At 57.0% G+C, this 57,671-nt stretch carries 54 protein-coding genes and 1 pseudogene; 30 read left to right on the top strand and 25 right to left on the bottom strand.

All coding sequences use genetic code 11. The annotated features are described in order from the left end of the window. Window positions 1–292 precede the first annotated feature (292 nt). Window positions 293–1,180: a helix-turn-helix domain-containing protein gene (locus tag FHX03_RS32865; RefSeq protein ID WP_183857344.1), complete on the bottom strand. Its 888-nt coding sequence runs from the start codon at window positions 1,178–1,180 to the stop codon at window positions 293–295. A 112-nt stretch (window positions 1,181–1,292) separates the two neighbouring features. Here FHX03_RS32865 and pobA point away from each other — a divergent pair, with 112 nt between their 5' ends. After that, entirely contained in the window at window positions 1,293–2,465 is a 1,173-nt protein-coding gene (pobA, locus tag FHX03_RS32870; protein ID WP_183857346.1) for a 4-hydroxybenzoate 3-monooxygenase, read from the top strand. Window positions 2,466–2,472: 7 nt separating this feature from the next. Here pobA and FHX03_RS34825 read toward each other — a convergent pair. Beyond that, a pseudogene (locus tag FHX03_RS34825) lies at window positions 2,473–2,692 on the bottom strand (LysR family transcriptional regulator); the annotation flags it as partial. 281 nt (window positions 2,693–2,973) lie between these two features. Here FHX03_RS34825 and FHX03_RS32875 point away from each other — a divergent pair. The 11 genes from FHX03_RS32875 (at window position 2,974) to FHX03_RS32925 (ending at window position 15,272) form a co-directional block, all read left to right on the top strand. Next, the gene (locus FHX03_RS32875) at window positions 2,974–4,275 is read left to right on the top strand and encodes an ABC transporter substrate-binding protein (RefSeq protein ID WP_183857348.1); all 1,302 of its coding nucleotides are present in this window, start codon (window positions 2,974–2,976) and stop codon (window positions 4,273–4,275) included. Between the two features lie 64 nt (window positions 4,276–4,339). After that, a complete protein-coding gene (locus tag FHX03_RS32880) occupies window positions 4,340–5,284 on the top strand; it encodes a carbohydrate ABC transporter permease (protein ID WP_183857349.1) in 945 nt (314 codons plus the stop codon). A gap of 9 nt (window positions 5,285–5,293) precedes the next feature. Continuing rightward, on the top strand, window positions 5,294–6,136 hold the full coding sequence (locus tag FHX03_RS32885; RefSeq protein WP_183857351.1) for a carbohydrate ABC transporter permease: 843 nt from the start codon (window positions 5,294–5,296) through the stop codon (window positions 6,134–6,136). 11 nt (window positions 6,137–6,147) lie between these two features. Beyond that, a complete protein-coding gene (locus tag FHX03_RS32890) occupies window positions 6,148–7,212 on the top strand; it encodes an ABC transporter ATP-binding protein (protein WP_312865358.1) in 1,065 nt (354 codons plus the stop codon). 96 nt (window positions 7,213–7,308) lie between these two features. After that, window positions 7,309–8,814 (top strand): aldehyde dehydrogenase family protein, encoded by a 1,506-nt coding sequence (locus FHX03_RS32895; protein ID WP_183857353.1) that lies wholly within the window; start codon window positions 7,309–7,311, stop codon window positions 8,812–8,814. 19 nt (window positions 8,815–8,833) lie between these two features. Next, window positions 8,834–9,643, top strand: coding sequence for an aspartate dehydrogenase (locus FHX03_RS32900; protein ID WP_210298806.1), 810 nt, complete (start codon window positions 8,834–8,836; stop codon window positions 9,641–9,643). 60 nt (window positions 9,644–9,703) lie between these two features. Further along, window positions 9,704–10,453 carry an electron transfer flavoprotein subunit beta/FixA family protein gene (locus tag FHX03_RS32905; RefSeq protein WP_183857355.1) on the top strand — a complete coding sequence of 250 codons (750 nt, stop codon included), beginning with the start codon at window positions 9,704–9,706 and terminating at the stop codon, window positions 10,451–10,453. Window positions 10,454–10,478: 25 nt separating this feature from the next. Further along, on the top strand, window positions 10,479–11,420 hold the full coding sequence (locus FHX03_RS32910) for an electron transfer flavoprotein subunit alpha/FixB family protein (protein WP_183857357.1): 942 nt from the start codon (window positions 10,479–10,481) through the stop codon (window positions 11,418–11,420). 48 nt (window positions 11,421–11,468) lie between these two features. Next, on the top strand, window positions 11,469–13,094 hold the full coding sequence (locus FHX03_RS32915) for a GMC family oxidoreductase (protein WP_183857359.1): 1,626 nt from the start codon (window positions 11,469–11,471) through the stop codon (window positions 13,092–13,094). Next, the gene (locus tag FHX03_RS32920) at window positions 13,091–13,585 is read left to right on the top strand and encodes a hypothetical protein (protein WP_183857361.1); all 495 of its coding nucleotides are present in this window, start codon (window positions 13,091–13,093) and stop codon (window positions 13,583–13,585) included. Before FHX03_RS32915 ends, FHX03_RS32920 begins: the two co-directional genes overlap by 4 nt. 46 nt (window positions 13,586–13,631) lie before the next feature. After that, complete coding sequence (locus FHX03_RS32925; RefSeq protein ID WP_183857363.1) at window positions 13,632–15,272, top strand: electron transfer flavoprotein-ubiquinone oxidoreductase; 1,641 nt, start codon at window positions 13,632–13,634, stop codon at window positions 15,270–15,272. Window positions 15,273–15,411: 139 nt separating this feature from the next. On the opposite strand, the gene FHX03_RS32930 is transcribed toward FHX03_RS32925, so the two are convergent. Beyond that, window positions 15,412–16,383, bottom strand: coding sequence for a helix-turn-helix domain-containing protein (locus FHX03_RS32930; protein ID WP_183857365.1), 972 nt, complete (start codon window positions 16,381–16,383; stop codon window positions 15,412–15,414). Window positions 16,384–16,458: 75 nt separating this feature from the next. Here FHX03_RS32930 and FHX03_RS32935 point away from each other — a divergent pair, with 75 nt between their 5' ends. The 5 genes from FHX03_RS32935 (at window position 16,459) to FHX03_RS32955 (ending at window position 22,099) form a co-directional block, all read left to right on the top strand. Then, entirely contained in the window at window positions 16,459–17,535 is a 1,077-nt protein-coding gene (locus FHX03_RS32935; protein WP_183857367.1) for a cupin domain-containing protein, read from the top strand. Window positions 17,536–17,576: 41 nt separating this feature from the next. Next, window positions 17,577–18,764, top strand: coding sequence for a CaiB/BaiF CoA transferase family protein (locus FHX03_RS32940; RefSeq protein WP_183857369.1), 1,188 nt, complete (start codon window positions 17,577–17,579; stop codon window positions 18,762–18,764). An 87-nt stretch (window positions 18,765–18,851) separates the two neighbouring features. Beyond that, window positions 18,852–19,577: an alpha/beta fold hydrolase gene (locus tag FHX03_RS32945; protein WP_183857370.1), complete on the top strand. Its 726-nt coding sequence runs from the start codon at window positions 18,852–18,854 to the stop codon at window positions 19,575–19,577. 29 nt (window positions 19,578–19,606) lie between these two features. Next, window positions 19,607–21,259, top strand: coding sequence for an FAD-dependent oxidoreductase (locus FHX03_RS32950; protein WP_183857372.1), 1,653 nt, complete (start codon window positions 19,607–19,609; stop codon window positions 21,257–21,259). 51 nt (window positions 21,260–21,310) lie between these two features. Beyond that, window positions 21,311–22,099, top strand: a complete 789-nt coding sequence (locus FHX03_RS32955; RefSeq protein WP_183857374.1) for an enoyl-CoA hydratase-related protein — start codon at window positions 21,311–21,313, stop codon at window positions 22,097–22,099. Window positions 22,100–23,067: 968 nt separating this feature from the next. On the opposite strand, the gene FHX03_RS32960 is transcribed toward FHX03_RS32955, so the two are convergent. Continuing rightward, window positions 23,068–23,943, bottom strand: a complete 876-nt coding sequence (locus tag FHX03_RS32960) for a dihydrodipicolinate synthase family protein (protein WP_183857376.1) — start codon at window positions 23,941–23,943, stop codon at window positions 23,068–23,070. A gap of 524 nt (window positions 23,944–24,467) precedes the next feature. On the opposite strand from FHX03_RS32960, the gene FHX03_RS32965 reads away from it, so the two are divergent. The 5 genes from FHX03_RS32965 (at window position 24,468) to FHX03_RS32985 (ending at window position 31,663) form a co-directional block, all read left to right on the top strand. After that, window positions 24,468–26,081, top strand: a complete 1,614-nt coding sequence (locus FHX03_RS32965; RefSeq protein WP_183857378.1) for a GMC family oxidoreductase — start codon at window positions 24,468–24,470, stop codon at window positions 26,079–26,081. A 136-nt stretch (window positions 26,082–26,217) separates the two neighbouring features. Then, window positions 26,218–27,543, top strand: coding sequence for an NAD(P)/FAD-dependent oxidoreductase (locus tag FHX03_RS32970; RefSeq protein ID WP_281413191.1), 1,326 nt, complete (start codon window positions 26,218–26,220; stop codon window positions 27,541–27,543). 530 nt (window positions 27,544–28,073) lie between these two features. Continuing rightward, on the top strand, window positions 28,074–29,681 hold the full coding sequence (locus FHX03_RS32975; RefSeq protein WP_183857380.1) for an RcgA family putative transporter: 1,608 nt from the start codon (window positions 28,074–28,076) through the stop codon (window positions 29,679–29,681). Beyond that, window positions 29,671–30,723: an alpha/beta fold hydrolase gene (locus tag FHX03_RS32980; protein ID WP_183857442.1), complete on the top strand. Its 1,053-nt coding sequence runs from the start codon at window positions 29,671–29,673 to the stop codon at window positions 30,721–30,723. Before FHX03_RS32975 ends, FHX03_RS32980 begins: the two co-directional genes overlap by 11 nt. A gap of 343 nt (window positions 30,724–31,066) precedes the next feature. Further along, complete coding sequence (locus FHX03_RS32985) at window positions 31,067–31,663, top strand: hypothetical protein (protein WP_210298808.1); 597 nt, start codon at window positions 31,067–31,069, stop codon at window positions 31,661–31,663. Between the two features lie 38 nt (window positions 31,664–31,701). Here FHX03_RS32985 and FHX03_RS32990 read toward each other — a convergent pair whose 3' ends face one another. The 5 genes from FHX03_RS32990 to FHX03_RS33010 form a co-directional block, all read right to left on the bottom strand. Further along, a complete protein-coding gene (locus tag FHX03_RS32990) occupies window positions 31,702–33,720 on the bottom strand; it encodes a relaxase/mobilization nuclease domain-containing protein (protein ID WP_183857382.1) in 2,019 nt (672 codons plus the stop codon). After that, window positions 33,686–34,078, bottom strand: a complete 393-nt coding sequence (locus FHX03_RS32995) for a hypothetical protein (RefSeq protein WP_183857384.1) — start codon at window positions 34,076–34,078, stop codon at window positions 33,686–33,688. The genes FHX03_RS32990 and FHX03_RS32995 overlap by 35 nt, the downstream gene beginning before the upstream one ends. Window positions 34,079–34,082: 4 nt before the next feature. Next, on the bottom strand, window positions 34,083–34,391 hold the full coding sequence (locus FHX03_RS33000) for a hypothetical protein (RefSeq protein ID WP_246699340.1): 309 nt from the start codon (window positions 34,389–34,391) through the stop codon (window positions 34,083–34,085). 101 nt (window positions 34,392–34,492) lie between these two features. Then, entirely contained in the window at window positions 34,493–35,242 is a 750-nt protein-coding gene (locus FHX03_RS33005; protein WP_183857388.1) for a ParA family protein, read from the bottom strand. A gap of 7 nt (window positions 35,243–35,249) precedes the next feature. Further along, window positions 35,250–35,648, bottom strand: a complete 399-nt coding sequence (locus FHX03_RS33010) for a hypothetical protein (protein WP_183857390.1) — start codon at window positions 35,646–35,648, stop codon at window positions 35,250–35,252. Window positions 35,649–35,761: 113 nt separating this feature from the next. Here FHX03_RS33010 and FHX03_RS33015 point away from each other — a divergent pair, with 113 nt between their 5' ends. Genes FHX03_RS33015 through FHX03_RS33040 form a run of 6 tightly spaced genes read left to right on the top strand, consistent with a single transcriptional unit; the run spans window position 35,762 to window position 38,985 of the window. After that, on the top strand, window positions 35,762–36,457 hold the full coding sequence (locus FHX03_RS33015) for a thermonuclease family protein (RefSeq protein WP_246699341.1): 696 nt from the start codon (window positions 35,762–35,764) through the stop codon (window positions 36,455–36,457). A gap of 17 nt (window positions 36,458–36,474) precedes the next feature. Further along, window positions 36,475–37,107, top strand: coding sequence for a thermonuclease family protein (locus FHX03_RS33020; RefSeq protein WP_183857391.1), 633 nt, complete (start codon window positions 36,475–36,477; stop codon window positions 37,105–37,107). Beyond that, the gene (locus FHX03_RS33025) at window positions 37,104–37,727 is read left to right on the top strand and encodes a thermonuclease family protein (protein ID WP_183857393.1); all 624 of its coding nucleotides are present in this window, start codon (window positions 37,104–37,106) and stop codon (window positions 37,725–37,727) included. Before FHX03_RS33020 ends, FHX03_RS33025 begins: the two co-directional genes overlap by 4 nt. Further along, window positions 37,728–38,039 carry a hypothetical protein gene (locus FHX03_RS33030; RefSeq protein ID WP_183857395.1) on the top strand — a complete coding sequence of 104 codons (312 nt, stop codon included), beginning with the start codon at window positions 37,728–37,730 and terminating at the stop codon, window positions 38,037–38,039. It abuts the gene before it with no gap. Between the two features lie 2 nt (window positions 38,040–38,041). Then, complete coding sequence (locus FHX03_RS33035; protein ID WP_246699342.1) at window positions 38,042–38,419, top strand: hypothetical protein; 378 nt, start codon at window positions 38,042–38,044, stop codon at window positions 38,417–38,419. A 20-nt stretch (window positions 38,420–38,439) separates the two neighbouring features. Beyond that, window positions 38,440–38,985, top strand: coding sequence for a hypothetical protein (locus FHX03_RS33040; RefSeq protein ID WP_183857397.1), 546 nt, complete (start codon window positions 38,440–38,442; stop codon window positions 38,983–38,985). Between the two features lie 28 nt (window positions 38,986–39,013). Here FHX03_RS33040 and FHX03_RS33045 read toward each other — a convergent pair whose 3' ends face one another. Further along, window positions 39,014–39,343 carry a helix-turn-helix domain-containing protein gene (locus FHX03_RS33045; RefSeq protein ID WP_183857399.1) on the bottom strand — a complete coding sequence of 110 codons (330 nt, stop codon included), beginning with the start codon at window positions 39,341–39,343 and terminating at the stop codon, window positions 39,014–39,016. A gap of 364 nt (window positions 39,344–39,707) precedes the next feature. Here FHX03_RS33045 and FHX03_RS33050 point away from each other — a divergent pair, with 364 nt between their 5' ends. Together FHX03_RS33050 and FHX03_RS33055 are read left to right on the top strand one after the other, a co-directional pair. Continuing rightward, a complete protein-coding gene (locus tag FHX03_RS33050; protein WP_183857401.1) occupies window positions 39,708–40,001 on the top strand; it encodes a hypothetical protein in 294 nt (97 codons plus the stop codon). Between the two features lie 9 nt (window positions 40,002–40,010). Continuing rightward, window positions 40,011–41,357 carry a hypothetical protein gene (locus FHX03_RS33055; RefSeq protein WP_183857403.1) on the top strand — a complete coding sequence of 449 codons (1,347 nt, stop codon included), beginning with the start codon at window positions 40,011–40,013 and terminating at the stop codon, window positions 41,355–41,357. Window positions 41,358–41,423: 66 nt separating this feature from the next. Here FHX03_RS33055 and FHX03_RS33060 read toward each other — a convergent pair whose 3' ends face one another. The 15 genes from FHX03_RS33060 to FHX03_RS34835 form a co-directional block, all read right to left on the bottom strand. After that, entirely contained in the window at window positions 41,424–41,771 is a 348-nt protein-coding gene (locus FHX03_RS33060) for a hypothetical protein (protein WP_183857405.1), read from the bottom strand. A gap of 97 nt (window positions 41,772–41,868) precedes the next feature. Further along, window positions 41,869–44,673 (bottom strand): type IV secretory system conjugative DNA transfer family protein, encoded by a 2,805-nt coding sequence (locus FHX03_RS33065; protein ID WP_183857407.1) that lies wholly within the window; start codon window positions 44,671–44,673, stop codon window positions 41,869–41,871. Further along, the gene (virB11, locus tag FHX03_RS33070) at window positions 44,642–45,691 is read right to left on the bottom strand and encodes a P-type DNA transfer ATPase VirB11 (RefSeq protein ID WP_183857409.1); all 1,050 of its coding nucleotides are present in this window, start codon (window positions 45,689–45,691) and stop codon (window positions 44,642–44,644) included. The genes FHX03_RS33065 and virB11 overlap by 32 nt, the downstream gene beginning before the upstream one ends. Then, window positions 45,688–47,025: a type IV secretion system protein VirB10 gene (virB10, locus tag FHX03_RS33075; protein ID WP_183857413.1), complete on the bottom strand. Its 1,338-nt coding sequence runs from the start codon at window positions 47,023–47,025 to the stop codon at window positions 45,688–45,690. Before virB10 ends, virB11 begins: the two co-directional genes overlap by 4 nt. 9 nt (window positions 47,026–47,034) lie before the next feature. Beyond that, a complete protein-coding gene (locus FHX03_RS33080) occupies window positions 47,035–47,868 on the bottom strand; it encodes a TrbG/VirB9 family P-type conjugative transfer protein (RefSeq protein ID WP_183857415.1) in 834 nt (277 codons plus the stop codon). Beyond that, window positions 47,865–48,599, bottom strand: coding sequence for a virB8 family protein (locus FHX03_RS33085; RefSeq protein WP_183857418.1), 735 nt, complete (start codon window positions 48,597–48,599; stop codon window positions 47,865–47,867). The genes FHX03_RS33080 and FHX03_RS33085 overlap by 4 nt, the downstream gene beginning before the upstream one ends. Window positions 48,600–48,658: 59 nt before the next feature. After that, on the bottom strand, window positions 48,659–49,732 hold the full coding sequence (locus tag FHX03_RS33090) for a type IV secretion system protein (protein WP_183857420.1): 1,074 nt from the start codon (window positions 49,730–49,732) through the stop codon (window positions 48,659–48,661). Window positions 49,733–49,946: 214 nt separating this feature from the next. Further along, a complete protein-coding gene (locus FHX03_RS33095; protein ID WP_112547956.1) occupies window positions 49,947–50,738 on the bottom strand; it encodes a conjugal transfer protein in 792 nt (263 codons plus the stop codon). Window positions 50,739–50,758: 20 nt separating this feature from the next. Beyond that, window positions 50,759–51,928 carry a lytic transglycosylase domain-containing protein gene (locus FHX03_RS33100; RefSeq protein ID WP_183857422.1) on the bottom strand — a complete coding sequence of 390 codons (1,170 nt, stop codon included), beginning with the start codon at window positions 51,926–51,928 and terminating at the stop codon, window positions 50,759–50,761. Continuing rightward, window positions 51,906–54,425: a VirB4 family type IV secretion/conjugal transfer ATPase gene (locus FHX03_RS33105; RefSeq protein WP_183857425.1), complete on the bottom strand. Its 2,520-nt coding sequence runs from the start codon at window positions 54,423–54,425 to the stop codon at window positions 51,906–51,908. The genes FHX03_RS33100 and FHX03_RS33105 overlap by 23 nt, the downstream gene beginning before the upstream one ends. Window positions 54,426–54,428: 3 nt before the next feature. Beyond that, entirely contained in the window at window positions 54,429–54,755 is a 327-nt protein-coding gene (locus FHX03_RS33110; RefSeq protein WP_183857426.1) for a VirB3 family type IV secretion system protein, read from the bottom strand. Between the two features lie 2 nt (window positions 54,756–54,757). Continuing rightward, the gene (locus tag FHX03_RS33115) at window positions 54,758–55,129 is read right to left on the bottom strand and encodes a TrbC/VirB2 family protein (RefSeq protein WP_183857427.1); all 372 of its coding nucleotides are present in this window, start codon (window positions 55,127–55,129) and stop codon (window positions 54,758–54,760) included. Then, window positions 55,126–56,121: a lytic transglycosylase domain-containing protein gene (locus FHX03_RS33120; RefSeq protein ID WP_246699343.1), complete on the bottom strand. Its 996-nt coding sequence runs from the start codon at window positions 56,119–56,121 to the stop codon at window positions 55,126–55,128. The genes FHX03_RS33115 and FHX03_RS33120 overlap by 4 nt, the downstream gene beginning before the upstream one ends. Window positions 56,122–56,405: 284 nt before the next feature. Then, complete coding sequence (locus FHX03_RS33125) at window positions 56,406–56,861, bottom strand: hypothetical protein (RefSeq protein WP_183857429.1); 456 nt, start codon at window positions 56,859–56,861, stop codon at window positions 56,406–56,408. 11 nt (window positions 56,862–56,872) lie between these two features. Then, a complete protein-coding gene (locus FHX03_RS34835) occupies window positions 56,873–57,250 on the bottom strand; it encodes a hypothetical protein (RefSeq protein ID WP_246699344.1) in 378 nt (125 codons plus the stop codon). Window positions 57,251–57,671: the final 421 nt, after the last annotated feature.

A 57,671-nucleotide genomic window follows, 5' to 3' on the forward strand; every position in this document is an offset into this window, starting at 1 on the left:
GATCGCCGAAGACGATTTCGGCGCGCTTGGCGATACCTCGACGCTCGCCGATCCGGCCGTCGTCGACGATCTGATCGCCAACCGGCAAAACAAGGAACGTTGAAGGGGTCATTTTACAATATCACCTCCTTACGACGTAGGTTCCATAAATACCCATTACGTCACTAACACTGAAATAGCGGGCGGTTCTGGCACGGCGAGAGCTTTCGGGGCCATCGTCCGGCTGTTGTGAGGGGGCCCAATGGGCCGGTCCCAAACCACGGGGGCGGGCGCCTGCCCCGATTGTCTTCTGTCACATCCCGAGTTTCTCCCGTTCCTCAATCCGCCAGGCGCGGGGCGTCTGGCCGGTCTGCTTGACAAAGAAGCGGGAGAAATAAGCGGGGTCGGCAAAGCCCAGGCGATAGCTGATTTCCTGCACCGTCGCGAAGGTGAAGACCAGTTCGCGCTTGGCTTCGTCCAGCAGCCTGCGCGTGATCAGCTCATGTGCTCCACGTCCAGTTTTGCTGCGAACGATGCGACTGAGATGGGCCGGCGAGATGCCGAGGCTTTCGGCATAGAAAGCGGCCGGCCTATGCGAACGGCAGTGGCGCTGGATGAGGCCCTGCAGCATCTCCATCCGGCGCTCGCTCTCGTCGCCCGGGATCGATCCTTCCTCGGCCTGTTGGGCTATGCGCGCCGTCAGCAGCAAGGACGAGGTCAGATAAGCGTCGAGCAGATCGTTGCGACCGTTGCGACGGCTGGTAAATTCTTCGCCCAGGCGTTTTAGCGTATTGGCGACATATGCCGCGTCTTCGTTCTGAGTGTCGAGCAAAGTCAGATGGGGCTCGGCAAGCCATGTTCCGAGCCTGCTGCGGTCACCCGGGGATGCTTTCAGATGCGAGATCAGCACCGTGATGATGAAGCCGTCTATATCGCGCGTAAACCGAAAGCCATGATCGAGGTTTGGCGGCACGGTAATCACGGCGGGCGGGATGATGGCGTGGAGAACTCCATCAAAGATGGCGTCGCCGGAACCGGCATCTATGTACAAGATCTGGAAAAAGCTTTCGTGCCGGTGCGGACGAATCTCCCAATGATGAAGTCTGCTGCGAAAGGGAATTGTCTCGCAGTGCAGCCAGAAATCAGGGTTTTGGCCGGTATTTTCGCCATAGAGTTCATAGGTTGGCACATTCTTCGTCATGGCACTTCTCCCTCGCCGCGTTCGATTAGTGCAATTTCATGACCGAAATGTCCATTGCGAACTGGCCATGCGGCGATCAGACTTGAGACAAGAATACGCGTGGGAGGAGACGATGCGCACTCAAGTCGCCATTATCGGTTCGGGGCCGTCCGGGCTGCTGCTCGGCCAGTTGCTGACGGAGGCCGGCATTGATAACGTCATTCTCGATCGGGTCGGCAAGGATTACATTCTTGGCCGCGTGCGCGCCGGCGTTCTTGAGGAAGGCACCGTCCGATTGCTGGACGAAGCGAAGGCGAGCGCCCGCCTGCATTCCGAGGGCCTGCCGCATGATGGCTTCTCGCTGGCCTTCGACGGGCGCGATCATCGCATCGACCTTCATAGTCTCACTGGCGGCAAACGGGTCGTCATCTACGGCCAGACGGAGATGACCCGCGACTTGATGGCCCGCCGCGAGGAAAGCAGTGCTCTTACCATCTACAGCGCTGCGACTGTCCAGCCGCACGGTTTCGATGGCGATGCGCCCTATCTGACCTACGATAAGGATGGCATTTCCCATCGCATCGATTGCGATTTCATCGCTGGCTGCGACGGCTTTCACGGCGTCAGCCGCAAATCGGTTCCGGAAAGGGCGGTTCAGAGCTTCGAGAAGATCTATCCCTTCGGCTGGCTCGGCGTGCTGGCCGAAGTTGCACCCGTCAATCAAGAACTGATCTATGCCAATCATCCGCGTGGGTTTGCATTATGCTCCATGCGGTCAATGACGCGCAGCCGCTATTACATCCAGTGTCCCCTGGACGAAAGGGTCGAGGACTGGAGCGACGATCGCTTCTGGGCCGAGCTGCGCCGCCGTCTCCCCGGGCACCACGCCGAGGCTCTGATCACCGCACCGTCCTTCGAGAAATCGATCGCGCCGCTGCGCTCCTTTGTCGCCGAACCCATGCGTTTCGGCCGCCTTTTCCTCGTCGGCGATGCCGCCCACATCGTGCCACCGACCGGCGCCAAAGGGCTCAATCTGGCGGCGAGCGACGTGCATTACCTGTTTTCTGGTCTTGTCGAGCATTATCAAGACCTGTCGAATGCCGGGCTAGACGCCTACTCGGTCCGCGCGCTTGCGCGGGTCTGGAAAGCGGTGCGTTTCTCCTGGTGGATGACAACAATGATGCATCGCTTTCCCGATACACATGAGTTTGAGCAGAAGATTCAGGAAGCCGAACTCGATTATCTCACCCATTCGCGCGCCGCTTCGACCGCCCTTGCCGAGAACTATGTCGGTCTACCGTTCTGAATGAGCTTCAAAGCTTCCTGGCGACCTCGCTTGTTCCTTGCCGGATAGTCTGCAACAGGATCGACAGGGGCAGGGTGAGGACAGCATGGTGCGCACGGTCAATCCACCGGTCCCTATGTCTCGCTGGTATCGACTGGCAGGAGCGCCAGCAGCCCGTGATCGACATCGCCGGCAACGCCGGCCGAGATGACCCAGACGGCGTCGTTCGCGCGAACGAAGGCGCGGCCAATACGACAGTTTCCTTTTGAACCTTGCCTAACGAGTTTCGATCACTCCCAATCCCTTGAGCAGTTTGTCCAATCATTAATTGGATTTTGACATTGATCAAGTCTCGGCGCCGTGGTTACTTTGTCGGACCGAGGAAATGATAGAGGAGCCAGATTTTCGGACAATCTGGCCCCGCCCGCGAGCCGCAATCGAGTGATAGTCGCGGAAGAAGGCATCACTCGCCCAACAGCAGAAGAAGCACTAGTCGCAACCATACAAGGGAACAATGGTGGAGGCATTTATGGTAAAGGTCATCAATCACAGGGAAATGAGCCGGAGAACGGCGTTAAAAGCCGCCGCGGCGTTGCTTGCTGCTTACAGTATCAGCTCTCCTCAAACGCGTGCTGCCGCTGGCAAAAGCCTGAATATCCTCAACATGAACCTGCTGTTCAGTGATGTGCTAGCAAACCAAATTGCGAAATCGTACGATGGCGCCGAGTTGAGCGCTGATCCGGTTCCGCAAAACGAGCAATACGAAAAACTTCTTGTTGAGATGTCGCAGGGCTCATCAACGTATGACCTTCTGGCCCTCGACTCGTTGTTCATACATCAAATCTTGGGGAACCAATGGGTCAAGTCTGTCGAAGAGATTAAGGCTGATGACCCTTCTCTTCCTCCTTTGAAGTACGAAAACGTCATCCCGGAATCTCTGAAATTTGTGTCGTCTGATGGAAAGCGGTTCGGAATACCGCTGACAATGTCTACACCCATCTTTGCCTACAGAAAGGATCTATTCGAGGCCAAAGGCCTATCCGTGCCCACAAACTGGGACGACTATCTGAAGTGCGCTCAGGCGCTCCATACAGATCAGGTTGCTGGAAACATCTTGCTTCTCGGTGGCCAGGACGCCCACATGTCGGGAGACTGGGCGACCCGTCTCATGAGTATGACGAAATTGGGCCCCGAGGATGATGGGGTGCTCGACAGCGCCAACCAGCCAATCTTCAATTCCGAAGGTCAAGGCGTCAAGGCCATCCAGCGGATCAAGGAAGTGCTGCCGTTCGCTCCAAAGGGTGCCGAGGGTCTCGATTACCCGGATGGTGTATCGCTTTTCTCGCAGGGAAAAGCTGCGATGTTCATCAGTTGGTCTGACGTATTTGCCGGTTTGGAGAGCGGCCCGCTCAAGGGTAAAATCGGTTACGCGGCGGTGCCAAGTGAAAAATATCAGCAGCAAATGACCGGCGGTATCAATCTTGGGATCAGCACCTTTTCACAGAACCCGGACGAGGCGTACAAGTTCCTCGACTGGATGCTCTCTGGCAAGGGCTATGAAGCTTTCCTCGAAGCCGGTGAGACGAACCTGGTTTTCAAATCCCAGCTGGAAGACCCGGCGGTTCGGGCTCGGGTCCCGTCGCTTGCTGTGTATGATGACTTCAAAAAGCGCGGCACGACCACCATCGCACTTCCCCCTTATAGGGTCCCGAACTCGGTGGAAGTACAGCGCGTCCTCTATGAGGAGATATTGGCCGCCGTCCTGAGCAGAAAGACGCCCGAAGAAGCGATGAAGGACGCCGAGACACGCGTCAAGGCCGTTATCCGCTAGTGACCTTCCGAACGAAGGGGAGGGTGGCCTACCCGTCACCCTCTCAAAATAATGGGGAATAAGCATGAGCATCACGCGTTCAATTCCAACAATGGGAGTAGCTAGCGCCGACAAAGCGCGAAGGGCGGGCGAACGCCGCACCGGTCACCTGCTTCTGGCTCCAGCGTTTGTTTTGATGAACGTCGTCGGGTTTTTCCCGATGGTCTACTCTCTCTATATTTCATTAACGGACTACAATCCGACACACGGGGGCGCTTCTCGCTTTGTGGGGTTGAAGAATTACGCTAGCGCGCTGTTCGATCTCCAATTTTGGCACGCGATCGGCCTGACATGTGTCTTTGTCACGCTGAGCGTAGTCTCGTCCCTTGTGCTGGCCGTGCTGATGTCGCTGCTCTTCAACTTGCGATATCCTGGCTTCATTGTGATGCGGACCATCATATTAGTGCCTATGCTGATCACACCAATTGCGGTTGGGATCGTTTGGCGTGTGATGATGATGCCGGACCTCGGAGTACTGAATTACTTGCTGACGGCGATCGGCCTGCAACCGCAGCTCTGGACTTCCTCGGCTAGTACCGCGCTGATCTCAATTGTGCTAGTTGATATCTGGCAGTGGACGCCGTTCATGTTCCTCATCGTCTTCGCCGGAATCTCGTCCTTGCCGAGGAGCCCCTTCGAGGCAGCCGCCATCGACGGAGCAGGTCCAATCAGGGTCTTCTTTTCCATCACGTTGCCTCTTCTGCGGCCGGTGATCGTCATTGCGACGCTCCTGCGCATTGTAGATGCTTTTAGAACCTACGACACGACGTTCATTATGACGCGCGGCGGACCGGATTTTGCAACAGATCTTGTAAGCATTTACTTGCAGAGAGTGAATTTTCGCTTTTTTGATCTCGGTTACGGATCCGCGCTGTCATGGATCACTCTCCTGATCATCACAACGATCATAGTAATCTTCACGAAACTATCGGGCTTCACACGGCTCGTTTCCGAAAAAGAAGACCGATAGGAGCTGACAATGTCCACCCCGCAACTCACCGTGCACAGCTATTTTAAGGTCTTCTTTGCTTATCTCGTCGCGCTCCTGGCTACGGCTTTTTTCGCCTTTCCGATTTTCTGGATGGTTACCGCTTCTCTGAAGACGGACGAGGTTATTACAGCGTACCCACCCGTGTGGATTTTCGTCCCAAGCCTCGAAAATTTTGTGAACCTAGTCGAAGATCTTGGAATCGTGAAAATGTTCGTCAACAGTGCCGTCATCGTGGGATTGGCCACCTGTCTGACGATGATTTGTGGGACTCTCGCTGCTTATGCGCTTGCTCGATTCGACATCAAAAACAAGCAACTAATTGCATTTGAAGTACTATCAATCCGCATGCTGCCGCCTATTGTCAGCGTCGTTCCATTGTTTATCATGTCTCGATGGCTCGGCCTCTTTGACACCTACTGGATGCTTACAGTTGCATATGCACTGTCCGGCCTCCCTTTCGTCGTCTGGGTAATGCGCGTCTTCATACAAGATATCCCACAGTCAATTGAAGAGGCTGCGCTTATCGATGGCTGCTCAAGGCTTGAAGCGTTCTGGCGGGTAACTCTGCCGCTCCTTATGCCAGGGCTCGCTGCGACGATGGTCATTGTCTTCATGTTTGCCTGGAACGAGTTTCTCTTGGCATCAATGCTGACCTCAAACCAGGCAAAGACGTTGCCCGTGATTGCAGCAAACACCCTGAATGCAAAGTCAATCGCGTGGGGTATGGCTTCCGCGGCCGGTGTCGTCATGTCACTGCCTGTCGTTGTTCTCGTACTTCTAATGCAGCGCTATCTGGTTCGCGGCCTGACGTTGGGCGCAGTAAAAGGTTAAAGGAGGCCATAGTGGGCATTCAGATCAGAAATGTACAAAAGCGGTTCGGCGCGGTCACTGTAGTCAATGGAGTCTCCGTAGATATTGCCGACGGCGAGTTCTTTGTGATGCTGGGCGAGTCTGGTTGCGGAAAAACGACCACGCTTCGCATGGTCGCCGGCCTAGAATTACCGACATTAGGGTCGATCCACATCAATGGGAAAGACGTCACCTTTGCAGAGCCGCGACATCGCGACATCGCTATGGCGTTCCAGGACTATGGGCTCTATCCCAACATGACGGTCTTCGAAAACATCGCATTCCCTTTGAAGATTAGGAAGGTTTCGCCAGTCGATCGTCGCAAGAAAGTTGAAGAGACGGCTGGCAGGCTTGGTATCGGTGATTACCTCGGCCGCAAGCCGTTTCAACTATCGGGTGGCCAGCGACAGCGAGTGTCGCTGGCTAGAGCTTTGGTGCGCAATCCAAAAGTGTTTCTCATGGATGAACCGCTCTCAAACCTGGATGCGAAGCTTCGAGCGGTCATGAGAACAGAGATCAAGAAGCTTGTCACGGAACTTGGGATCACGACGATCTACGTTACGCACGACCAGATTGAGGCCATGTCAATGGCTGACCGGATCGCGGTGATGCGCCGAGGCGACATGGTGCAAGTTGGATCGCCGTTGGAGATCTATGACCGACCCCAGACGAGATTTGTGGCTGACTTTATGGGATCTCCACCCATGAATCTCTTCTCCGCATCGATGAAGTCGCCCGCACGTCCGACGTGTCAGATACCGGAGTTCATTGAGGGGATACCAGATAACGAGCGGAAGCTGATCGCCGACAGACTTGATTCAACAAACGCGTTCTGCGCGGGGATTCGGCCTGAACATTTGAAGCTTGTCCAACCTGGAACAGAAGGTTCCGCCCAGGCCATCGTCGATTTCGTCGAACCACTCGGTCAGACAACCAACGTCTATTTGACGGCGGGAGATACACGGTTCATCGCGGTCACAGATCGATGCGCGCACCACCCCGGTGATGTGGTTGGTGTCTACGCTCCGCCCGAATTCGTTCGAGTTGTGGCCAATTAGAGCACATCTGAGCCGCCGTTTTGGGGGCAAAAGCATTCCAATGCGGCGACGGAATACGAACCGCGACATCCCGGATAACAGCGACGGAGGCCCGCTTTGTCACAAACTGAATCTGTCTTTTCGCCCCGAACCTACGGGCACTTTATCAATGGAGAATCAGCTGATCCTTCAGGGACCCTGATTGAGCGCTGCTCTCCGGCAACTGGTGCACTGATCGCACGATTCTCCGCCGGCACTTCAAAAGACGTTGATGACGCCGTTGCTGCCGCCAAAAAGGCGTTCAGTCGATCGGATTGGGCGGATCTATCAGGTAGCGCCCGCGCGAAACTACTCCACAATTTTGCGGACCTGATAGAAGCTGAAGCCGCAAATCTCGTCAGGATCGAGGCCGAAGAAGCATCGAAAGCGATGAGGATGTCTGCGCACGAGTTGGATATGGTGGTAGGGATGACTCGCTTTGCCGCCTCACTCATCCTTACGGAAAAAGGCGAAGCGCACACCCGGCTTGGGCCAAATGCGCTAGGGCTCGTAACGAAGGAACCTCTCGGGGTCGTCGGGCTGATCGTTCCTTGGAACTTTCCCCTCGTCTGTCTCTTTCAAAAACTTCCTTATGCACTCGCGGCCGGTTGCACAGTCGTCATCAAGCCTGCTGAACTAACTTCGAGTACCGCTCTTGAGATCGCTAAACTGGCCACAAAAGCGGGCATTCCAGCGGGCGTGATCAATGTTGTGACTGGTAAGGGGTCAATTGTCGGCGAAGCGCTCACCAGCCACTCCGACGTCTCGATGATCTCGTTCACGGGATCCACGGCGGTCGGTAAGCGGATTGGAAGCAAGTGCGGAGAAGGCGTAAAGCGCGTCGCGCTAGAGCTGGGGGGTAAGGGCGCAAACATCGTATTTGCGGACGCCGACCTTGAGGCGGCGCTCGATGGAATTCTCTTCGGCTTTGTTTTCAATCAGGGTGAAGTCTGCGCCGCCGGCGCCCGTCTGATCGTCGAGGAATCTATCGCGGAGCAGTTTGTGAGCAAACTTGTCGAGCGGGCCAAGCGAATAAACGTGGGGCACCCTGCCGACGAAAGGGCGGATATGAGTTCGCTCATTCATGAGGACCACATGAACAAGGTGCTCGAATTTGTCGCCGACGCAGAGAAAGAGGGGGCCTCGGTTCTTTGTGGCGGGAAGCGCTTGAAAGGCCAGGAGTACGACGACGGCTATTTCGTTGGTCCGACGATTCTAGATGGCGTCACTTCAGATATGAGGATTTTCAGGGAAGAGGTTTTCGGGCCGGTTCTATGCGTGACCAAATTTACGACCCAAGAGGAAGCGGTTGAGCTCGCCAATTTAACCGAGTACGGGCTTGCGAACGGCATCTGGAGTAAAGACATCGACAAGGTTCTCTCCGTATCACGACAGCTGAAATCGGGCACCGTTTTCGCAAACACCTACCTCGAGGGTGCGGTTCAGCTGCCGCAGGGCGGCGTCAAGCAAAGCGGATTTGGACGCGAGAATGGTCTCGACGCTCTGAACGAATACATGGAGACAAAGCAGACCTTCATAAGAATGGGAACTCGTCACCCGATCCTTGCACATACCGTCGCTTAAAGCCGTTGGAGATCAAGCCTTGCCGATCGATAGAAAACGCATTGCCGTCATTGGTTTTGGAGCGATGGTGCGTAGCCTTCGAGCTTCCCTACACCGTTCCGGCAATCAGTTCGAGATAGCAGCGACGCTGGTGCCCCCCGAATATGCGCCGCCCTTAAGCGAACTCGAGGGCGTAAGGCTGTTTAACAAAGTGTCGGATTTGATCGATTGGCGCCCTTCTCTCGTCGTCGAGTGCGCAAGTCACAGTGCGGTGCATGAATTTGTACAGCCCCTGCTGCGCAACGGAATCGACACAATCATTGTCTCCGTGGGGAGCTTAGGGAACAGGACGATCTTTGATGAACTCAAGGCGGCGGCGGCAGAAGGCCGAAGCCGTTTGACGGCTGTTTCTGGCGCCATCGGGGGGCTGGATGTCTTGAGATCGGCGCGCAATGGCGGGCTTACCAAGGTCGCCTATACTGGAACTAAGCCTCCTGGCGCATGGGAGGGCACTCCAGCTGCTCAGGCATTTGATTTGGCTTCCCTAACCCAGTCGGTGGTTATTTTTGAAGGCAATGCGGAGCAAGCTGCACGGCTCTATCCAAAAAACGCGAACGTGACCGCCGCAGTCGCCCTTGCGGGTATCGGCTTCGAGACGACGAGCGTCGTGCTTGTTGCAGATCCAAATGCGACGGCGAACCGTCACAGGGTCGAGGCAGCCGGGGCTTTTGGCAGCTTCACGATTGACCTTCAAAATCGGCCTCTGCCAGATAATCCAAAGACCTCGTGGCTAGCAGCACTGAGCATCGAGGAGGCCATCGACCGGCACTTTAGGTTCATCGACGTATAACAAGACAGTTAGTCGCCGGGGTTGCGCCAGCGAAGTGAGTATAACATTGAGGAAAATGAGTTGAAAATTCTCGTCCCCGTCAAGCGGGTTGTCGACTACAACGTGAAGATCCGGGTGAAGGCGGATGGCACGGGTGTCGAGCTTGCCAATGTGAAGATGTCGATGAACCCGTTCGACGAGATTTCGGTGGAAGAGGCGCTGAGATTGAAGGAAGCCGGCAAGGCCGAGGAGGTGGTGGTCGTGTCGATCGGTCCGGCCAAGGCCGAGGAGACGCTGAGGACGGCGCTGGCCATGGGCGCCGACCGGGCGATCCTGGTCGAGACCGACGACGCCGTCGAGCCCCTGGCCGTCGCCAAGATCCTGAAAGCGGTGGCCGATGCCGAACAGCCGGGGCTGATCATATCAGGCAAGCAGGCGATCGACGACGATTCGAACCAGACCGGCCAGATGCTGGCGGCATTGCTGGGCTCGGCCCAGGCGACCTTCGCCTCGAAGATCGAGATTGGCGACGGCAAAGGGACCGTGACCCGCGAGGTCGATGGCGGCCTGCAGACGATCGAGATCAAGCTGCCGGCGGTCATCACCACCGACCTCAGACTGAACGAGCCGCGTTATGCCTCGCTGCCGAACATCATGAAGGCGAAGAAGAAGGCGCTCGACAAGAAGACGCCTGCCGATTTCGGCGTCGACACGACGCCGCGGCTGAAGGTGCTGAAGACCGAGGAGCCGAGTGGCCGCAAGGCCGGCGTCAAGGTCAAGTCAGTCGCCGAACTGGTCGACAAGCTGAAGAACGAAGCCGGCGTGCTGTAATCGGGTTGGAACAGGAGCAACTATCATGACCATTCTTCTTCTGGCCGACCATGACGGCAATCATCTTTCTGACCAGACCGCCAAGGCGCTGACGGCAGCAAGCCAGATCGGCTCCGATGTGCATGTGCTGGTTGCCGGCAAGGGCGCCAGGGCTGCGGCCGATCAGGCGGCAAAACTCTCCGGCGTCTCCAAGGTGCTGCTCGCCGAAAGCGACGCGCTTGCCAACAATCTCGCCGAACCGCTGGCCGAGCTGATCGTCTCGCTTGCCGGCTCCTATGACACGATCGTCTCGGCCGCCACCTCGGTCGGCAAGAACGTGCTGCCGCGGGTGGCGGCACTGCTCGACGTTGCCCAGATCTCGGAGATCATCGAGGTCGTCTCCGCCGATACCTTCAAGCGGCCGATCTATGCCGGCAACGCCATCCAGACGGTGCAGGCCAGCGATGCCAGGAAGGTGATCACCGTGCGCACCGCCTCCTTCGCCTCTGCGCCGGCAAACGGTTCGGCCGCCGTCGTGGCGATCCCGGCGATCTCGGATCCGGGCCTGTCGCGGTTCGTCTCCGATGCGCTGTCGGCCTCCGACCGTCCGGAACTGACCTCGGCGAAGGTCATCATCTCGGGCGGCCGCGCCCTCGGCTCTGCCGAGAAGTTCAGGGAAGTCATCCTGCCGGTTGCCGACAAGCTCGGTGCTGCCGTCGGCGCAAGCCGCGCCGCCGTCGATGCCGGTTACGCCCCGAACGACTGGCAGGTCGGCCAGACCGGCAAGGTGGTGGCGCCCGATCTCTATATCGCCTGCGGCATCTCCGGGGCCATCCAGCACCTCGCCGGCATGAAGGACAGCAAGGTAATCGTCGCCATCAACAAGGACGAGGAGGCGCCGATCTTCCAGGTGGCCGACTACGGCCTCGTCGCCGATCTCTTCGAGGTGCTGCCAGAACTGCAGAAGGCGGTAGGCTACCCTTCCTGAAAGCAAATCGACCATGGTTCGCCCAACCCGAATGAACGGAATATCACTATGAACGACAGAACGGGACAGGAAGACATCTACGACGCCTTGATAATCGGGTCCGGGCCATCCGGAGCTGTAACTGCTCACACACTCGCGCTAAACGGGTTGAGAGTCCTCTGCCTTGAGCAAGGCGACTATTCGCTTCCGTCAGACTACGCCGCCAATTTTGATATGTGGGAACTCGTGGCGCGGGGGCATTGGCAACCAGAACCAAATCGCCGCAAAAATCTAGCGGATTATCCCTTGGAACTGTCTGACACAGACTTGGCACCGTCTATGTACAGCGCAGTCGGGGGATCGACGATTCATTTCAGTGCGTTATGGTCGCGCTTGGCGCCTTCTGATTTTAAAGTTCGTACTTTGGATGGGGTGGCGGACGACTGGCCAATCAACTACGGGCAACTTTCGCCATTCTACGACGAAATCGACGACTACATCGGCGTCTCGGGTCTCGAAGGCGATCCGGCATACCCTGACGGTTACGCCCCAAAGATGCCCCCCATGCCCCTAGGTAAACATGGGATGAAAGCTGCGCGATCCATGAATTCACTTGGATGGCATTGGTGGCCTCATTCAAACGCGATACCGAGCCAGAAGATTGGCGCACTTGCTGCATGTGCACGTTGGGCCACCTGTACGCAGGGCTGTCCCGAAGGTGCCAAAGCTTCGTTCGATTTGGCCTACTGGCCAGCCGCCATCAAGGCGGGTGCGAAACTCATCACAGGGGCACGGGTATCACGTATTTTGGTCGATGAAAACGGTGCTGCCACCGGTGTTGCCTGGATCAAAGAAGGCACAGAGCATCAAACGCGGGCGCGAAAGGTGGTGGTATGCGCAAACGGCATCGGGACCCCGCGACTTCTTCTACTCTCCGCCTCGGAAAAGCATCCCTACGGCCTCGCAAATTCATCAGGTCTGGTTGGCAAAAACCTAATGCTCCATCCGAACTGTGCTGTGTTCGGCTATTATGATGAAGAACTTGAATCATGGCGGGGGCCGGCGGGTTCCGCTGTTAGCTCCATGGAGTTCTTCGAAACGGTTCGGAGCCGAGGATTTGTTCGAGGAGCAAAGCTTCATGCTTGTCCGACACCCGGGTTGATCATGACCGGGATCGATCCGCATCGAACCCTCAACTTCGATGGTCTGTGGGGTAGGAGCTTCCACGACGTGATAAGGACAGCCCGAAATTCACTGATGTGGGCGGCAAACATTGATGATTTGCCGGAAGAGACAAATACCGTCACACTTGACGATCGTTTGACCGACGGCGACGGAATAGCTGCTCCGAAGATACGATATCGATATAGCGAGAACACATTGAAAATCCGTGAGTTCACGCTCGCCCGCATGGTTGAAATCCACAAAGCCGGCGGAGCGAAAAAAATCATCGAGATTGCCGATCTGCAGGGGGAACCGGGGCATCTGCTTGGCACCGCAAGAATGGGGACAGATCCGAAGCGTTCGGTTGTCGATGAATTTGGTCGTGCGCATGACGTGCCTAACCTCATCATTTCGGATGGAAGCATTTTCGTTACTGGTGGCTCCGCAAATCCGACCAGTACCATCACCGCGCTTGCACTTCGAAATGCAAAGGAACTCACCCGTAATCTGGAAATGGATGCATTAAGATGAGCAACAAGTTGAAAGTAGCCGGCGACAAGCGCCTTTCCGTATCGCGCCCAAGCGCGTTCCCTCCTCGGGCTTTTACCGCAGACGAGCTACAAACGTTGCGCGTGATCGCTGACACGCTGATACCTCCTCATGGGGATTTTTTGGGTGGTAGCGGTGTTTCGAAGTTCGACGAACTCATAACCAAAGCCGCGGCAATACTCGACAAGCATTTCGACCTGTTAGTAAGCCTCCTCGAAGTGTTGGGGACCACACCGAGAGAAGAGATGTGGGAGAGGCTGAAAAGGCTCGAAGCGGAAGACGGAGAGGGTTTTTATATCCTTTCTACGTTGATTGCCGGAGCATACATCTATTCTGACGAGATAAAAGCCGAGCTGAACTATCCGGCGCCGCACCGGAACCCGCCAGATCTCTTCGACGCGGCGGATGAGCTATCAAGCGGAATCCTAGATCCCGTCATGGATCGCGGTCCGATCTTCCGGGTGGTCGAATGATCATCCGTTATCGCCATATTCAGTTCCAGATAACGTTACGTTAGCGATGCGCGAGAGTATGGAGTTCGACGTCGTGATCGTCGGCGCAGGCCCTGCCGGCCTGGCTGCGGCGATCCGGCTGAAGCAGGTGAATCCCGAATTGTCGGTCGTCGTGTTGGAGAAGGGAGCCGAGGTCGGCGCCCATATTCTCTCGGGCGCCGTCGTCGACCCTGTTGGTATCGACCGGCTGCTGCCCGGCTGGCGCGATGAGGCCGATCATCCCTTCAAAACCGAGGTGACAGACGACCAGTTTCTGCTGCTCGGCCCGGCCGGCTCGATCCGCCTGCCGAATTTCGTGATGCCACCGCTGATGAACAATCACGGCAACTACATCGTCTCGCTCGGCAATGTCTGTCGCTGGCTGGCAACCAAAGCCGAGGAACTCGGCGTCGAGATCTATCCGGGCTTTGCCGCGACCGAAGTGCTCTACAATGACGAGGGTGCGGTGATCGGCGTCACCACCGGCGACATGGGCATCGAGAAGAACGGCGAGCCCGGCCCGAACTACACCCGCGGCATGGAACTGCTCGGCAAATATGTGCTGATCGGCGAAGGCGTGCGCGGTTCGCTTGCCAAGCAGTTGATCGCCAAGTTCGATCTGCAGAAAGACCGTGAGCCGCAGAAATTCGGCATCGGCATCAAAGAGCTCTGGCAGGTCAAGCCGGAGCAGCACAAACAGGGTCTGGTGCAGCACTCCTTCGGCTGGCCGCTCGGCATGAAGACCGGCGGCGGCTCCTTCCTCTATCATCTCGAGGACAATCTGGTGGCGGTCGGCTTTGTCATCCACCTAAACTACAAGAACCCCTATCTCTATCCCTTCGAGGAGTTCCAGCGCTTCAAGACGCATCCGGCGATCCGCGGCACCTTCGAGGGCGGCAAGCGGCTCTCCTATGGGGCGCGCGCCATCACCGAGGGCGGCTACCAGTCGGTGCCGAAGCTGTCCTTCCCCGGCGGAGCGCTGATCGGCTGTTCGGCCGGTCTCGTCAACGTGCCGCGCATCAAGGGCAGCCACAATGCGGTGCTATCGGGGATGCTGGCCGCCGAAAAGGTGGCGGCGGCGATTGTATTAGGCCGCAGCCATGATGAAGTGGTCGAGATCGAGATTGAATGGCGCCGCACCGACATCGGCCGCGATCTGAAGCGGGTGCGCAACGTCAAGCCGCTGTGGTCGAAGTTCGGCACCGCCGTCGGTGTGGTGCTCGGCGGTCTCGACATGTGGACCAACACGCTGTTTGGCTTCTCCTTCTTCGGCACGCTGAAGCACGGCAAGACCGATGCGCAGTCGCTGGAGCCGGCCGCGCAGCACAAGCCGATCGCCTACCCGAAGCCGGATGGCGTCCTGACCTTCGACCGTCTGTCCTCGGTGTTCCTGTCGAACACCAACCACGAGGAAGACCAGCCGGTGCATCTGCAGGTCGAGGACATGGCGCTGCAGAAGAGCTCGGAGCTCAGCATCTATGCCGGCCCGTCGACCCGTTACTGTCCGGCGGGGGTCTATGAATGGGTGGAGAAGGATGGCGAAAAGACCTTCGTCATCAACGCCCAGAACTGCGTGCACTGCAAGACCTGCGACATCAGGGATCCCAACCAGAACATCAACTGGGTGCCGCCGCAGGGCGGCGAGGGGCCGGTCTATCCGAATATGTAGCAGCTCAGTCCGCGCAGTTCCGCCTCGATTAGATCGAGTTCGCCTATCCACCAACAGTCAAGCCGGATGTCCGAACGTGAGCCGAGGCAATCAATATGCTATATCCTGCGTCCGGCGTCGCCGGTAACGACAGCTTGCTTTATCTTCGGTTGATAAGGGCAACACCTTCGCTGGTCATTGATCTCGCAGCTAGGCGGCGAAACGCGATCGGAGACATACCAATGTTGGTAGTAAAGAACCGCGTAAAATATGCTGCGTCGTCATACCCGAGCTTAAAGGATATTTCTTTCACGCTTAGACTAGTGTTTGCCAGGTAGGAGCGAGCCTGCTCTAAGCTTCTTGCTTTGATATTATTGTGCACAGTCTTTCCCGTTGCCTGCACGGAAACCTTGTTGATGTTGGACACCGACATGTTCATCCTGTCGGCATAGAATTGAACATTTTTCTGAGATTTATAGTGTCTGTCAATCAGCTGAGATAGTATCTCAATTTTGCTTTTCCCTGAGACATTGGCTGTTTCGCTCGTTTCAACGCCAAACTGGAGGACGTTCCTTTCGGCGACTAGTCTCAAGAATTCAACGACGAATAAAAGCACAGCTGCTTCGCGCGCGATAATGTACGGGTAATGCTCGGAGCTGTGCTCATATATAATCCGCTCTATAGCGTCGAATATTTCGGGGTTTCTTTCCCTTTCTATATTTTCGATTACAGTGATATATTTTGCCAAATCGCTGGCTAAAACACCCTTCTGAGCTAGCCTATCAAAGTAAGCTTCGCTTAGCGTAAATACGTGACCAAATGTTTTTGTTTCGACATGTGAATAGAACCCATGTTCTGTATTTGGCGGAATCATAACAAGGGTATTAGTGCCGAAATTGTATTTTCCACCGGGCGATACTAATGTTGAGCGCCCTTCTGATATGAAAACGAACTGATACAGATCTAAATGCACATGCAGACTGATGTCGGACGTTAAGTTATTACTTCTAACGAGGATTGATTCCGCGTTAGAAAATATGGACTGACCAAACTCAGGGCTCTCACCATAAAGCGAATATGCGGGAGCTCGGCTTGAGTCCTTCCCACGTTGTCTTGCAATTTTTCCTGACACAGACGCCTCCAGCCTCCCACATCTCGTGCGCCATCACGACGAGTAGAATGTCCAACCTTTTGTTGGATATTACCATTGTCCCACCATAGCGAAAGTGATTTCTTTTTATCGGGCATGGATCGTGACGTGGTTACGACCTGGTGTCATTTAACTCGAAACCGGATAGTTGAGGCTGACTACACCATGCATAAAGAAGCAACGCGTGCGCAGGATCTACGCGAGGCGGTCATCGTCGGGGCTGACGAAGGAGTAGTGACCAATCTGCAGGTAGGCGTCGCGAGCACGGCCCGCGTGAAACTCTCTCCGCTAACACACGCGCATTCGAACTTTTCGATTGTAGGCGTGGATCTACACGACGGAGGGCGGCTGCGTTCACACATTCACGAATTAAACGAGAGAGTGATCATATGCTTCGGTGGTACGGGTACTGTTCGAAGCTCTGATCGTCAGCATCCAGTTTCTCGCGGAACCTTTATTTTCTGCGGGCGAGGTGTGGATGTGCAGTTCGAACAGCACGGGAACGAAAGTCTCCGTCTTCAAGTTATTTCTTTTCCCCCGGGGCCAGAAGCCCGGTTCGATTTGTTCCCAACTAGTCCCAGCAATGACCATCAGTCCAGCGCTGCGGCAATACTAGGTGTTCAATCAGACCCACAAAACGCGAAGGCGACAGAAACCAGCTTTGTTGTCGTTCAGGACGACGAAGGAGAAGAGTATTGGCAGGCAGCCCCGAGCGTCGGTTTTGTCAGTATCAAGTTGGCGCCGCCCGCCATTCCTCTCAATTATATCTGCGCCGCCTCCCAGCTTCTTGAACCTGGCGCGAAGGTGAGGCCTCACGGACATCAAGTCTCCGAAGAGATTGTAATCGTCACGCAGGGAAGCGGGTTGGCCGTCATTGAGGATGTTGAGTACCCGATTTCCGAAGGCGATCTTGTTGTACTTCCACCACGGGTCATGCACCATTTCGAGAACAATACAGAAAAGCCGCTTCGGTATGGCGGCGTTTTTCTTCCACCAAGCGTAGAGAGCGCCCTTCGCGCGACAGGTGTCCGGAAGTTGCCTGGTGTTCCTCGGCCCACCAATATTCCCCGGAATCCCGAGACTGAGCGAATGCTGGTGGAACGATACGGGTTTATCATCAATGGAATTTCGTGACGGCGTGATGCCATCCGACGACAGTCTGACAGGAGAAACTAATGGCGCTTCCGCTAGAAGGTATTCGCATCTGCGATCTATCACAAATAATGTTCGGCCCTTGCGGAACCCAGGTGTTGGGGGATTTTGGCGCCGACGTGATCAAAATCGAGCGGCCCGGCGCAGGTGATATCAGCCGCTCCATCGACCGACACCGACCAGACAGAAATGCGGAAAGCGCAAATTTTCTAGGCATGAACCGGAACAAGAGAAGCATTGCCCTCGACGTGAAAAGTCCTGAGGGCCGCGAGATCGTGAAACGGATCGCAAGAAACTCAGACGTCTTTGTTCACAATTATCGGCCTGGGGTGATCGAGCGGCTGGGTCTTGGCTATGAAGATTTGCGGGCAGAAAACGAAAACCTGATCTACGTTGAAGGTTCGGGTTTTGGCACAACCGGACCACTCGCGGGTAAAGCGGGAATGGATTTCGTGGCCCAAGCAATCGCCGGTGTCGCTGATGGAAACCGGGACCCGAATGGGAAACCGCAGCTTTTCCCGATTTCAGCATCCGATTTCGCATCCGGAATGATCCTGGCACAAGGAGTGCTGTTGGCGCTTTTCCATCGTGAGCGGACTGGGCGCGGCCAGAAAATCGAGATCAATCTCCTCGATGTATTTCTCGTTATGCAACAGCAGGAGGTGACTCAAAAATTTCTCACCGGCAAGGACTTCAATCCGCTCGTGCAGGACCCCATGGATGTGTTCGCTACGGCCGACGGGCATATCGCGGTCATCGCCGTGCTGCGTCCGAACCCGATTTCCGACATCTGCAAGGCGCTGGAAATACCGGATATCACCGTGGAACCGGAATTCTCAACGCTCGAAAAGCAAATGGCGCATCGGGAAGAGTATCGGCGACGGATTGGAGAAGGGTTCAAGAAATTTTCAACAGCGGAATGCGAAAGCCGGCTCGATGCAGTTGATATCCTCTGTAGCCCTGTTCTGTCTCTGGAGGAAACACTAAGGCACCCCCAGGTGGCTGAGAACAAGATCCTGGTGGATATAGAACATCCCAAGCAAGGCCTGTTTCGAACTGTTGGAAATGCAATAAAGTCGTCAGAGGTGGAGCAGATCTCGCTTTCGCCACCTCCAATGCTTGGTCAACATTCGGAGGAGCTGCTCTCGGAATTTGGCTACTCGGCGGCTGAGATCGCTACATTCAAACAGCATAACATCATCAATACATGATCAACCGTGTGCGACACCTCTCCCCTTATTTGTTCCTGAAAGGTCATGATTATGCTCGCGTATAACAGAGAGGGATCTGGGGAGCATGTGCTCCTGCTCATCTCCGGACTAGGTGGCCACGCGAGCTTCTGGAGCCAGCACCGCAAGCGACTGGCTGAACGATTCACCGTATTGAGTTTTGATCAACGCGGGATGGGCGACAATCGGGAAGTTTCCGGCCGTCATACCCTTGATGAGATTGTGAACGATGCAATAGCGATACTCGATGACGCCGAGGTGGCTCAGGCGAGTATCTTGGGACACTCGATGGGCGGGGTCATAACGCAATGTCTGGTGCTCGATCACCCCTCTCGGGTCAGATCGGCTGTCTTCAGTGGCACCTTCTGTGCGTTTGATTGGTACATGACTGCGGTAGCGGACTTGCGCCAGAACATACTCGACACAGCTGGATCCGCTACCTATGGCCAGATTTCGGCTTTGTTAGCCATGCCTGGCGCCAACGTGCTGGATCCAAATTACGATTTGAAGTCTCGCCTTAGAAGCGAACCCAGAGCAGCGGACTTTGTGATGCAGCAACGGCAAAAGGCACCCTATGGATTTGATCGCCGCGATGAACTGCGGAATGTCGCGGTACCCAGTTTGGTTATTGGCGCTACTGACGACCTGCTCGCTCCCCCGTATCAATCGCGTAACATCGCCGAGCTCATCCTGGGGGCGCGCTTGGAATTGATGGATGGCGGACATTTTTTCCCCGTCACTCGACCTGAAGTGTACTTCGAAATTGTCGGGAGCTTTCTCACGGGAAAGCTCTAGCTGATACAGACGATGAATGGGAGAGGCGGGTGGATCGCGTCGGACAGATGGTTGAGCAAGAACCAATCGATAAAGCCAATTTAACAGATGTTATCGTGGTAGGCTCTGGAGCTGCTGCGTTGACAGCTGCATTGACCGCAGCTGCGAACGGCCGGACGGTCAGGGTGATAGAAAAAACGGCAAGCCTTGGCGGAACCAGCGCGATGTCAGGTGGAATGACTTGGCTTCCAGCTAATCACTACGCGCAAGAGGCAGGTTTTTCAGATTCCATTGAAGAGGCGCTCCAGTACATCCGCGAGAGCGCTCCTCCCGGGTGGCGCGAATCCGAGGATGCGCTGTGGAGAAGTCAGGTCGAGAATGGCCCGTCGATGTTGAAGTTTGTAGAAGCACATTCACCGCTTCGTTTCAAACTCACCACCGTGCCGGATCCGTTCCAGGAGGTCGAGGGCGCCAAGTCTAGCCGGATCCTTTCCGTCGAGCCGATCAGCCGCAATATTCTTGGCCCTTACAAAAATAAGATCAGGCGGTCGACGATCCCGCAAAGACTGACTTATCACGAGACGATCGCAGCAAAGCTTGACCGGCACCCCATCAGAGGCACACTGAAATTCGCGCCGACGATCATCGGCCGTTGCCTCACCAATACGATTGCACAGGGGAACGCTCTTATCGTCGGGCTGCTTAAGGGCTGCCTGGACCTTGGATGTGCAATTGAGCTTTCGAGCCGTGCTGTCCAGTTCACCGTGACTGACGAAGGCGTTGTTGATGGTGTCGTAGCTGCGCGGGGCAATACAAATCGCACGTTCAAGGCTCGAAGCGGCGTCGTTCTTGCATCCGGCGGATTTGAATGGGACCCGCAGATGCTGAAGAAATTCTTCCCCAGCGAAGTGGACTTCAGAAGTGGTCCAAGCAGTAACGAGGGCGATGGACATAAAATGGCGCTTTCGATCGGTGCGGCCTTAGCGCACATGGATGAAGGCAACATCGTCATTCAGCCACCAGTAAAGTACGAAGGTAAACTTCACGGGCTTCCACTGAGAATTCACGCTGAGCCGGATGCGATCATCGTAGATCACACTGGCAAGAGGTTCGCGAGCGAGTACGAGTACTGGATTTATGCTCGCACAATGGATCGAGGGGATAACGGCGAGCTTATTCATCAGCCAGCTTGGGTGATCAGCCACTGGCCGATGGTCAAGCGAACCCCGCTAATTCGATGGTATCGCCGATATAAACCGGGTTGGCTCTTAACCGCTCCGTCACTGGAAAAATTGGCTGCGTTAACAGACCTCCCCTCCGACAGTTTGAAATCGACGGTACAGCGCTTCAATCATTTTGCGCGGGCGGGAAGGGATCTGGATTTTGGCAGGGGGATGTCGAATTTCTATGAGAAGCAACTCGCCTCCAGTCTGGGCCTCATGAAGGAGATCAACACTCCGCCGTTCGTTGCTTACCGGTTTCGGCCGTCTCTTCTCGGAACGAAAGGCGGCGTTAGGACCAATGAGTTCGGACAGGCCCTTCGGGATGATGGAAGTGTTATTGCGGGTTTGTATTGTGCCGGCAATGTGATGGCAAATCCAGTCGGAGCGCGGACACCCAGTCAAGTTGGCACGACGATTGGGGCTTATATGACCTGGGGCTATATCTGCGCTCAAAGTATCCTACGTGACAGCGGGCGCTAGACGCTTGCTCTGAAGATCTTGAATTTGCCCTGGCTATAGAAAGAATCTGACATGGACGAAAATCTCTCAGAGAAAATAATTGTAGAATATCCGAAGCGACACATCGCGTTGATCCGAATTATACGACCGGAGAAAAAGAATGCTTTGCACAGCTCGATGGTGATCGAGCTTGGCCGAATTCTTCTTGATCTGGAAGAAACCAATGACATCCGATGTGTCGTGCTGGCAGGCACAGATCAATACTTCTCTGCAGGAGCAGACATCAAGGAAATGGTCACGTTCGGCCCTTTGAATGTTGCGAATGACCCGAAGCGAGTCGCGGCTTGGCAATCCATCGAAATGTTCAAGAAGCCCCTGATCGCCGCTGTCAATGGTATGGCCTTTGGGGGAGGTTGCGAGTTGGCGATGTTGTGCGACTTTATCATCGCCGGGAACGACGCAAAATTTGGTCAACCAGAGATCCTATTGGGCGGCATTCCGGGTGACGGGGGTACGCAGCGGTTGCCTCTAAAGGTTGGGGCGAACGTGGCGGCCTTCATGTTGATGACCGGGGAGCCAATCGACGCCAGCCGAGCCAAGGAACTTGGACTGGTTGTCGAGGTTTGCGAGCCTGCCGAGACGGTGCTGCGCGCAGTCGAGATTGCTGGCACGATCTCCAAACGTGCTCCTACTGCCATAAAGGCAGTCAAACAGTGTGTCGCAGTTGCGGTCGGTATCACTGCTGGAGACGGTTTGGCATTCGAGCGAGACTCGATTAATAAACTTGCGTTAACAGAAGACTCGCGCGAAGGGATGCTAGCGTTCAGTGAGAAGCGTGAGCCCGTTTTCAAAGGCCTTTGACCCTCCTCGCAGAGCGCGGCAACAGGAAACCAATAACCGGCGCGGGATGCTACGGATGCCCGGCATGCTGCGCATCGATCTTGGCAGCTAAAAGCATCGGCTGATGAGCATTTTATCCTACTTGCTGCTGCATCTGTCCATTTCCTTTGCAGATCCAACTTGTCAAGCTAATGAGCGTGAATTCAGTGCAATACAGGAGGCAAGGATGAATACCTTTCGGTATTTAACGGGAATATCGAATATTATTCTCGATGTCTTTAAAAGCGTCCGAGATTACGCTCAGTCTTCTAAACAAGACCCAAAAGACCAACATGGTCCTTCCTTGGACGTGGGCGCATAAACTCCGACGCCAGAATCCTGCTGCTATGTTTTGACGGCGGCGACAAAATATTCATCTGGCGTTTGTCGGAAGGTCTGACACCTTTCGAATTTCGATCAGGTTATCCTTTTCACCAGATTGCGTTGCCAATGTGCCAGAAGACTGGCGCCAGGCCGCGCTTGCCGGGAACGCCGTTTATGCTTCGGTCCAAGCCCGCAAAGCTTTGTGCTTTCCACACGCGGCCAATCGGATATCGGCAGGTTGGCCCATAATGTCGCACTTGATGTGGTAAAGCGTCCCATTGCAGTCGAGAGTCTCCCGCGCGTTGGACTTATTCAAAATCCAGATATCCGAATGGCGTCGCCAATGCGCCCAGCCAATTCAGCGACGCCCCGAGTTGGTCGGCATATTTCCGAACGATCGAGCGATCATCCGATCATCTGCCTCGTTGGAACGTTGCCGCTCAACAGAACGACGAATGGGCCGTTCAACGCGCTTAATACATGATGCTCGAGGCCATGGCAAAAATGGGTGATGCCCAGATCAATCTGCTCGCAGTCGGTGGCTTATGTCCGCTGCGACCCAGGTCGGAAAACCCGTCATCGGCCGTCAGCTGTACCACTCCCACGGACACGACCGGACTGCGATACTATGAAGCCTCGTTTAGTGCCTTAATCACAGCCTTGACCGCGGCTGCGTCTAACGGCTCCTGAGGTAAAACCGGGTCACCCACGTCGTAGCCTTGCGAATGCAGCGCAACTTTCAGACAACTCGCCAACCGGTATCTTGCAAAGACCTCGTTGAACCTCCAGAGGCGTTTCTGGACGTCAACCGCACGATCCCAGTCCCGGCGCACGCAAGCGTCGTACAATTCGACACTCTGTTTCGGCAGCACGCAAGCTGGTCCTGCAAACCATCCTTTGCCTCCCATCATCATTACGGTTACGGCAATGTGCGAGGAAGCAGCGTAAATAGCGAAGTCACTATTGCAATTATTGAGGATTGAGAGTAGCCGCCCCGTATTTGTTGAAGCGTCCTTTAGCCCCACGATATTGGGATGTCGGGCAAGTGCATATATCGTTTCGACGGACAAATCCGTGCGTTGAAAATTTGGATTGGTATAAATGATGATCGGTAGATCGGTGGAACCAGCTATATGAAGAAAGTAGCTACGCGCCTCATGTTCGGTCAAAGGAAAATATGAATCGAGAACAACGACAATCCCGTCTGCCCCTATCCGTTTGTAGGTTCTGGCTTGTTCTACCCCCATCGCTGTCGATACGCTCGCCACACAGGGGAGCACCGGCACACGATTGTTCGTCGCTTCGACGACAACTCCGACAATCCTCTTCCTCTGCGATTCAGATAGATATGCGTACTCGCCACTGCTCCCAAGCGGGGTTAACCCGGTTACGCCTTTGTCGATAAGGTCGCAGCACAGATCAGCCAATACCTGTTCTTTGATGGTTCCATTCGCGTTCAGTGGGCTGACCAAATATGGGATTACACCAGAAAATATCGCCATTGGCTCAATCTCGTCCGTTCTCTTCTAGCCGCTTCGGCGGCGTATGGCCCATGGACCCAAAAATCATCCAACCAGCTGCACCGAGTCCAACCAGTTCGGCCGGCGAGATACGAACTCGCGCGATCCCACCATCTGCGTTTGTGTCGGCCCCCATGCACATCTTGCTGGCGGCAAATCGTGGCAACCTGAGTACGCATAATCTCCTTGCCCATTGCGATCAGATACCGCGCGGCACGCGCGAGTTACAATGGACATTTTGTCCGCAGGCTTGCACAAATTGGTTCGGGCTGAGGCGAGTCTGATGCGCCGAACGAAACCTTCCTGGATAGACCTTGACATCCGCCTGGATGCGAAAATGTCCAAGTATTATTGAGATTTTTCCATTGTCGCCTTTCCCGCAGCGTGGTTAGCCTGCGTGCTTGCGATTGGGATTCCAGAGATTGTTTTGTAACAAGTTCAGATCTTCGCCTCAGCTTCCTTAGCTGGAGATCGCTCCCACCGTCGGACAAACAATAGGCAGGAAAATGAACGAGGCTTCCGACGATAAATATGATGCGGTCATTGTTGGTTCCGGGCCCTCCGGAGCAATAACCGCACACACTCTGGCTAAGGCTGGATTTAGAGTTATCTGTCTGGAGCAAGGCGATTACACGCTGCCCTCCGACTACGCAGCGAATTACGATATGTGGGAGCTTGTCGCTAGGGGACACTGGCAATCGGATCCGGGCCTACGTAGAAACCCCGCCGATTACCCGTTGGACGTGACTGAAACCGATCTCGCTCCGTCCATGTACAACGCGGTCGGCGGCTCGACGATCCACTATAGCGCACTCTGGTCGAGACTGTCTCCGTCAGATTTTCGTGTTCGTACCCTGGATGGCGTGGCCGACGATTGGCCGATAACCTACGATGCGCTTGCCCCCTTCTATGACGAGATCGACGAGTTTATCGGCGTATCCGGCGTGGAAGGCGATCCGGCTTTTCCAGAGGGGCTTTCCCCCAGGCTTCCACCGATGCCTCTTGGTAGGCTCGGCTTAAAGGCCGCGGAGTCGATGAACAAGTTGGGGTGGCACTGGTGGCCGCATGCGAATGCAATCCCAAGCCAAAAGATCGGCTCACTCGCGGCGTGCGCACGATGGGGGGCCTGCATACAAGGATGCCCAGAAGGTGCCAAAGCGTCCTTCGACATGGCTTACTGGCCTTCGGCTATCAAAGCTGGCGCGAAGTTGGTCACGGGCGCGCGGGTCTCCCGTATCACGGTTGACAAGGATGGTGCGGCAACCGGTGCTGAGTGGATTAAGAATGGGGAAAAGTTTCACACAAGAGGTAAACAGGTTGTCCTCTGCGCCAATGGAATAGGTACATCGAGACTGCTACTTCTCTCGGCAAGCGAGCGACATCAACGCGGGCTGGCCAATTCGTCCGGCTTAGTAGGCAAAAACCTGATGCTACACCCGAACTGTACGGTTATCGGTTACTACATTGAAGATTTGGAATCTTGGCGCGGCCCGGTGGGATCGGCGGTCAGTTCGATGCAGTTTTTTGAAACCGATTTGTCCCGCGGCTTCGTTCGCGGCCCGAAGATGCATGCATGTGCGACACCCGGATTGCTGTTTAACGGCATCGACCCCCACAGGCTTTTGCCTTTCGATGCTCTTTGGGGCGTAAACTTTCATCAGGTCATTCGAGACGCTCGAAGCGCAATCTTCTGGGGAGCAAACATTGATGACCTGCCTGAAGAAAGCAACATGGTTACCCTTGATTCCGATCTGCGAGATAGTGACGGAATCCCCGCGCCGAAAGTCAACTACCGCTACAGCGAAAATACTCTGAAGATGAGAAGCTTTGTTATGGCAAAGCTGGTTGAAATTCATATGGCGGGCGGGGCCAAGAAGGTCGTGGAGATATTCGACCTTAAGGGGGAGCCCGGGCACCTCTTAGGCACTGCTAGGATGGGGCATGATCCCAAAACCTCAGTTGTGGACGAGTTTGGCAGAGCGCACGATGTCCCAAATCTCGTAATTTCCGACGGAAGCATCTTCGTGACCGGAGGCGCGGCCAATCCGACGAGCACTATCACAGCACTCGCCCTTCGCAACGCGAAGAAGCTTTCCGAAACATTGAGTAGAGCCAAATAACCAGCCGAGATTCAAAGACGGTGTCCGTTCGTCCGTCGTGACCCGCACGTACCGTCAACGGCTGCGAGGCATATATTGCGACATGGGATAAATAGTCATGCCAGCTTCTGTTTGTGGCAACTCGCAGGAAAGCCCTATGTCTCTCGCAACTCCGACCGATACCCCCTTGGAAACTGTTCTTTGGAGTAAAGACCTTATCCAGCCTGCGATGCGGTTCGCCAGACTGGTAGAAGATGAAATTGCGGACATCGTGGTAATCGGAGCTGGATTTTGCGGGCTAAGTGCAGCGATCCAGGCAGCTCGAGCCGGAGCGAGCGTCGTTGTGATCGATGCACAAACGGTCGGCAGCGGTGCGTCCGGCAGAAATGGAGGGAACAGTATCCCACAATTTCCCGGCACGATGACGCCTTCAGATGTTGCATCTATCCTCGGTGAAGATAAGGCGCGACGTCTAGCTGAGCTGGTTGTTAATGGCTCAAGTCAGGTGTTTCATCGGATTACCGAACTGGATATCCATTGCGCTCCCACTCAGAAAGGCTGGATGCAGCCAGCGCACTCTCAGCGCTCTCTGCAAGGAATTCGGAGAGTCTTTGAGGAGTGGAACGCGTTGGGCGCTCCGGTCCAATGGCATTCAGCATCCGACGTGCATGATCTCCTTGGCGCGGTCGGCTACATAGGCGGCTGGTCGAACCCGACAGGCGGATCTGTAAATCCTTACGCTCTGGCCCAGGGCCTGGCCGCAACAGCGACTCGTCTTGGAGTGAAAATCTTTGAGAATTCTCGGGTGGACGACATTGAAGAAACCGCAGATCGGTGCGCCGTGCTTTGCGGCGATTTACGGATTAGATGCGGAATGATCCTCATTACAACGGGCGGCTATACTGATGATGCTTTCTCGAAAGTGCAACGTTCTGCGATCCCCCTTCATCTTTTTCAGGTTGCTACCAAACCACTTCGGGAGGAGCTTCGGAAATCCATCCTGAAGTCACAAATGTGCTTTTCAGATTGTCGCAAATCTGGGGGGTTTGGAAGACTTGATGCCGATGGTCGATTCATCACTGGGGGTGCAGTCTTCGCAGTTGGAAACGGCAGCAGACGCTATGGCGAAGTTCACTGTAGAAGTCGACTCAAGGCCCTTTATCCTTGTATACTGGAAGATGATCTCATCTTCGACTACTATTGGGAGGGTTTTTGCTCATTGTCGGAGTCGAAGCTTCCACATCTGATGAGGCTCGGAAGGAGTGTCTTCTCTCTAAGCGGTTTTTCAACACGCGGCCTCAACTTAGCTCAAAATTTGGGTAATCTCTTGGGCGACTTTGCAGGCGGAAATGCGACACTCGATGAGCTCCCTATCGCCATAATGGAACATCGAAGCGACGTTGCGCACTGGCGTATCAAATCTCGCGCCGCACGGTATGTATTCCCATGGTTTCAGGCACAGGACCTTCTTGGGCTATCATAGATTTCTATTGACCCGCTGAACCTGACATCGCATCAGCTGGCTAAGGTTTCGAACCATGATTCATGTGTTAGGGCGCAACGGCAGTCGGATCGATGCTTGCTTAACAGCGAACCTTCTCCATCTAACTCGTAGTCCAACCCGGCCAGTTCCATAAATCGCACTATGCGATTTTCAATCAGCGATTGAATGTGTTGCCCTCGCGTTTTAGCAACGCGGGAATCGGCCGACGTAGCTAACTTACTGTTATATCACACTTTCTTTACCATTTTGGATCAAGTTATCGCGTATTTCGACACCCGCAAGAGATGTTTTTTCTTTTCGTGTTGGCATTTCCCGTATATAAAGCTGTCATGAAGCAACACCGACGTCGCCTTGACGAACGCGGAGACTAATCGTCGCTTTGCGGCGATTTCGCCATGGCTTCGACGAGGACGAGAACAGATTCCACGGCATTAGCCAGAAGGCCTTCACATAGGCGGAGGGCATGCCGCGCATATGGGAAAACTGAACACATTTGAGCGTTTGAACCATTGGAAAAGAATGGGAAGATTTTTGTCGCCCCGCCCAAGGACGGAAGCGACTTCAAGGAATTGTTCAAGCAGTTAGCTGCGGTGGGTGCCGGCCGTCCGGTAGGCACCGACGGCTTTCCCCAGGGGCCATGGACTCCGGAGCTTCTGGCAGAGGCGATTACGCAGATCGACTCCAATCGGGCCGGGATCGATTTACGCACCGTGCAGCTATGGTTTCAAGAGAACGACAAGGGTATCAGTCCTTCCAACATCGCTTGGCTGGCACGTATCTTCGGCTGCGATGATAAGGAAGCGACAAGCGAATGGCTGCTAGAGCTCAACGCTGCGCAATCTCGTCTTGTTGCCAAGCGGCGAGACTTGAGAAAGACGGCGACCGGTACGGCGCTGCCGGATATAGATCAGCCTGTGGCTGTCGGTCGCCAGACGCTGATTACGGACGAGCCAGAAGAATGGAGTCAAGCCTCCCCGCGCGAAAGACGATTCAAATTGGCACTACGGTCAGAGGGCCTATTTGCGAGCGGATCTCCGCTGAATCTCCCTGCGTTGACTTTCGCCGGCGCCTCCGCCCTCGGATTTATATCGTATATCGTGGGGATCCACAGCGTCAGGTATACTCGATCTGACGGGATCTCAAAGCAGGTCGGCTTCCTGTGGGCGCCGAACTGGACCATTTTGTTCTTGGTACTCTTACCATTGTTTTTCTGGCTTGTGATCGAATTGCTGCTTTTTTGGAAAGGGGACGCGCGGTTCAGTCTGCTGGCGCAGGCCGCTCGGTATGAAGCCGATGCTCCTTGGTCTCGAAACATCGAGTCGTATTCTCATTCATACTGGGCAGTATTCGTAATATGCGTGCTCTTCGCCGGTGTTATCCAGTGGATCGGCGTGTGTTTGGTCCCGCTGCTAGAAGGCAGTGACGACTATGCGACGAGTTGGGGCACGATAGCCATTATGCAACCCGATCTTATCTCAGTGCCGATGGAGATCGCCTTCACGGGGCTGGCTTACCTGTATATGTGCCTCTGCTTCTATCTGTTCTTCGCGGGCCTTATTTTGCTCCACACGATCATCGACGATTTCGGAAGAATCGAAGAAAGATTAATGCTGCGGCTTGGCGGGAACCACCGCGCTGAGAACGGCCAGATCCGCCTCAAGGTAATGCGAGGGGTTTTCCGGAGCACCATCGTCGGGATCCTGGTTGCCATCTGTATGAAGGTGCAAAGCGCCTATCTTAGCTCGGACGGCGTGGATATCGTGGCCTGGATACTCCACGATTTCGTTTCGGTGATTTCTGCTGACCATCAAACCTCCAGCAATTTCGGCTATAGGATGCCGACGCATTTCAGCAGTCTCCTTGTGGCCATTTCGGCTTGTGTGATTTTTCTCTATGGTTCCATCCGCCTGAATGTCGGATCGCGGTTTCGTGAGGCTTTATGGAAGATGTCAGCGGTCGAGGTCCTGCTCTTTGCCACCTATTTGTTGATTGACGCTTTCGACGGCTTCTCAATTCTCCTCATCGCTGGAGTGTTGGTGGCGACATATGGCTTGTTTAGTCCCGAGTTCGCGCTGCCGCGATCGCGTAAATCGGAGAGCAATCATGGTGTTTCATAGGTGGCTGGATCGTTGGGACGAAAGTCGCGCTCAACGCGGTGAACAAGCGAAGGAAGCAAAGGATCTCATCCTCGACGCGGACCTTGCGTTTATCGGCGCGCAGGAGACAAGCTCCCTTGAGCAGTTTTGTGTCCTTGCCGAACACGCTGTCTCTGATCCAGGCTTTTACGATGAGCCGGCCGGAAGCCCACAGGGATTTGAGCTGCACGATGGGTGGCTTAAATTTCCTTCGGAGATCGCCACCGATGTGGACGAGAACAACACTGTCTGGACAAGAATCACTGAAAGTGGGTCGCGCGATCGGGTTTTGGTGATTTTCCATCATTGGAATGCCAGCGCCCGAAATCGTCAGATCGCTGCTTTCTTCTCGCGGCGTGGGATTACGGTCGCGGAGATTGCCATGCCCTACCATTTCGAACGCAGCCGACCCGGCGCGCTGTATGCCGACTATATGCTCAGCTCAAATCTCGGCCGCACGATCCAATCGTTGAGACAGGCTGTGTTGGATGGGCGAAAGCTCATCCGGTGGCTGAAGAGCGAAGGTTACGATGAAATCTCGGTTCTTGGCATGAGCCTGGGCTCGTGGGTGGCAGGTCTTATTGCCGCGCACGAGCCTGCCGTATCGAAGGCGTCACTGTTTCTGACGGCGGGAAGTCTCGCAGACATGGTTTGGACGGGTCGCGCAACACGATCAATCCGCGACAGCTTAGAACCGGCAATCACGCTCACAGATTTGCGGAGGGCATGGGCGCCGCTGAATTTGGAAAATTTCGCGAATGATCTTGCACGACCCGATCTTGCACTTCAAGCGGTGTTCGCGACCAGAGACAAGGTGGTGTTGCCCGAGCTAACAAAACACTTCATCGAAAATCTCCATCAAACGGGGGCGGTGCCAGAGGTTCTCAAGCTGAACTGTGGTCACTACTCTCTCGGTGCGCCGCCCTACATTTTGTTAGCAGGCTGGAGTCTGTGGCATTTTCTATCGCGCGCAAAAGCTCCGAATGGCATTATTCGATCAGCGATTGGGCAGTCCAAGATCTAGCGGACGCGACCTTCGGTTTTCCGCCTCCGTCTCTTTCGCGTGAACCTATGAAATATTCCCGTACCCAGGCAATCTCGCTTGGCCGGGAGCTAAGAATATACCTGGGCTCGGGAATTCAATTGTTCTCCAGCTGTGGCACGCCCCGAGCCCTCCCGCAAAAATCGTCGTTTTTAATCAGAAGCTTACTGGCGCCGTTTCGTTTCGTTTCGGTTGGTTTCGCATGATATCGTGCAATCTGCGGTAATCGTCTCTTTTATCAATTGTCAAAATCGCAAGACGCCTCTGAGATCAGGCAGGGCTCGAGGTACCAATCGTATTGTAGAATTGGGAAAGATAATTCGGCATGAAACCAGCTGTGGAGACTGACGTACTCGAAGTTCACGAAATTCGCAGGCAAGAGGGCTCGGTTGGCCTGGTCATTTTTGAGCGTGACGACATTCTGCTGCGACATAGGCCGCAGTTCGGAGATCATACGCTGGGAGATATCGACACCGAATTCGTGGCAATGCTCCGGGATATGCGCGAGCTCGGCGTTCGCTTCGGATTTATTTGGCAGCACACCACGTTCCCATCCAATCGTGGTGCTGGCATTGACAGTGCAAGGTTTGCGCAGTTGCTCGACGATCTCCTGAAGGTCTCGGGTGCCCCGCCAGACTTCTGGATGGAGACGATCCATTCCCACGCCCCAGACCAGCCCCCGCGTTGGCCCGGAGCCTCTGAGCTCGAAGTGATATTGAAGCTAGCCGTATGGTACAACGTCGATCCAACCATGACAGTCTTGGTGCGCAAGGGAGATTTCTATCACTACAGCGCAGCGACACCCGCCTTCACTGAAATTCTTTATCCAAGATTGAATGCCGGTGGCTCCCGGGACAGCGACCGGCGCGCAGCACTGGTTTGGCTCAGGACGAAGATCAAGCATGCTTTGAAACTGCCGTGAGTTTGGTCCGGCAATCGCGATGAGATCGATCCGCTCTGCTACCGGCTTCGATCCCGATCCTTATCCTGCGGAGGCCGAAGTTTGATGGATTTCGACTGATCGCGTTCCCGCCGCTGGTTGCGTTCGCGATCCGTCCGACTGTTCTCGGAACTCTCGTGCTCCGAATTCGAGAGTGCTATGCGAGATTGGTCGGCAGTGCGGTTGCTCGAAGTCTTGTTATCTACTCCCTGCTCCGCGACGTGGTCGCGACCGGCGGCCGACTTCGTTTCCAAGCTATCAGAGGTGCGCTTTGCCTTGGCGACGTCCGCGCGGCCTCGATCCTTGGTTACGCGCGAGTCCAGCTGCAGCCCGACTACCTTGCCGATTACGGTGGTCGCTTGTTCAAAGAGCAGCCGATCAGTTGGGTTGAGGATCTTCGCGGCGACATTGACGGCGGTGGTCGCCAGCGTCTCCTTTGCAGCTTTTGCCTGAGCGGCGCTGATCGGTGTGGATCGCAGCATGTGTTCTTGTCCTTTCATTTTAGTGGGATCATGTCCGTCGCGCACGGCCGTTTCCAATCGACGGTACTCACGCCTCAGCCCGATCGACAGATCATGGCTCAATTCGCGCGCCGTGCTGGGTGCACTTCGGTCCTTGGCAATACCTTCCAACATTTGGATGAGCCGCCCAACTGAGTGTTGGGTTTGATCGAACCGCTTCCTCGCCTCTTCCAGCTTCGGCGCCGTGGGCGTATCGCGAAGCTTGGAGATTACCTTTTCGACGACATTAGGCGGTGCTGTCGCACCCATGCGGTGAAACATCTCCCACTCCCACCGTTTTACGGGCGGTGGACCTGCACGTTCGACACGCTTTTGACGATCAATCGCTATGCCGCGCTCCCGCGCCTTTTCGGCAAAGCGAGTCCGCCACTCCGTGAAGTCCCGGATATTGGGATTGAGCATCTTGCCGCTGCTGTTACGCAACCCGACGATCACATGCAGATGCGGATGCTTATCAAGGTCATTGCGGTTGTGGACCGCATAAGCATAGCGGTGATCGAAAAATTGTTCTCTCAGGAAATCGCGGCCAGCGAGGATGAACTGATTCCGGTCGACATTGGCCGGCCCGGACAGCAACAGATGCATAAAGTCCCGAGGCTGGCGTGTCTGCATGAGCGCGCCGACAACCTTGCCTTCCGCCGTGAGCTGCTTGTGATCGCTTGTTGTCAGCTCGCGTCGTGCGGCGCTTTGCTGATAGCGGCGGCTCTTTCCCGGACGCTCCTCTAAGTGCGTCTTGGTCGAAAGCGTCACTTCCGCGTCGCCGCGCTGCATCGCATGCAGCGCCGCGATGAAACCCTTCGGACCACTCGAAAACTCCGCCGGATAGCGCGAGACCGGCGCAATCCCCTCCTCACGCAATGCCTTGTCCACCCGCGCATCGATCGCGCGCACGTCGTCGATTTCAGCGGCAATGCGGTTCTGGCTGCTGCGGTCTGATCGGTACCTCTTCTCATGGGCAATCACCAGCGCGAGGTTCAGACGGGTTTGGCCCTTCACGCCTTCGCTGACGCTGAACGCGTAGGTCCGATCCGTATCACCAACGTCGCGGAACCCCTCTGACGCGAGAGAGCTCAATGCGTGCGCAACGCGGCCTCGATCGGTGCTCTCGAGCTCGTAGGTCAGCCGCAGCACGTCCTTGCTTCCTTTCCGGTTTCCGAACTCCCTCTCCCAGGATCGGACTTCTGCGCTGAGATCGGAGACTTCGCGGCCATCCTGATCTTGTGCCTTTTCTTCCTTGCTTTGATAGGCAAGAACGTTGCGTACCGAGGCAGCACCTGCTCCATACGACAACACCTTGACGACGACGGCGTTGTTACCACTCGCTCGACTGAACGCTGTCGCTGCGCCCGCGTTACGCGCAGCCGAGGGTAGTCCGACTTTCGTCCTCGGCGTCGCCTTTTTTGCTCCACCGCCCCCGCCGCCGCGCCGTCGAAGCTCATCCTCGATGAGGTCGAGATAGCTCGGCAGCCTTCGGACTTCACGCTTAGATCCGGAGCGACTCCTGGACAGGTCGTTCATCGTGTCTCCTGATCAGATCGGTGATAAAGGTCGAAGGTCTCACGAAGGCTGCATCACGAATTGAATCAAGGGCTCCCATGACCTCGTCCAGCTTCGCCATGATGGCCGCCGCGAGGATGTCCTGATTGCTCCCTCCCGACAGAAACTCCTCATTGCGGAAAGCGAGCTCGCGAAGGAACTGATGCATGTTTCCCAGCTGCCGGTCATGCTCTTCCAGGATCGCGGGTACATGCATGATCTCTCTAGTCACGATGAGCTTCGCGACGAGGTTCACCGAAATGTCGAGACGACTGGCAAGCAGCTCCACGTTGCTGAGAACATGGGTAGGTAGACGGAACATGACGGCCGGTTCACGCATCTGCCTACAGCCCCCTCGCCTTCAAGGCTTCGAGGATCAGTCTGTGGGTCGCCGAGGAGAGTTGCTCATGCCGTTCCAGCGATACACGGAAAATCTTCGTCAGCACGTCGTCGTCGAGGTACAGGGAAATGCGCTTTCGCTTGACCGATCCCACGTTGACATCGCTTTCTTTCTTTCTCGCATGCTCTTCCCGGGTTTTGCTTTTGACCTGAGGGCGGCGGTGCTCTGGTGTTATTTCCTTCTCGACGCTCAGCGCTTGGGCCTGAGGAGGATCCTCCGGCATGAGCTTGTCGAGATCGAGGCTGGTCGGCATATAGGAGGTCGCGTCCTCCTCTACGACCTTCGCCTGGTCTTCTCTCGATCGGGCGAGAGCGAGAATGTTGCCCGCTGGCGTTCTTTCCCTCGACATCGCGCTTAGGCAGCCTCGGCCTGCAGAAGGCCGATGAATTCGTTGTTGAGCTTTTTGACCAGATCGATCGCGTCAAGCACGCTTTCCGAGGCGCGCCGCTTGGCAGACGGGGTCAGCGCCGGATTGTTCTCGATGCTAGCAAGCTTCGAATAGAGCGACCCGAACCCAGCGCCGACGTCGCTGAAGTGATTGCTCTTGCGAATTACCGTGTCCACCATCGGAATTCGGCCACTCGTCAGGATAGCATGGACCTCCGGAAGGGAGCGATTATGCCTGAGGGCGATCATGTCCACATAGTTCCAGATCGCCGCGTACGGGATTGGACCTTGCGCCCGCTTCCTGGAAATCTCCTTCAAAATCGTCGCGACCTTGATGGCTGAGGTCGCAGCCGTCGGCTCGGGTATGACAGGAATGAGGACCGCATCGCATTCGTAGTAGACTTCGATTGCCCGTTGGTGAACGTATCCGCCAACGTCGTAAATCCGGATATCGGCCGCGGGCGCCTCCGCAAGGCGATCCGCGAACCGATCGTCCGGCGCGACTCGCAGATGCAGCAGCGTACCGTCGCTCGGGAGCAGCCCTCGTTTCATCGAGACATTGTACCAGCGGGTCGACGATTCCTGCTCGTCACAATCGATAAGCAGTGTCCTGTGCCCCTGCTGGGCGAACTCGGCTGCGAGATTGACGTTCAAGGTCGATTTCCCGGCGCCGCCCTTGAAGGTCGAGATCGCGAGCGAGAGTGGTTTGCCTGTCATGGATCCCTCAGCCTCGAAGTTTTGCTTGGGCTTGCGTGCGCTGGCGAGCCGCGATCAGATCGTCGTTGATCCTCATAGCTTCGCGCTCGCGGGCTTTGTCTGCCTTAAGATCTTTGCCCGGCCAGAGTTTCAGGATCGGAAGAAGCAGGAGCACGAAGAAGGTGATCGTCGCGCCTTTGAACAAAGCGGACTGCGCATAAAGATTGGCCGCCCACTCCCATAGTCCCCGCGTCCACTCCGCCGGAAAGAAGAGATACGAAATCGCCAGCGCAAGGGCGTAGCCAACAAAAGCGGCAACCAAGATACAGGCGGCCGAGACGACCAGAAAGTTGGCGCTCAAAATCAGGAACCATAGGGCCCTGAAGGGGAAGGTCACGATCCTGATGGCCGTCTGCTGTAGCGACATCTGCCTTTCTCCATGTACCGATTTCGCGTTTGAGAAGACATATTGCAATCTCTCCGACTTTTCCAGACTTGCACTGCAGTATAATTTTGTGCATCATCTCCGGAGCCAATTTGATGACGGACGCAAGCATGAAACCTGGCGCACGACGGCTCGCTCAACTCCTCTTCTGCACCATTGCATGCATGACAAATGCAGCGACGCTTGCGGGCGATGAGGATGCGGTCTCAAGATTTGTCAGCTACTATCAGAAGGCCTACGCGGAAGGGCGGGATCTGATCCCTGCCCCGCAGAAGCCTCTCGATGTCGCCTCGATCGCCGAGCGTCTCAGCCTGCAAACCATCACACCTGACGGCGTATTGAGCGGAAGCGCCTTCCTCGCCTCCGACGGCACCATCATTAAATTGGCCGGCGTCCAAGGCTGCCTCTCGACCGAGGAGATAGAATTTGCCGGTGTGCAGACCACATGCTCTATGGTCTCGCTCGCCGGTCTAACCGCCATGCTCGAGGAGGCTGAGGCCGGCGCCGGCGACGCCTTCCCGTGTCATTTCCTCGGCCAAAATTCCGGCTCTCCGACCGTACGTTTTGCCGAATGCTTCTTCGTGAAGGACGGTGAAACACGATCGCTTTGCGAAGTGCTCATTACCAAGGGAGTAGCGTTCGCGTCACGCGATCGCGCCCGCGGGGCAGTGTTTCCAGAATATGCACAGGCGGAGACACGCGCGCAGAAAGCCAAGGCCGGGATCTGGGCTATTGCCCACTTCACGCATCCTTACGGCGAACGCTATCGCGCCAATCCTTCCATAAATTGATTGCGATGAGGTTCCTGATGTTGATATCCACCCTCGCAGCCTCCGGCCTGTTTGCAGGCATGTCGATCATGCCCATTCTCGCCGGCTCGAACATCCCAGAACCTCCTCGCCTCCAAGCTCCGATTGTCCTGGTCCAGGCGACTGGGAGCAAAACGGCCGCCGTAGATAGCCACGAAAGCGATGGAACCGAATTCGCGCCGTTTCCAGCACAGGCTCAGTTCGAAACCGGCGACACCTGGATTTCCGGCGGGCGGAGATATCGTCTCTATGGCCTGCAAGCGTGTCTCCGCGGGACACCCGTCACAATTTCTCCTGGTGTTGTCAGGGATTGCGGAGAGCTCAACCTGATCATGGTACAGGCCCTGATTAGAGATACCAAACCCCTCTGCACCACCATCAAGGACATCGACCAGAACAATGCCGTGGTCGGCTGCCAGACGACAACAGGCAAACGGCGCTATGATCTCGCAACTTACATGATCGCTGAGGGGTGGGGATTCGCCGCCGTCGACACCGCCGGCCATTTGATCGTTCCCGGCTACAGGGTGGCGGAAAAAAGCGCGCGATCGGCACGCGCCGGACTGTGGGCCTATTCGGACATGCCGCACCCCGTCGCAATCCTTGCCGGTCAAGGGAGTGCACAACGATGAGACTTGTTTCGCTGTCGATCATATTTTTGACGATGACAGTGACGGCCCCGAGCGCACAAGTCCGGCCGGCTGACATCCCGCGTCAAATTTATGGAAAAGTCCAGGTCGTCGACGCGACCACCTTTGAATTCAGGAAGAGCGCGCAGACCGTGCGGCTCGCTGGATACGAAGCCCCTCGCCTCGAGCAAACGGCCACCAGCGATGGCATCGACTGGCCGGCGGGCCAGGTCTCCCGGGCCTGGATGATCCTTCGCACACTTGGGCAGGACGTCAACTGCGCACCGATTGCTCGCGATGCCAACGGTGTGATCCTCGCCCATTGCTTTGTCGGAGAGACAAACCTCGCCGCCACGGCGATCGCAGAAGGCATCGGCTATGCGTTCAATTACCGCGGCGAACCTCAGGTTCCCGCTTATTTCGATATCGAGAGGAAGGCGCGCGGCCTTGGATACGGCGTCTGGTCATCGCCCGATCTCCTTCCTCCCTGGCTCTATACCGCCTCGACGACGAATGGGGGGGAGGCCAGGGATTCTTCACTAGAATCTGATAGCGGCTTGCCCCTGCCTTTGCCTGTCGTCCCCGCCAAATCACCCACTTCTAATAACGTGCATGGAGGTTGAATGAGCCGCATTGTTGCAGCCCTTGTAGCGCTCATATTGATGACCGGATCCGTTTCGATAGCGACCGCGCAGGACGGCGCTACCCAGAAGCAGATAGACCAGCGTGATCCGGACTTTTGCGGAGCCGGAGGTGCTGGTTGCGATCCGGCTGACGTGCAACGGTGGAAAGCTGTCGGCAACAGGCTTGCCGATCTCTCGTCAGCCGATCTCAGTCAGTACGCCTATGCCTGCGCCAAGCATCCCGATTGGAGACAAGACTGCGAAACCAAGCCGGTCGTCATCCTGAAGCGGCTCGGGATCGAGGGATACTGAAGATGGCGCTGAGCAAGCCTTCCGAGGGCGCGGTCTTGGCAGCCGCGGTCGCTTTCCTGGTAGGCACAACTGGCGGCTATGCGATCAACGAAGTCATTAGGAGCGATCGCGAGACCGATCTCCAACAGCAGATCGCGCGGCTGATAGACGAAGCGTCACAAAAGACGAAGCCAGACGTCCCAAGTGACGAGGAGGCAAGCGGTGCGCTTGCGAAGTCCGGGCGGTCGATGCGCATTTCGGAATGCAAACCGCGTCAGGCCGTGCCGGGTGTGACCTGCTCAGGCATTATCACAACGACGGCGGGATCATTTGCCGGAGCAAGCCAGCCCGGTGTGCTCTCCTTTGCTAAAATTGAGGGCGTCTGGAGGCAAATCCAATGAATACCTCAAAGGAGCGGACAATGAGACAGGGACTGATGTTGGCTGCAATCATTGCCGGACCGGCCTTCGCGCCATCCGCGACGCCCGTAAGGGCCGACGAAGCGTCCTGGGGATGCCAGGTTCTGCTTTGCGCCGCGTCACAGAACCCGTCCTGGCACGGGGTTCCCTACTGCGTTCCGCCCATGACAAAGCTCATCGCGGCCATGAAGGAGCCGGGGTTTTCGTGGCCTATTTGCCATGAAGCCAATGCCGGCAAGCCGGGACGCGAGACCTACGAAGATTGCCCGTCAGGTACAACGGTTGGCAGCAGTTCGCAGACTGGCAATGGCTGGAGCAGGGAGCCTGACCAGTGCATCAGAACTGTTGACGTTTGCCGAACTCCCGGTCAGCGCGCTTCCGACGGCAACCAGAGCAGTGTCGTGATACGAAGGAGCTTCGGCAATCGCGGCGATAGCTGCATCCAGCAGATTGCGACGCCGCGGCCGCGCCGCGCAGACCCCTATTACTTCGATATCCCTAACGAACAAGGCGTGAAGCAGAGGTTCTGGTTCAACCTGAATCACTAGACACTGTGAAATTGGTTGGCGACCAAACTCAAATCGATGGCTTGCTAGACTTCCTGTTCTTACGGCGCGCGTTTTTCTCCCCGATCCGCGCAAGGTCCTCCTCGGTGACCGTGAACAGCTCTTCAATCGTGACACCCCATGCGCGCGTCATCTTGTCGAGCGTCGTCAGCTTGACGTCCCGCAAGCCGCGGGTGATGTGCGACATATATGCTTCCGATACGCCTAGCTGATCGCCCAATTCCTTGTTCGTCAATCCACGTTTCGACTTCAGGCGGTCAAGACCTATTGCAAGGCGCTCTTGGAAAGAAAGCAGGTTCAGGTCGGTGACGCCTGGTGGATCATCCTTCAGCCTCGGCATCGAGTGCCTTCCTCACCGGCAGGACCTGCAAACTCGTCATGGATCTCCATACGCCGACACTCTGGCACAAGGGCGCGCCGACATTGCCGTGAATCTTTCAAAGTTCTACCGCCCGTCCGACGCATGTGGCTGTCCAGAGATCCAAAAGTTAAGCGTTAGCATTTTGTTGTTCGCGTGCGACTTCAATACACTGCGGCCGACAGCCTGTGCAAGCGAAGCCTGCCTCCCTGCGAAATGGATGCTTTCGCCCAGCCTACTTCTCTCTGGTATTGACGTTTCCTGGTCTTTCAGACCAATCACAGATTGCTCAAAAATTTAACTGCAGTTAAAGTTTCGAACCGTGTCCATGTGACGGAGAGAACTCATGGGATGGTTAGAACGGTTTGGTTATCGACTTGACAGGAGGCGTTTAGGAATTTCGATCCTATTCCTGGCGCTTGCATTCGTCGCCGCTCGGATGGCTTTTCGAGACGGCCTGACCTTGGGCTATGCGATGGTCATCCCAACCTACATCTTCCTTTCGGTCGTCATTGAAGGTGCTCGGTCGGCGAGAAGCAGCTTTTGGGGTATTCGCGGTTGGGCGGAAACGACCTTTGCTCTCGCTTGCTCCGCAGGCGTCGGATATCTCGGCTTCAGCCTATGGTCGATCGGGTACTGACGGCGAACGATGCGTATCGTGGTCCGCAACAGCCCGACGCATATGTTGGCTGAACTAACCGACAGCGAGGCCGTCGCTTTGCGCGCCTGGTACGGGAATGCAGCCACCAAAGAGGATGAAGCGATCGCGCTTGCGACAGTCCGCCGCGTCAAGGTGATGAATGGCTGGATCGAATGTGATTGCCTGGAGGCACAGCATCAGCCACTGCTTGCCCCAATCCAACAGGAACGCACGTTCACGCTGCGGCGGCTGACGCCGAAGGACAATGCGCCCGGCCGGCATGAGGAGCGACCAAACCACGCCCTCGCCTGTCCGTTCCACGTCGACAAGGACGCCAGTCCCGCCCTCATTGACCGCGGCTACCATCTTCGACCCCTGCCCAGGTCCAAGCGTTCGTACATTGATGCCCTTCCTGCCATTCCTAATCGCCTGGCCGATGTCTCAGGGGATGATCCCTCCCGCTCGAGCGAACGAAATGACCGACCTTCCAGACTGGGTGGCGTGCTATGGCGGATGCTCGATAGGGCGGGTACGAACGTGATCCCGCCGCTGCAGGATGACGTTGATTTCACGCTTGCCAATCAGTTGTCACGGCTGCGTTCCGCTTCCCGTGAGCTGAGGGTGCTCAGGACCTGGACGCTGAACGCGCTTCTATCGACTTGGGGCCCCGACTATTGGAATCCGGAGAGCCGCTGGCAGCAGTTGCTTGCGACCTCGCGCGGCGACTGGCCCGAGGGACTTCGCCGAACCGGCTTCATGCTCTTGTTTTCGACCAGCGTTTCCACGCAAGCCGTCATGCCGGCATCCACCTCGCGGACAATCGATATCCTCTCCAAGGTGCGCCAGCCGCTTCGGGGGGACCCGGCAAGCCGAGGACCGTTCCTGACGCTGCTGAACGTGGATTTTCAGGAGGACGACGAAGGCCCGGTTCGGGCTGTGCAAGCCTACGCCCAGCCGGTCTACAACGCCGATACGCTCTTCCCCATCGAGTCCGGATTTGAGCGTGACGTTTCCCATCTTCTGTTTTGGCTTCAGCAATCGCTCTTCGATGCTGCTCCAGAACTGCGGATTTCCATTATCAAGCCCCTCTTCGCCATGGAAACACCCATCGGCCTGTGCAGGCCTGACTTCGTTTTGGAGATTACTTATAGAGATCAGCCACCGCGCAGACTGCTCGTCGAGGCCTTCGGGATGGAGACCGAGGAATATCGGCAGGCCAAGGAAAAAACGATCCCGCGAATGAAACATCTCGGACCGATCTATGCTATTTCTCCGCAGGATCTTACCGACGCGAATTCCAAACGGACTGGGCGCCGGCTGCAGGCGTGGGTCGTCGACAAATTAGGCGATCGTTGAGACTGCGCCTCAACAGACGGTCGATGATCGGCCTGCAGAAATAGGTGGGCGGCCAGGTTCTCACGCCTATTGCTGTGGCTGTGCCGACCCACCATCAAGTTCGGATTCGGCTGCCTCGATCAAAGCGCTCTGGATACGAGACCCGATCTCCGGCGGGCAGTTGCCGAACATGGTGGAGACAAGCTCGTCTGCGAGTTCGGCAATCGTCGGCGTCAGGCCTGTCGGAAAGAGCCGGTCCAGGTCTTTTGCATCCGCTCCCCGGCGTTCGAGTTCGGCCTTGATAACGCGCTTTTCGACGGCGCGCTCCTTGACCATCAGCCAGAGACCAGCGTTAGCCCTGGCTGCCGCAACAATCCGCTCGACAACGTCCTCTTTCAAGAGATCTCGAGTTGCGAGGTACCTGATTTCGCCCACGGAATCTTCCTCCTTCTGCTGGCTTTTCCTGAAACTGGCCAGTACCGCTCCGCCATCGCGCAGCTGAAAGCCGGACTTTGGCGTATATGCTTTCGGCCTACGCTAACCGGTCATTAGCGTCGTCATCTTGCAGCCCCTCTTCGCGCAGTGGATCGCGCGCACGATCGGCAAATTCGCGCAGAAACGCTTTTGAGCTATCTTCGGTCAGGCGCTCAGAGAGAGTTCCGATCAAGAGCTCGACATCCTCATTCAGCTCCATCGGATCGAGCGAGCCTGCGTCCGCCTGCTCAAAGATTGCGTCGTTCAAGGCCTTGATGTCCGAACCGAAAGCGCCACGGACGTCCTGGCGCCGCAGGATGGCTGACGCCGGGAGATTTTCAGTCTCCTCCTGAAAATGCGAAGCGCGTGGCGCTCGATTCCGAGGTCCGCGCGGAGAGCCAGGATAGACACTCCGGTCCAACTTCGCCTGATCTATCTCGATATCGACTTCGTCAACCTGGACGGAGCCGGAAGCGCGCGTCGCGTCCCCATCTCCTCGGCGACCGCCTCTTGCAGAGGATTGCTTTTTCTGCGCGGGTGTCTTCTCGTCATCTCGAAGTTCTTCTTCCGTCCGTCCAGCCTCGCGCGTTTCGTCGAGATCCAGACGCTGACGAAGCTCATCGAGCGACGAAATATAGACGTGTCGCACGCCCTCCTTGACGATGAAACGAATGCTCTGTGGCTGCTGCGGCCGATTGACGACGGCCAAATCCATCTCCGTTCCAGAGGCGGGCAGGTGGTTCTCCTTTCTCCGTTGTGGAGCGGTTCCAAGCTGCGGCGCGCCGGGCACGAGGGCTTCGCTGTCGGCAATCGTCCATTCGACCGGCTGTATGCATGGTTTGGTCACCGGCTTGAACTTCCGCACCTTCGAGAACATCCGCTCGCCGCCGGAATCGAGCTTCATGATGCGCATGAGCGGCATGCCGGTGACCTGGAGGATCGCCTCCTCCGGCTTCATCATCATCAATGTGTTGACGGGAAGCAGGTCGACTGACACCGGCACCTTCGAGATCGAACGCTGCCTGCGACCATGGCGATGGGAGTAAGAGGACTGCTCGACCCATTCCGTCGTCCTGCCGGCTGCGGCCGAGACGGCGGCCGCGTCCTCCTGGTTCTGGAAGTTCATGAACAACTTGATCGTCGACGCGCCCATCAGGATCTTCTGCCCGGACCGCTGATACAATCGTTCGAGCTGCGCATCGTCCTGCAGGATAAAGACGAAACGCACACCGTTCTTGCGGATCAATGGCGCAAGCGTCAGAACGGTGTCTATGCGCCCGCCATTGCCGAACTCGTCGAGCATCATCAGCACCTCGTGCTCTCCATTGCGCAACGGTCCCATCTGTACGAGCTTGTCGGCCATCTGCTGGATGAACATCGAAATCAGCCGTTCGTAGATCTGCATCGCATTCCAGTCGGCCTGAACGAAGATCACCAGTTTCCGCTTTCTGATCGTGTCGATCGGGATCGTGGTGATGGAGGTCAACGCCTCGACGAGAGGATTCTGTAGAAAATTGAGTTTGGCGACGATCTCTGCTGCGATCCCCTCGCCCAGCTTTTCGTGCCGGCCCGCGAATTTGGTGAGCTGCATCCGGGTCTGATCCGAAAGAACCGCCTCGTAGTTTTCCAGGAGCTGGATGATCGCCTTGCGTTCGTCCGACATCGAGTTGAGGATGCGGTAGAGCTCGCTCAGCGATTTTCGGGTGTCAGGGCATTCGAGCACGAAGCCAAGCATGGCCGTCAACAATATCCTGGCGCTCTCTTCCCAGAAGTCGGAGGAATCGGAGCGCAGACGCTCTGGCAACAGCATCTGCGTCAGCTTCTGCAGGTCGGTGATGCGCTGGTTCGGGTCGGCGCTGATGAGGTCGAGAGGATTATAGCCGTCCGTAAATTTCGATCCCGGCGCCAGCAGGAAAATCTCGTACCCCTGGTCCTTCAAATAACCGGACGTCTCCTCGAACAGTTCGCCGCTCATGTCGAGGACCATCTGCGATCCCTTAAAACTCATCATCGTCGGAATGACGAAGCCCCGCGACTTGCCCTGTCCCGGCGAGCCGATGACCATCACATGCTGGTCGCCGTCGTTGCGCAGCAGAAGGCCCTGCTTGAGGCCGAGGACGATACCGTGCTTGTCGCGCAGCCGGAAATCGGCGGCATCCTTCAAGGTCGCCAACCGCGCCTTGCCCATGATCATGCGCTGGCGTTTCTGAATCGCCGCCCCAATCGGAAACCCAACCAGGGCTCCGGAAGCCACCAAACCGGCGAGAGCGGCGAACACAGTCTGTCGTGAGGGCCGCTGAAAGGTGCCGGCTGAGTCGGTGTAACCAAAGGGCGCCTGATACATCGCCGCAAGATGAGCGCCATAATAGTCCGCTACTCCGGCTAACCCGCCGGCCTTGCTTGCAACGAGATAAAAGACGATCCCGTAAACAATGACGCCGGCATAGGCGCCAGCAAAGATCAGCGCCGTATGGGCAATCAGGGTGAACATCGACCTCACATGCAGCAGGTAGAGGATTTTTCGCGACAGGGCCCTGCCGCCTTTCAACATCCAGAGGCTCAGCAGGAAAAACAGAAATGGCGAGGCCAGGACCAGAGCCAGGATCGAGAGCCCGACGGTGTTTCGCGCGCGGATAACCGACCATGTGTAGGCAATACTGTCGAGAATGCGGGCTTGGGCAACATAATCGTAATAAGATGTCGATCCGAAGGATGTGACATAGGCGTCGTAGATCAGCGTGAAGAACAGAAGCCATATCGCCACGGCGCCGCACATCGCCACCGGAAACGTGAAAACTGAGACCTCCTGAAGCTTCGTCCATTTAGGGCGTTCAGCCTCTGCGTCCGTGGATACGCTTGCCATCTTCGTCCACCTCGTCTGCAAAATAGATCTCGCTGACACCGCGGCCGCCGGCGGCGTCGCTCTTCTTCAACTGGACCACGATCGGGATGATCGAGCGGATGTAGCGGATGATGTCGTCACGCTCCATGCGGACATTGCTGTTGAGCACCAGCGTCGACAGTCGATTGAAGGCATGATGTGGGGAGTTTGCGTGGATGGTCGACATCGAGCCGGGATGACCAGTGTTGATCGCATTGAGGAAATCGAAAGCCTCGTCGCCGCGTAGCTCGCCCATGAAGATCCGGTCTGGCCTGAGCCGCAGTGCGGAAGCCAAAAGGTCTGTCATCGTGACCCTCGCCTCGCCCTGGGCACCCTTCGAGACCAGCAACGAGACGACGTTTTCCTGGCGCGGTTCCAGCTCCGCCGTATCCTGCATGAGGATGAAACGCTCATGGTTTGGGATCGCCGTCAGCATCGTATTGAGGAATGTCGTTTTGCCGGTGGAGGTGCCGCCGGAGATCAACATGCTGCGATGATTGGCGGCCGCGAGCTCCAGAAACGCACGCGCCTTCCCAATACGCAGCAGGCGCGACAACTCGATATCGACATCGTCGATGTAGTCGTCTCCCGTGACCTTGGTGAAGCGGAAGGCTCCCGCTTTCTCATAATCGTCGAGATCGAAGCGCCGGATGAACTGCTTGCGGATCGAAAACGCGTGTCCGGTGGCGGAAGTCGGATTGAGCACGAACTGGACGCGCTCGCCGTTGGTGAGCGTTGCCGAAAGCAGCGGATTCTCAGCATTGATGGTCTGCTTCGTGAACGACGCCGCGCGCGACGCCATATGGCGGATCGCCTCCTGATCCAGCCCATCGATCTGCTGCCTGACCATGCTGAGCTGGCCGATCCGCTCGAGCCAGATCTCGTTGCTGCGCTGGCATGAAATCTCGACGACCGCGGGATCGTCGAGAAATTGTCTGATGGGTTCGAGCGCCTCGGAAAGAAAGTGCTGCTCGGCTGAGATCGATGGGTGCGCGTTCATTTGCCCGCCTTCTTTCGGCGTAGGCGCTCGAACGCCTCGCGCACCGGGTCCGGATAGAGATCCGAGAAATCAAGGTCCCGGGTGACAAAGACGGTGATGTCGGACCCTTGGGCGATATGGATTGTGGGGCGGATGTTGCGGGTGTCCTGGAAAGCCTCGCTTGCGAGTTGCTGAATGCCCGACGCGATCGTTTCCGCCGCGATCTCGCGCGCCCGATCCTGCGAGGTCGTTCCGTTATTCTGCGGAATGCTGGTCACGCTTCCGTCAGTGCTGACGACCGTGATATTTTGATCCGGTTTCTGACCGAGTTGAGCAATGTATTGGGTGACCCCGCCGATCATCGTCATCAGCGCAGGTGGCCCGAACCGCTCCCAGTATTTCCGATCGACGACACCTGTCATGCCGGAGCGGCCGAGACGATCCGTGCCGTAAGAGCCAAGCTGAACCGAAACACCGTCGCCACGGATCATGCGCGTCCAGACGATGAACAGGCGCTCCTGCCCGCGTTCGACACCGGATTTATAATCGCCGATCAGCGAGGAGCCGGCAGGTATCAGGATGCGCCGGCCGTCGAAGGAGTAGACATCCTCCCGAACGATCGCTTTCACCATACCGGCGAGATCGGAATTGATCGCCGTCTCCAATGTGCCGCGGATCATCGTGCCCTGCGGGATCCACGCATCGATACGGCGGTTCTCGGCGGCAACCGACACCTGTACCCCCTGCCCTCCCATGGCTTTCAGGAAGGCTCGATCACCATCGAAAGCGCCACCTGCATCAGAGGGCGCACCGGCGGGCGCGGCCGTTGAGCCGTTCGCGCCGAACAAGCCGGCTCCCGTGGCGTCTGACGACGCGCTTGCGGCCCCGCCTGTGCGTTCCGATTGATCGAAGACGACAGCGGTGGAGCGCACGCGCTCAAGCAGCTTAGCCTGCCTCGCAAGCTCGATGCATTTGGGATCGTCAGGATTTTTCCCTCTCGAGCAGTCGACATCGACTGGAGGCGCGACCTGGGCCGGCGCCGGGATGACGGGCGCCGGTGGCGGGGGTGGCGGAGGGGGTGGTGCCTCAGGCACCTGCACCGTCGGCAAAGGCGGCGGCGCTGGCGGGTTGAAGCCCTCGTTTCTAGGCGCCTGCACCGGGCGAAACTCTTCATGCGGCGTATCGTCGACCGCTGGTTCCCGCTCGCCGCCCGAAAGAAGGAAATAGAGGACGACACCAACGCCCGCGATTGCCGCGACCACGGCGACCGGCCGCATCAGCCCGACCCCGGAGCGCCTCACCTGACCGCCGATGGCGGCGTCGTTGTCTATCGAGTGATAGTTTGGATCAGACATCGTGCCTCCCTATCGAGATTTTGATGGTGAGCTGGCGCCAGCCGAGCCAAGGCGCTTCGGCGCCACGGCACCCTCGATCGGCGCCGGCACATCGGCTGGAGCGGTCCTGAGATTGAACAGGCAGGTCTCGTTCTCGGTACCGTAACGAAGCGTCCACTGCCGCGAGACCGTGTCGATGACGATATAGTCGGCCTCACGGCGATAATTGACGAGGCTCTCTCGCCGTTTGGCATCGACGATGAAGATAGCCGGCACGTCGCCGGTGAACTTCATGAAGGTCTTCAAGCCGTCATCGAACACCCATAAAGGCTTGGCGGCATCGCTGCCCTTGAAGCCATAGTCGTAATTGACCTTGTCGCGTCGGATGTTCTTGATGTTGGGATTGCGTTCTGCATCCTGCGCCTGCTTCCACAATTCGGCCGTGCCCTTCAGGCCGGCGTCTTCCGGATAAATGAACCGCAGCTTGAAGGTCTGGTTCTGGATCGACTTGCTATCGTTTACCTCAAGGTCGAACGAGTAGGTTCGTTTCGTCGTCACCACGGAGAGGTTGGTCGGCGCGTCCTTTTCCATCGGCTTCAGGGTGAGTGAGCGGCGGTCGGCCGATGTCAGGATCTGCCAGGAAACCGTGTCACCCGCGACCACTTGGGTAACCTCTTCGTCGGCACCGAAGAGGATGGTCGTCACCATTCCGTAAGTCCCGGTGACGACAAAGACCTGTTCTGCCGAATAGGGCAAGGTCCGCACGCGCGGATCGAGCCGGCCAGGCCGGGCGATCAATTCAGCATGAACCGAAGAGGCCGTCAGCAGCAGTGACAGTGTTATTCCGACGCTCGCTCGCCTCATGGGACGAGTCCCGACGGCATGGTCTCGGGAACCTTGACGTATTCGGTCACGACGAAGCCGAGCGGGTTATATAACCGAACCCTATTGCTGGCGGGCAGATTGATCTGGCGGTAGCGGACCGTCGCTGACCAGCGATTGACCACGTCGCCGCCGCGGCGCCGTTCCCGCGTCTCGAAACGCACCGCCATGGTCGTAGCGTTGAGTGGATTGACCGACAGGATTTCCGGCCGGACCTCACCCGTCGTTCCCATAGTCTTGACCAGACCTCTCGGATTGGAAGGGTTCATCCATTCCGAATAATCCTTGAAGGCCGACGAATCCGGGTCCGACCAAAGGGCGATCATATCGAAGTTTTCCGAGAGATAGCGGGGATCGTAGGTCTCGCGTCGGATGACGTAATTACCCACAAACGAGGCTCGGACGGCCTGGATCTCCGAAACGTTCGATCGGTCCTTGCCGAGCGTCGTCACCGTCTCCATGTAGCCGGTGTTCTTGTCGACGATCAGCGGCACGACCTCGGTGCGAACAAGCGGGAAGAGCTGCGCGACGGAGAAGGACAACACGCCGGCAACGATCCAGCCCGCCACCGCAAAGACCAGCAGGATGAAACCGATCAGGGTCCGCAGCGAGCGGCTCTTCTCCCCCCATGAGAGATGTTGATCGTAGATGTCTTGCGGGCCGGGGACACGATCGGCCGGCGCCGGCTTCAATTGCCTTTTGAATAATGCCAAATCTCAAACCTCGAAGTCGCAATCGGAAAAATGTGAACACTATCCTCGCAGCCGGCGCGTCATTCGCTGTTGCGACGGCGATTGGTGAGCATGCGGCCGAGAGCGCCGGCGCCCGCGATACTGCCGCGGCCTGCAAGGGCAGCAGCGGTGACAGCGCCTCGAGGACCTGCCAGCGTGCCGAGCGCTATGGCCGCAGCCTGGCCGGCGCGGGAATTGCTGGAGGATAGGCGCCTGCGGGCGGTATTGTAGGCGGTATCGACGCCACCTCCGCCCGGAACGCTGGAGAAGGCCGCGCCGTACGCGAAGGTCCGCGCAAAATCCGGCACCTGGAAGATGAAATAGGAGATCAGCGCCAGATAGAGCACCATGGCGAGCACGATCGCCAACGCATTTTCCTTGGTCGCCATGTCGCCGTTGATCGTGTCCATCATACCGATCAGGAACCCGAACGACAGGCCAGCCATGATGTAGGTGAAGAGCAGCATGAACATGCCGTAGGCGACACCCCGCACCCAGGCGTCGAAGACAAAGCGGGTGATGCCGAAGAAATAGCAGAGAATGGCGATCGGACCGATCGCCAGCATCACGGCGGTGATCATCTTGGCAAAGAGCGTGACGCCGGTGAGGATCAACAGCATCGGTAGGAGGCCGAAGACCAGCACGATGAAGACGACGACAGCGCCGGTGACATTCGGCAGCCAGCCGGACTCGTAGGAATTGAAGAGCTGCATGGCAAAGTCGTAGACCTTGCGCGCCATCGAGGCGACTTGTTGGGCGATGTCCGCTCCGGCCGATTGACCGCCCATCGCCGAGGATATGGCCGATCCGAGATCCTGCGGCGCCGACAACACGAACTGGCCGATATTGTCGTAGAAGAGCGCCCAGGACATAATGAGCGTATAGGCAAGCGTGATCTTGAAGGCGGTGATCGCCATGTCCTGAAGGGAAACGCTAGACAGTCCGAGTGCGCCCCAGAGGAAATAGAGGATCAGGAAGATCGCCAGGATACCGGAAACGAGGTTTCTGTTTTCGGCAAACAGCCCCCAGGCCCGTTCCAGCGACGCCTCGTTGATCTTGTCGAAATATCGAAGCGCGTCGCCATAGAAGTTTATCGCGTAGCTGACGGGATCCATGTCTCTTCCTGAAAATTATTGACCGGTCGCATCGGGCCGCAATCGTCCTTGAGGGCGTCCGCGAGTGCATCCTCAGCGGTGGTGGTCGTGGGCTCGGATACCAAGCCGAGAGCCGGGACCGGATTTTCGTCAGCCGAGCATTTCGCCAGCTGTTCGTACTTCCCGGCGCAACCGGCAAGGGCCGCGAGGCTCACTATCAGCACGAGAACCGCCTTCACTGGTTCTGGTCCTCGAATGCCTTCAGCTGATCCCGAACGGAAGTGCCTTGCGGTTGCGTCCCACCGTCACGCATGACGCTGTCCGGTAGGGGCGCGAATGTCTTGAGGTTCTGCGATGAGGTCGCGAGGGCGGCTTTATATTGCTGGTTCAGCAGCATGACCTGGTTGTTGAGCGAGCCGACCGCTTCGTTGGCGGTCTGATTGCCCTGCAGCACCATCTGGGTATTTTGCTCCAGCGCCCCCTTCAGGTCCTTCGCGGTTCCGATCTGTTGGGTGGCCTGCATGAAGGAATTCTGCCGGTCCTTGGTGGCGCTGTTCATCGCGTCGGTCAGCGCAGTCAACGTCGTCAGCGCGTTGATGCCCTGCGAATAGGCCTGATTGGCGCCCGAGAGCTCACCGCCCTTGACGGTATCGACCACCATCTTCACCAGGTTGAGGCCGTTGATCAGCTTGGCCGCGGTATTTTGAAACTGACCGCCGATTCCTCCGAACACGGCCGCGTTGCTCGACAGCACTGTGCTGAAATCCGGCGCCTGTCCCATGGTGAAGCCATTGCCGGTTGCGAGCTTGGCGAACTGGCTCGCATCCTGCGTCCGGTCGCCGGTGATCGCCTGCAGAGTTTTCGTGGTGTTGTCCTTGACGACTGATGTGTCCTGCTGGATCTCAGACGACAGGCGCTTGATGTCCTCGCTGATCGAGATGTTTTCCGAGTCCTTGACCGGGACTTGCGCATAAGCGTGAGGGACGGAAACAATGGCGAGCGTCGCTGCGATCACTGCTGTCTTCATGTGCCTAACCTCTCTCGTTCTCAATTTGACGTCGGCCTGGAATCAACGACCGTGACCAGGCCGAGCGCCGGATCCTGCAACGCCGTGAAGGTCGCAACCGCGCCATTTGCCCGTGCCTCATCCTGCAGGTCGGAGAGCCACTGTTGGATCTGTTCCGTGGTGGCGTTCTGCGGAACAGCGAAGCAACGCGTGCCACCTGTATTGATGATGTTGGTCGGGCACCGGATCTCGGCCATGACAAGTGAGCCGTCATGGTCTTCCGAATTACCGCCACCACTGCCACGAAGGCTTGCCGACGACGATTGCAGGCCAGACTGAAGGCGCTGCAGATACTGCTGGTTGGCAGCGATCGACTTTCCGAGCAGCTCGTTCCAGACCGAACCGCGTTCGATCTGCGCTTGAGTGTTTCGGTCGACCGCCTTCTTCAGCTGCTCACCGCAGCCGCTTGCGTAGCTCGCGGTTTCCGGCTCGGCTGTCCCCTCCGGGGTGTTATCACCGTTCTGGGCCTTGTTGCGGGCATAATAGGCGGAGACCTTTTTGACGTAGTCCTGTGTCTCGGGGATATTGGGGATCTGACCGTTCTGCAGCGACTGGCGATACGGACCGGCATTATAGCCGGCGGCGATCAGGTCATCGCGGTCTCCGAACATGCCCTGGAGCTGCTTGATGTATTTGACGCCGCCACGAATATTGTCGCGCGTGTCGTAGGGGTTGACGCCAAGTTGTGCTGCGGTGCCGGGCATCAGCTGCATGACGCCGGTCGCGCCGACTGCCGAGCGCGCCGATTGGCGGAAGCGGGATTCCTGCTCGGCGATGGCCATCGCGAAGTTCGGATCGACGCCCTGCCGGATTGCCTCCTGTTGCACCATGTTGGCAACTTCCTGCTGGCTTGGCGTGCGAGACGATGGCGCTGCGGGCGTGGTGTCTCCCGCCATGCCATCGGCGGAGCAATCGGCCGGCGCGCCAGAGCCCTCACCGGGCGCGACACTATCGGTCGTACCGCCCGAGGCGCCTTTGACCTTCCGGCTATCGTCCTTATAGGACCGATACCAGTTCTCGGTGGCTTGCTGGATCTTCTGGCGGGCCTGGTCGATGACCGGAACCTGGGCATGGCTCGTGCCGACGGGAAAGATGAGAGCGAGGGCCAGAGCGCCGGCCGCGGCTCCCTCAAGGTGCTTTGCGTGCTTCATCGACCGTCACCCCATTCCAGTCGCAGAATTTCGAGAGCCAGTTCTTAGGATGGTCGCCGTACTCGTCGAGCAACATTTCGACTTCGCGTACCGTCTCCTCGCGGCCCGAGAGCACCTTGATGAACTCCGGCATGTGGGACATGTCGACGCGAGCAATCACGCTGCTCTTTGCCTGCTTGATCAGCATGAAGCGCGAACTCGGATCGCCGTTCTTCACCCAATCGAACTCAGCCCGCGATAGGCCGAAATGCTCCATGTAGGAGTTTTCGTCAGCCTTCGGATTGGCAAAGAAGATGTTGGTCGATGTCTGTTCGATGATCGTGCGGCTGACACTCGAGCGCACCACATCGTCGGCCGACTGCGTCCCAAAGATGACGAGACCATTGCGCTTTCGAATGGTCTTGAAATAGTCCTTCATCGTGCGCTTGAACTCGTCGTCGTCGAGCAGCTTCCAGGCTTCGTCCATCAGGTTGATGATCGGCGCCTTGCCGTCGTAGATCGCGTCCAGCCGGTGGAACATGTAAAGAAGCGCTGCGGTGCGGACTGTCGGATCGTCGAGGATCGACGTCATGTCGAAGCCGATCATCGGTCTCGAAATATCGAGATCGTCATCGGCATTGTCGAAAAGCCAGGCGTACGGTCCCTTATCGACCCATTTGTCGAGACGGGCGATCAAGCTTCCTTCGGTCCTTTCGCTGCCGGCGAGCAGTGCCCGCAGCGACGAAAGACGACGGTACGACCTGTCTTTCGTCTTGAGGACCGACTTGATCGCATTGCGGATGATTGATTCTTCCTGCGGGGTCAGGCTTTCGCCTTCCTTCGATGGCTTCAGCATGAAGCTCAGGAGCCCATAGAGGAAAACGCGGTTCTCCTCGGTGTCGTCGAGCAGCAGCGGATTCCAACCCGACGGCTGTCCGGGCTCAAGCGACATGTAGGTTCCGCCCGCTGCACGTACCATGATGTCAAGGCCGCGATCCTTGTCGAAGACGATGGTCTTCAGTCGCGGACTGACGCGATAGGCTTGCAGGATCAGGAAGGCCATGATGACGGTCTTGCCGGACCCGGTCGGGCCGAAGACGGTCGTGTGCCCAACGTCGCCCTGGTGGAAGTTGAAGAAGAAGGGCGTGCCTGACGTCGTCTCGAAGATCGTGATCGCCGGCCCCCAGTGGTTCCCGTCAGGTTTGCCGTAGGGATAGGCGTGAAAGCTGCTCAACCCAGCGCAGTTCAGCGTGGAGATCAAGGCACGCCGGGCGATATAGGCCTGATTGCCGGGCAGTTGCGCCCAGTAGGCCGGCTCCGCATTCAGGTCTTCGCGGACATAGGAGGCGCCGAGCGCGCCAAGTTCGTTGCCGATCAGGGCAACCGCATCGTCAAGCTGGGCGGTGGTTTTGGCGACGGGCATCACAGTGAGATGGTGTTCCGTGAAGGCGACCCGCTTGCGGGCTAGTTCGTCCCGGGCAATATCGAGGTTGGCCTGGACACTCGATCCGCCTTCGTCGGCCTTCGACATCTGCCGGTCCAGCCGTTCGATCCGGCTGCGCGCCGCCATATCGTCGACAAAGGACATCGACTGGGTCAGCACCAGCTCGAATGGCAGCTTGAGAATATAGTCAAGCATGCCGGCGCCGGTCTCCGGCGGATACTCCTTCAAGGAGACCATCGCCGCGTAGCGATCATCATCCGGTATGTCGCCCTGCAGGTGGATGATGCGGTTGCCAATCGATGTCCTGCGGGCCGGCAGCATCTCGTCGATCGGGATGTTCCCAAGACGGATCGGCCGGACGCGTCCGCCGTTCAGCAGTGTATAGAAGAACTCACATTGTTCGGAGAACCAGGCTTTGCGCGCGGTCTCCTCGACGACCATGTCTTCCAGCACGTCGCGGAAGATCGTAGTGTTGTCGCCGACGTCGACCTGTACGCGTTGCACGTCGCGCAGGACCTTCGGGCCATAAACGGCAAGCGATTTCTCGAGCGCCCGCGTTGCCTCGACCAGCTTGTCACGCATCGCGCGGAACTGTTCCTTCCGCACGATCGTGCCGCCGGCCCCCATGAGGCGGGAGAGCGCGGATCCCTTCCGGAACATGGGGCGCACGACCAGCGAAACATAAGTGTCGTTCACGAACATCTCGTTCTTCGAGATGCTCGACTGATAGACGTGATCGAGACGATCCATAAAGGGATCGGCGAATGCCGACGGCAACGACGGCGCAACCTTACGTCTGATCACATGGGTATAGAGTGCGAAGCTGCCGATGGAGGAGATCGCACGGAAGGCGGCGTTGCGCTGCCGCTGCAGCATATTGATCGTTTCGATATCGGCCGTCTCGAAAGAAAAGCCGGTGAGCTTTAGGGTCGAGACGAGGCAGTCGTTCTTCAGGCGGATGATGCCGTTTTCGATCGGGACGTAGAAAGGAACATGCGTCGCCACATTGCGGTCCGCAAAGATCTCCCAGCCCTTCGACAGATTGCCTTTCAGCGATCTCGCCATCGTGTTCATCGCTTACACCCCGTAGGTTCTGACGCCGCCACCGAGCTTCCGGCCAAGAGGATTGACACCACACATGCTGAGGCGCCCGACGATCTCGAAGAACCAGAGATCGAGCTTGACGGTGAGCACGTAGAGAATGCTGTGAAGGACCACGAAGGAGACCGGGAACCACAGGATGGATCCCAGGATCATGAACACCATTAGCGACACAAAGCATTCCGCCAGGAAGTAAGTGTACGGAATTCCCATCACCGTCGGCGGCCGCGTCAGAGCCAATATAACCGAATGGGATTCGATATATTCGTCGCCACCATCGGCGCTGTTGCCTGCTCCCGCCATGATCAAGATCCGCTACCAGCGAGGAAGTCGACGAGCTCGGCTGCGGCAAACATGCCGGCAAGGCTCCCCCCAACCCGGAGCAGTGCTCCCCAGGACCAGTAGCCGAAGGCTGCTGCGAGAAACATGCCGATAAAGGCGATCGCTCCTACGGATCGGCCGAACGGGCCGGTAAAGAACTGCACGAGCCGGTCAGCGGCATTTTGCAAGGCGTCGAGATTCTGCGCCGCCGCAGGCTCGTACTGGCTGACGAGCAGGATCAGGCTCGCCGCAAGCACGATCGCGGCATTACCGACCCATTTCCTTGGGGCCATTGAGGACCAGGCCACGCTGCCATAGAGAACGGCTGTCTGGACTGCCAACGCGATGGGATTCATTGAGACACCTCTTCCTTGACAATTTTGACCGGCCCGCCGGTATCCTTCCGCGCCTCATCACGCTGAGGACGCACGTCGGGCGGGAACGGTGTTGCGGCTGAGAAAACAAGCATGGGAGATTTGGCCCGCTCGGCAGGCCCGGTACGGCGCTTGGAACTGGGCACGAAGTCTGACGGCGAGCCGGCTCGTGGGATGCTCGGACTGGCCGTTGTGCCGGTGTAGTATCCGACGACACGGGTGACATAGTCGGCGGTCTCGCGGATCAGCGGCATTGAATGGCGAAGGTCGACATTCGGCTCGCCCGCATTATATGCGGCGGCGATCAGCACGGGATTTTTGTACTTGGCGATCAGGACACGAAGAAATCGCGTGCCGGCCCGGATGTTCTGTTCGGGATCGGTCAAATCCGTCGCGCCGAAGGCTTCGCCGATCCGTGGCATGACTTGCATCAAACCGACGGCGCCGGCGGAGCTTACCAGGTGTGGATCGAATGTGGCATTTTCGGCCCGCATCACAGAAAGCACCCAGTTCGGATCAACCTCCTCCTCACCGGCAACCTTCAATGCAAGGCTGGCATAGTCCGTGGGGACGTCGGACAAAAGATCCGATCGGGTCTGTGCTAGTGGCTCGCTGACATTGACATGAGGCGCGGTTGCCGGCTCGGCAAGCTCGGGGATGGCTGTTGCCGGCTCAAACGAGTAAACGCTGACCAGCGAATGCACAGAGCGTTCCCGACGGTCACTCGTGGTCCCGGCCGCTGATCCTGATGGTCGCCCCGCGATGTCACTAAACCCTGCGATGAACTCCGACGGACGAGCGCGGGTACGAAGCGCATCAACGACCGGGCCGCTAAATCGTGCGTTGAAGCTGGCAGAATCAATCGTTGGGATATCGAGCGTCGAAGCAGCGGCGGAAGTCCCCGGATTTGGCGGCACGGCCGCCACCTCGTCAGCCTTCAGCTCTATCCAGTTGGCAGCGCGGACGTCCGTCAACTTTCCCGAAACGATGTGACCGCTACTGTCATCTGGGCCGGAGGCGAAACCGGTAAGCAGAAAAGCCGAGGTTCCGGCGAGCCATAGCACGCTCCGCGAGGATATCTTGTGCGGTCTGTTCACAGGCGAAAGCGGAACGCTATCCATGGCTGAACCAATGCAAAATTATACTGCGGTATAAGATTTTGAACCGCATTCAGCCGTGGAAATCAACCCTAAAGTTTAACTGGAGTATAATTTATAGGATGCCACGCTTTGTCAGAAGGCGGGCTTTTCCAAGAAAATCAGCCCCTTAGCCGTGACCATTTATCCGGGGTCCAGCGATACTGAAGCTGTTCGCGGTCTCCCAAAATGCGAGCAAGACGGACCGCGGTTCCGCCCTTCACCAGTATCGAAGCGGCTTCAGCGCCCGAGCTCCCGGAAGAGATTCGGCAAACGAAATTGGGCAATTCCCTCTTTATCCTCGCCACTGGATAGCAGGACAGGATCTGGTAGCGCTCGCCATCGCCGGCAATCGTCAGGCTCCTCTCCTGAACGGGGCCAAGACGCTGGCGCCCGACTTCGGTGCCATACTCCAGCTGGCACTCGACGATGTTGTCGGGATAAGCTCTGCAAGCTGTGAGGCTGAGATACGCAAACGGCGCCGGCGGCCGTGGTTGCGGCCGCTCAACCTGGTGACCACATCCTGCCAGCACCGTCATTGCCGCCAGAGATCCGAAGAGTTTCGTGAAAGTCCGCATGGTGTTGCTTTCTAGCTTGCCTGCCGGTAACCGGCATGTTCGAGGGCTTCGAGGAAAAGATCGCGGGCGAGAGCGCAATAGGGCGACGATGCCTGAGCGATGTGAAGCTGGGTCAGCACCAGTCCGAGATCGGAAATGGTTGTCACGACGTCCTTAAAGTCACTGTTGAACGCGTCCCGCAACATCTCCCGGCCATCGTGGCCCTTGATCACGATCGCGTAGTCGTCACGCGCGATGCTGTGCCAGAGCTCGATTATACCGGTTTCACCGTTTGCGCTTTCCGTGTCGCAAACGAGCAGGAGGGCATAATCCGGATCGCGCAGAGCGCTTTCCTCTATCGAGGTGTCTCGGCGAAATTCCGTCAGCACCACGTCGGAGGCAAAAAGCATCAAGCGCTCGTTCACCAGAAGGCACTTTTGGCCAAGCCGAACAAAGCCGTTCATGACAGTGGAGCGAATTGCCGCAGGTGGAAGGTTTACGGCGCAGTGTTCGCAAATCGATGTCAGTCTGCCGTTCACGAAGGCGAAGGTGCTGTGGAAACGGTTGACGACGGATCGTTCGACATGTTCGGTCTGACCGCCCAGCGCCTCAACGAATGCGAACGCATCAAGTCGTCTGTTGGGCTTCGCCAGTATGTCGCTTCCCGACGTCGAGCCTGCGTCCCCCACCAGGCTCGAAGGGCCAACCACGACAGCGGCGGACCGCGTCTGTGCACCACAGCCAGGGCAGTCCGCTGAGAATGGCACCGTGTACCATTCCTTCGTCAGGAGGGATCGATTGTGTATCAGTGTCAAACCCTATTCTCAAAAA

It is taken from the genome of Rhizobium sp. BK456, assembly GCF_014194045.1.
In the GTDB taxonomy this organism is placed as follows: domain Bacteria; phylum Pseudomonadota; class Alphaproteobacteria; order Rhizobiales; family Rhizobiaceae; genus Rhizobium; species Rhizobium redzepovicii.

Coding starts and splice junctions, on each gene's coding strand:
- FHX03_RS32865 (WP_183857344.1), bottom strand. CDS start 1,180: ATGACGAAGAATGTGCCAACCTATGAACTCTATGGCGAAAATACCGGC.
- pobA (WP_183857346.1), top strand. CDS start 1,293: ATGCGCACTCAAGTCGCCATTATCGGTTCGGGGCCGTCCGGGCTGCTG.
- FHX03_RS32875 (WP_183857348.1), top strand. CDS start 2,974: ATGGTAAAGGTCATCAATCACAGGGAAATGAGCCGGAGAACGGCGTTA.
- FHX03_RS32880 (WP_183857349.1), top strand. CDS start 4,340: ATGAGCATCACGCGTTCAATTCCAACAATGGGAGTAGCTAGCGCCGAC.
- FHX03_RS32885 (WP_183857351.1), top strand. CDS start 5,294: ATGTCCACCCCGCAACTCACCGTGCACAGCTATTTTAAGGTCTTCTTT.
- FHX03_RS32910 (WP_183857357.1), top strand. CDS start 10,479: ATGACCATTCTTCTTCTGGCCGACCATGACGGCAATCATCTTTCTGAC.
- FHX03_RS32915 (WP_183857359.1), top strand. CDS start 11,469: ATGAACGACAGAACGGGACAGGAAGACATCTACGACGCCTTGATAATC.
- FHX03_RS32920 (WP_183857361.1), top strand. CDS start 13,091: ATGAGCAACAAGTTGAAAGTAGCCGGCGACAAGCGCCTTTCCGTATCG.
- FHX03_RS32925 (WP_183857363.1), top strand. CDS start 13,632: ATGCGCGAGAGTATGGAGTTCGACGTCGTGATCGTCGGCGCAGGCCCT.
- FHX03_RS32940 (WP_183857369.1), top strand. CDS start 17,577: ATGGCGCTTCCGCTAGAAGGTATTCGCATCTGCGATCTATCACAAATA.
- FHX03_RS32955 (WP_183857374.1), top strand. CDS start 21,311: ATGGACGAAAATCTCTCAGAGAAAATAATTGTAGAATATCCGAAGCGA.
- FHX03_RS32960 (WP_183857376.1), bottom strand. CDS start 23,943: ATGGCGATATTTTCTGGTGTAATCCCATATTTGGTCAGCCCACTGAAC.
- FHX03_RS32965 (WP_183857378.1), top strand. CDS start 24,468: ATGAACGAGGCTTCCGACGATAAATATGATGCGGTCATTGTTGGTTCC.
- FHX03_RS32970 (WP_281413191.1), top strand. CDS start 26,218: ATGTCTCTCGCAACTCCGACCGATACCCCCTTGGAAACTGTTCTTTGG.
- FHX03_RS32985 (WP_210298808.1), top strand. CDS start 31,067: ATGAAACCAGCTGTGGAGACTGACGTACTCGAAGTTCACGAAATTCGC.
- FHX03_RS32990 (WP_183857382.1), bottom strand. CDS start 33,720: ATGAACGACCTGTCCAGGAGTCGCTCCGGATCTAAGCGTGAAGTCCGA.
- FHX03_RS32995 (WP_183857384.1), bottom strand. CDS start 34,078: ATGCGTGAACCGGCCGTCATGTTCCGTCTACCTACCCATGTTCTCAGC.
- FHX03_RS33000 (WP_246699340.1), bottom strand. CDS start 34,391: ATGCCGACCAGCCTCGATCTCGACAAGCTCATGCCGGAGGATCCTCCT.
- FHX03_RS33005 (WP_183857388.1), bottom strand. CDS start 35,242: ATGACAGGCAAACCACTCTCGCTCGCGATCTCGACCTTCAAGGGCGGC.
- FHX03_RS33010 (WP_183857390.1), bottom strand. CDS start 35,648: ATGTCGCTACAGCAGACGGCCATCAGGATCGTGACCTTCCCCTTCAGG.
- FHX03_RS33015 (WP_246699341.1), top strand. CDS start 35,762: ATGACGGACGCAAGCATGAAACCTGGCGCACGACGGCTCGCTCAACTC.
- FHX03_RS33020 (WP_183857391.1), top strand. CDS start 36,475: ATGTTGATATCCACCCTCGCAGCCTCCGGCCTGTTTGCAGGCATGTCG.
- FHX03_RS33025 (WP_183857393.1), top strand. CDS start 37,104: ATGAGACTTGTTTCGCTGTCGATCATATTTTTGACGATGACAGTGACG.
- FHX03_RS33030 (WP_183857395.1), top strand. CDS start 37,728: ATGAGCCGCATTGTTGCAGCCCTTGTAGCGCTCATATTGATGACCGGA.
- FHX03_RS33035 (WP_246699342.1), top strand. CDS start 38,042: ATGGCGCTGAGCAAGCCTTCCGAGGGCGCGGTCTTGGCAGCCGCGGTC.
- FHX03_RS33040 (WP_183857397.1), top strand. CDS start 38,440: ATGAGACAGGGACTGATGTTGGCTGCAATCATTGCCGGACCGGCCTTC.
- FHX03_RS33045 (WP_183857399.1), bottom strand. CDS start 39,343: ATGCCGAGGCTGAAGGATGATCCACCAGGCGTCACCGACCTGAACCTG.
- FHX03_RS33050 (WP_183857401.1), top strand. CDS start 39,708: ATGGGATGGTTAGAACGGTTTGGTTATCGACTTGACAGGAGGCGTTTA.
- FHX03_RS33055 (WP_183857403.1), top strand. CDS start 40,011: ATGCGTATCGTGGTCCGCAACAGCCCGACGCATATGTTGGCTGAACTA.
- FHX03_RS33065 (WP_183857407.1), bottom strand. CDS start 44,673: ATGGCAAGCGTATCCACGGACGCAGAGGCTGAACGCCCTAAATGGACG.
- virB11 (WP_183857409.1), bottom strand. CDS start 45,691: ATGAACGCGCACCCATCGATCTCAGCCGAGCAGCACTTTCTTTCCGAG.
- virB10 (WP_183857413.1), bottom strand. CDS start 47,025: ATGTCTGATCCAAACTATCACTCGATAGACAACGACGCCGCCATCGGC.
- FHX03_RS33080 (WP_183857415.1), bottom strand. CDS start 47,868: ATGAGGCGAGCGAGCGTCGGAATAACACTGTCACTGCTGCTGACGGCC.
- FHX03_RS33090 (WP_183857420.1), bottom strand. CDS start 49,732: ATGGATCCCGTCAGCTACGCGATAAACTTCTATGGCGACGCGCTTCGA.
- FHX03_RS33095 (WP_112547956.1), bottom strand. CDS start 50,738: ATGAAGACAGCAGTGATCGCAGCGACGCTCGCCATTGTTTCCGTCCCT.
- FHX03_RS33100 (WP_183857422.1), bottom strand. CDS start 51,928: ATGAAGCACGCAAAGCACCTTGAGGGAGCCGCGGCCGGCGCTCTGGCC.
- FHX03_RS33105 (WP_183857425.1), bottom strand. CDS start 54,425: ATGAACACGATGGCGAGATCGCTGAAAGGCAATCTGTCGAAGGGCTGG.
- FHX03_RS33110 (WP_183857426.1), bottom strand. CDS start 54,755: ATGGCGGGAGCAGGCAACAGCGCCGATGGTGGCGACGAATATATCGAA.
- FHX03_RS33115 (WP_183857427.1), bottom strand. CDS start 55,129: ATGAATCCCATCGCGTTGGCAGTCCAGACAGCCGTTCTCTATGGCAGC.
- FHX03_RS33125 (WP_183857429.1), bottom strand. CDS start 56,861: ATGCGGACTTTCACGAAACTCTTCGGATCTCTGGCGGCAATGACGGTG.
- FHX03_RS34835 (WP_246699344.1), bottom strand. CDS start 57,250: ATGCTTTTTGCCTCCGACGTGGTGCTGACGGAATTTCGCCGAGACACC.